We start from the raw sequence: 56,353 nt of genomic DNA on the forward strand, positions 1-56,353 counted from the left end.
GCTCTTCACCTGCGACTTCGGCCCGCAGCACGTGTGGCGAGGGTCGGCCGAAACTCGGCGGTGGCGTCGCCGGTGCCGCCGAACCCTCGGTGTCACGGTGCTGATCGGACCCGGATTCCTGGCCACGCATACGCCGAAGCCTAGCGACAGCCGGAGATCGCCATGCGGGTATGGCCGTATCGTCTGCCGGATTCATGCCCGAAAACGGTGGTATGGCTCCTTGGTCAGGGCCGCTTGCCGGTCAGGGAACGCGAGTCCAGCGCGGGGGTGACGGTCGCGTCCACCACGGCGTACGCCGTCCGGCTCAGCTTCTTGGCCTCGGTCTTCTTGGGCAGGTGGCCGTCCTTGTACTGGAACCAGACCAGGATCGCGTAGTGGCCGTGGGTCCAGTAGCCGACCGACGCCTGTCCCGCGCCGAGAAGCTTGGTGACCTTGTCCTTGCCGGGCAGCGCCTTGAGGTACTCCTCCTGCTTCTTGTCCGACTTGACGGCGATCACCTTGGTCGCCCCGGCCGAGGTCTTGAGGTTGGCTACCCCCACGGTGCCGATGATCTTCCCGGAGGAGTCCCGGAAGCTGGCGCGCAGCAGCTGGGTGCACTTGGCGGCGGTGAGCGCCTTCTTCAGCTTGGTCCCCACCACTGCCTCCTCGCACTTCTTGTCGAGCCTGCGGGTGGTCATCAGATAGGTCTGGTCGCCGGCCCGTACCTTCTCGCGCCCGAACAGCTCCTTCAGGGTCAGGGGATGCGGGTCCTTGGCGCGGGAGGAGGCGAAGCCGAACTCGCCGCTGGGGATCTCGACGGTCGGCGCGGCGGGGTTCTCCGCCGCCGGGCTCGCCGAGCCGGGGCCCGGCGCGGGGTCGGACCGGGCCAGCATGGCCAGGCCGACGCCCCCGGCGACCAGGAGGGCGAACGCCCCGGCCGCGATGAAGATCGGGCGGTACGAACGGGGGCCCTCGTCGTAAGGGCTCCACATCCGCTGGGGCGGCCGTTCCTTCGGGGTCTTCTGCGAGCGGGGGGATCCGGCGGGCGGCGCGGAGCCCCGCGAACCTCGCGAGCCCCGCCCGCTCCGCCTGCCCTCGACCGTCTCGGCGGCGCGAGGGTCCTCGGGCGCCCCGGGCGGCCCGAAGGCTCCGGGGGCGTCGGTGGCCCCGAAGGGTCCGCGGGCATCGGTGGTCCCGGGATCGCCGAAGGAGCCGGGGGCACCGAAAGGCCCCGGAGCGCCGAAGGCTCCGGGGGCGCCGGGACGGCCGGAGTCGCCGGGAGCACCGGAAGGGCCTCGGGCGCCGGGAGCCCGGGAAGGACCTGGGGCGCCGGGAGGCCCGGAAGGGCCCGGGGCACCGGGAGGCCCGGAGGGGCGGTCGCGTGCCGAGGGGTCGAACCAGTGCCGGTCCTGCGCGGGCGGCGGTGCGTCGGGCCGGTCGGGCGGTGCGTCGGGCCGGTTGTAAGGCCGGCGGCGCGGCGGCTCCACGGGAAAACCCATGCGCCGAGGGTAGCCCGGTATCGGGGCCACGGGCCTCAGGAGTATCCGAAGTCCTGGGTCCACCAGGGCCCGTCGACCCCCTGGACGGCTCCGACGCCGGTGGCCCTGAGCTCGCAGTTGAGGATGTTGCGGCGGTGCCCGGAGGTCTTCATCCAGTTGGCCACCGCCTCGTCCGGTGAGGTGTAGCCGCGGCCGATGTTCTCGGCGCCGCCGTCCCGGTAGCCGGCCGCCTCCATCCGCTCCCAGGGCGAGGTGCCGTCGGGGGAGGTGTGGGAGAGGGCTCCGCGGGCCGCCATCTCGGCCGAGTGCCTCCCGGCCGACCTGGCCAGCCTCCTGTCCATCCGGAGTGGCCCGCACCCGGCCCGCCTGCGCTCGACGTTGATCAGGCGGACGACCTCCCGCTCCATCGCCGCGAGGGCGGAGCTGGCGGCGTCGTCGCCGTTGAGCAGGTAGCGGGAGGGGCCGCCCGGGCCGGTGCGGTCGCCGGTGGACGGGGTGGCGGCCCCGGAGGGACGCGGGCGCCGGTTCTGGGAGGCGGTGGGGCGGACGGCCCGGGCCAGCGGGGCGCGCTGCTCGTCCGGCTGCTCGTCCGCCCGGCCCGCCGCCGCTCCGTCGGTCGGCGTGGCCCTGGCGGGGCCTGCGTTGTCCAGGTAGATCTGGTCGACGGCCGTGCCCTCGCGGCTGTTGCGGCCGATGAAGAAGCCGGCCAGCAGGACGGCGGCCAGGCACGCGAACATCCCCATGCGACGCAACCGCGCTCGCTGGGTACGCCGGGCGTGAGGAAGCTGCCACATACCGCTATCAAAGATAGGGATGTTCGGGGTGATGAAGAAGGGAATATTGAGAACGAATCAAAACCGTTCCGTGAGAAGGGCCCGGCCGGGGCCCGGCGGATCGCGGCGCGGCGGCCCCGGGCACCGGCCGGGCCCGGGTAGACTGCCCGGGTACCGGTGTGGAGCCCGTCGTTTTGACCAGCGCTCATCCGCACCGGTATTCTGCTAGTTCGTTGTGTGCGAATTGGTCTCCTCTGCAGACCGATACGCGGCGCGTCCGGCGTCATCTCCTCTTTTCCTTGGAGACGGAAGGTCCGGGCTGTCGTGTGCCCGCACCTACCGACCATGTTGCTGTCACCTCCGACAGCGCCGACGACGCGACCAAAGAAGGCATACGACCGTGCGCACGTACACACCCAAGCCTGCCGAAGTCGAGCGTCAGTGGCACATCATCGACGCCACCGACATCGTGCTCGGCCGGCTGGCCAGCCACGTCGCGATCCTGCTTCGCGGTAAGCACAAGCCGACCTTCGCCAACCATGTCGACACCGGTGACTTCGTCATCGTCATCAACGCCGACAAGATCGCGCTGACCGGCAACAAGCTTGAGCAGAAGAAGGCGTACCGCCACTCGGGCTACCCGGGCGGGCTGCGCTCCATGACCTACGGCGAGCTGATGGACAAGCGTCCCGACCGCGCCGTCGAGAAGGCCGTGAAGGGCATGCTGCCGAAGAACGCCCTGGGCCGGAAGATGATCAAAAAGCTCAAGGTCTACGCCGGTTCCGAGCACCCGCACCAGGCGCAGCAGCCGGTGCCCTTCGAGCTCACCCAGATCGCCCAGTAGTCGCTAGCCGCTTGTCGCCAGCAGCGTCGGCCGAGGGCCGGCGCCGAGTAGGAAAGTTAGAGGAGAACCGTGGCTGAGCCCACCGGTGTCGAGACGCCCGTCGAGGGCGATCAGGAAGCGTACTCCGCGGAGGAGTTCCCCTCCGAGTACACCTCCGAGTCCACTGCCGGCGGCACTGACGCCGCCGTCCGCAAGCCCATCACCACCGGTAACTCCTACGGCACGGGCCGCCGCAAGGAATCCGTCGCCCGGGTGCGCATCGTGCCGGGCACCGGCAAGTGGACGATCAACGGCCGCACGCTGGAGAACTACTTCCCGAACAAGGTGCACCAGCAGATCGTCAACGAGCCCTTCGTGGTGCTCGGTGCCGAGGAGCAGTTCGACGTCATCGCCCGCATCAACGGCGGCGGCGTCACCGGCCAGGCCGGTGCCCTGCGCATGGGCCTGTCCCGCGCGCTGACCGCGCTGGACGTCGAGGTCAACCGGGCGCCGCTGAAGAAGGCCGGCTTCCTGACCCGTGACGCCCGCGCCACCGAGCGCAAGAAGTACGGTCTCAAGAAGGCCCGTAAGGCCCCCCAGTACAGCAAGCGTTAAGTTGGGTCGCCTCTTCGGCACCGACGGGGTACGTGGGGTCGCCGGTCGCGACCTCACGGCCGAGCTCGCCATGGACCTGTCCGTGGCCGCGGCTCATGTCCTCGGCGATGCCGGGGCGTTCAACGGCGGCGGGCGGCGAGACCGTCCCGTCGCCGTCGTGGGCCGGGACCCCCGCGCTTCAGGAGAGTTCCTGGAGGCCGCGGTGGTCGCCGGCCTGGCGTCGTCCGGCGTGGACGTTCTCCGGCTCGGCGTGCTGCCCACCCCGGCGGTCGCTTACCTGACCACGGCTCTCAGAGCCGACATGGGCGTGATGATCTCCGCCTCCCACAATCCCGCTCCCGACAACGGGATCAAGTTCCTCACCCGCGGCGGATACAAGCTGCCCGACGCGGTGGAGAACGAGATCGAGCAGCGGCTCGGCGAGAAGTGGGAGCGCCCTGTCGGTGCCTCGGTCGGCCGCGTACGCGAGGCGTACGGCGAGGCCGACCGTTACGTGTCCCACGTGCTGTCCACGGTGGACGGCCGTCTCGACGGTCTCAGCGTGGTCCTCGACTGCGCCCACGGAGCCGCCCACATGGTGGCCCCCGAGGCGCTGCTGCGGGCCGGGGCCACCGTGGAGACGATCGGGGCGCGCCCCGACGGTCTCAACATCAACGCCGGGGTGGGCTCCACCCACCTGGAGAAGCTTCAGCAGATCGTGGTCTCCCGCAACGCCGACGTCGGGATCGCCTATGACGGCGACGCCGACCGCTGCCTGGCCGTGTCGCACACCGGTGAGATCATCGACGGCGACCAGATCATGGCGGTGCTGGCCATGGCCATGCACGCCGAGGGCACGCTGGCGGGTGACACCGTGGTGGCCACCGTCATGTCCAACCTGGGCTTCAAGATCGCTCTGAAGAACGCCGGCATCGACGTCGTCGAGACCGCCGTGGGCGACCGTTACGTCCTGGAGGCCATGAGGGCGGGCGGCTACAACCTGGGCGGGGAGCAGTCGGGCCACGTCCTGATGCTCGACCACGCCACCACCGGCGACGGGCTGCTGACCTCGCTCCACCTGCTGGCGGTGGTCGCGCGGCAGAAGCGGTCGCTGGCGGAACTGGCCTCGGTGATGACCCGGCTGCCGCAGGTGCTGGTGAACGTCAAGGGCGTGGACCGGACCAAGGCCTCGGTCCCGGAGCTGTCGGCGGCGGTCACCGCCGCGGAGTCGGAGCTGGGCGAGAGCGGCCGGGTGCTGATCCGGCCGAGCGGCACCGAGCCGATGATCCGCGTCATGGTCGAGGCGGCCTCGGCCGAGCAGGCCGAGTCGCTGGCCGGCCGCCTGGCCGACGTCGTCCGTACCGCCTGCGTCTGAACGACGAGAGCACGGCCCGCACTCCGGTGCGGGCCGTGCTCTCGTCGTGTCCGGCCCTTTTCCCGTCGCAGGCCGGTACGTCGTGCGCCCCGGCGGAGGGCGCACGACGCGGGGAGACCTACTCGTCGCCGGTGAGGGAGAAGCTCCGCAGGCGCCTGCCCGCCCACAGGACCGCGCCGACGGTGACGATCGCGAGCGCCGGGACGGCGAAGCCGAGGGCGATCTCGGTGGAGAAGAACGCCGAGGACGACAGCTGGTCGGCGACCGTCTGGGCCCACTGCTGGATGGAGAAGCGGCGGGCACCGGGCACGAAGTTGCCGACCACGCCCTCCCAGACGAGCGCGTAGACGATGCCGATCGTCACCGCGTGCCGGGTCAGCACGCCCAGCAGCATGAACACCGCGGCGTAGGCGACCCCGCCGACCAGCGAGCCGAGCGCGAAACCGGAGGCGATCCCGGACTCGGTGCCCACCAGCAGGTAGGCCGCGACGAAGGTCGGCACGGTGCCGAACAGCGCGAGCAGGGAGGCGGCGACCACGAACTTGGTCTGCGCGATCACCGGCCGGGAGATCGGCTTGGAGAGCAGGTGGATGATCGTGCCGTCGTCGATCTCGGGGGCGATCACCCCCGTTCCCGCGATGAGGCCTAGCAGCGGGAGCATGGTGCCGATGGCGAAGGTCTGCATGAGCGTGACCGCGCTGCGCTCGTCGTCGGCACCGAGGAACCGCAGCAGGACGGCCATGGCGATCAGCGCCACCGGCAGCATGATCAGCAGCCAGATCCGGCGGCGGCCCAGGAGCGCCCGGTAGGAGAGTCCGGCGATGACACCGTTCATGGTCAGCTGCTCCTGTTGATCAGGTAGGAGAAGACGCTCTCCAGGTCTTCGTCGGAAGGGGAGACCTGCCAGAGGCGTACGCCCGCGTCCTTGGCGACCCTGGGCAGCAGCCGGGTGAAGCGCCGGAAGTCGACGGCCTGCACCTCCAGGCCCGCCTCGGTCAGCGACACCGCGCCCGAGGAGGGGTCGGCGATCAGCGCGGACGCCAGGCGGCGGTCGTCGCTGGAGCGGACCCGGAACAGGTGCGGCCGGTCGGTCATCCGGCGGCGGATCTCCCGGAAGTCGCCGGAGGCGGCGTGACGGCCGGCCACCAGCACCTCGATGTGCTGGGCGACCCGCTCGACCTCCTCCAGGATGTGCGAGCTGAACAGGATGGTCTTGCCCGCGGTGCCCATGGCGCGGACCAGGTCCATCAGGTGCAGGCGCTGGCGCGGGTCCATGCCGTTGAACGGCTCGTCGAGCAGCAGGACCTGCGGGTCGTGCACCAGGGCGGCGGCCACCTTGACGCGCTGGCGCATGCCCTTGGAGTACGTCTCGATCCTGCGGTCCTTGGCGCTCTCCATCTCCACCAGGGCGAGCGCCTTGCGGGCGGCGTCGTCGGGGTTGGGCAGGCGGTGCAGCCTGGCGCTGGAGAGCACGAACTGCCAGCCGGTGAGGAAGCCGTAGACGGCCTCCCGCTCGGGGACCAGGCCGATGGAGCGGTAGATCTGGTGGTTGCGCCAGATCGGGGCGCCGTCCAGGGTCGCGGTGCCGCCCGAGGGGGCCAGGAACCCGGCCATCATGTGCAGCAGCGTGGACTTGCCCGCCCCGTTGGGGCCGAGCAGGCCGGTGACGCCGGGGCCGATGGTCATGGTGATGTCGTTGACGGCGACCACGTTGCCGTACCAGCGGGAGACCTGGGCCAGTTCGATGTTCATCGGGAGGCCGCCTTACGGTAGCGCGCGACCAGGGCCGTCACGGACAGGACGATCAGCACGAGCACGAGCGCTCCGGCGACCAGGGGCCCGGCGCCGGAGGGGTAGATGACGCTGGAGGCCGGGGGCGCGTCGAAGATCCCGACGTGCACGGCGGCGTCGACCATGAAGAACGGGTTGATCAGCCAGGCCCAGGAGGCCATGGCGTCGTCGCCCATCGACTCCAGCGTCGCGTACAGCACGGTCGAGACCGCGGAGGCGAGCAGGTAGAAGGCGATGATCGAGGCGACGCCCAGCCCCCGCCGCGGGGTGAACGAGGCGATGGCCACGCCCAGGCAGGACAGCAGCACCGCGTAGCAGACCGCGCCGGCCATGGCGGTGAGGTACGCGCCGGTGTGGGTCTCCCCGGGCAGGTCGATGACCACCTCGCCGATGAACAGCACCGTGAGCGGCACCGCCAGCAGCAGGAACATGGCCGCCGTCATCGCCGCGAGCTTCGCCCCGACGTAGTCCCACAGCGTCACCGGGCGCGACAGGTAGAGCGGCAGCACCCGGAAGCGCAGGTCCGGCGCGACCGCGTACGGCGACTGCGAGGCCAGGAAGATCGCGAGCACCGCCTGCATGACGACCGCGTACTCGGTGTAGCGCATCCCCTCCTGCTTGGCCAGCGCCATGATCGCGATGGAGACGACCGCGGGCAGCATCATGACGCCCACCAGCAGGAAGGGAATGATCTTCGAGCGGACGGTACGGCCGAGCCCGAAGATCCCGCGCAGGGTGTGCACGGTCAGCGCGGCGGTGGCGTGGCCGCGTCCGAGCCGCGCCCCCTCGTAGTGGCGGTATCCGATGTCGTGGATGACACCCGTGGGCTCAGACACTGGCGGGCTCCCTGAAGACGTCCTCGATGCGCTGGCGGCCCTGTTCCACGCGGATCAGGCTGAGGTCGAGCTCGCAGACGGCGTCGCGGAGCGTGTCGAACGTCTCCGGCGCGCGGACGTGGACGAGCAGCGTCCTGCCGTGCGCGGTGACGGTCTCGCCGAGCTCGGTCAGCCGGGCCGCCAATGCGTCCTGGCCCTCCTCCACCTCGACGGAGACGGTCTGGGTGCGCTGGGTGAACTCGCCGATGGCCGAGGAGCGCAGCAGCTTGCCCCCGTCGATCACGATGACGTGGTCGCAGACCCGCTCCAGCTCGCCCAGCAGGTGCGAGGTGACCAGCACGCTGATGCCGAAGTCCGAGCCGATCCTGCGGATCAGCGCGAGCATCTCGTCGCGACCGGCCGGGTCGAGGCCGTTGGTCGGCTCGTCCAGCAGCACCAGGCGCGGGTCGTGCACCAGGGCCTGGGCCAGCTTGACGCGCTGCTTCATGCCGGTGGAGTAGCCGCCCATCGCCCGGTAGCGCTCCTCGTACAGCCCCACGTGGCGCAGCACGTCGGCGGCGCGCTCGCGGGCGGCGGTGCGCGGCAGGCCGGACATCTGGGCCATGTGCACGGTGAACTCGGTGGCCGACAGGTCGGGGGGCAGGCAGTCGTGCTCGGGCATGTACCCCACGACCCGGCGGATCTCGGCGCCGTGGGTCGTCACGTCCATGCCGAGCACCTGGGCGCCGCCCTCGCTGGGGTCGAGCAGGCCGAGCAGGATCTTGATCAGCGTGGATTTGCCCGCGCCGTTGGCGCCCACCAGGCCGGTCACGCCGGGGCCGACGGTGACGGTGAGCCGGTCGAGCGCCGTCACCCGGGGGAAACGTCTGGTCAGTCCCTCGGTGGCGAGGATAGTCATGGTCGGACCTTATCGGCCGGGATGGGAGGGGCACCTCGGCCATACGAACGAGTCGTCCCTCGTCCGAAAGGGCAGCGCCGGGGCCGGCGGCCGGGACCTGGGTGGGAGCCCAGACCCGGGTCTGGGCGGGACCGCAGGCCCGGTGCCGACCCGGCGGACGGGACCCGGGCGGGACCACGGGCCCGGCGCCCGGGCCCGGCACGGGGGCCGGTCGTCACGGGCCGGTCGTCACGGGCGGGGCCCGGCGGGCCGGTCGTCAGCCGGGGCCGGGGCGTGCCGGGAGCCGCATGCCGAACCGGGACCAGTAGGCCTTCTGGATCAGGAGCGTCACCACGCCGGAGATGACCATGCCCGCGATGTTCACCCCGAGCTGGAGGGCGGAGCCGGCCATGTCGTCCCAGCGGGAGAGCGCGGCGGCGACCGCGAAGTAGCCGGCGGCGGGGACCGTGGTGACCGAGATGAAGACGCCGACCAGGGCCGAGGACTTGCCCGCGGTGACCGAGAGCACCCCGGCCGCCCCGGCGAGCAGCGCCACCATGAACGACCATCGATCGGGCTTGACGATGAACTCGATCTCCTCGTGCCCGTCCAGCGAGCCGGCGCCGATCCAGCCGAGCCAGCGTCCGGCCAGCGCGAAGACCAGGGCGATCGCCAGGGCGATGGCGAAGCCCAGGACCAGGGTGCGGAGCGCGCGGCCGATCAGATCGCGGTCGACGCGGATCAGGCCGAAGCAGATCGCCGCGACCGCGCCGAACTCCGGCCCCATCACCATCGCGCCGATGATGAGGATCGGCGAGTTGACGATCACGCCGATCGCGGCGAGCAGCGTGGCGATCGTCAGGAACGCCATGAAGGCCCAGGTGAGCTGGATGTCCTCCTCCAGCCGCTGGGCGAACTCGGCCCAGACCACGGCGTCGTCCCCGTCACCGGGCGCCTCCTCCCGGGCGCGGTCGGCCACCTCGGAGATGGACAGGTCGATCTGCTCGGCCGCGATCGACCCCTCGGCGTGCAGGCCCAGCTCCTGCAGCCGGTCGATCACCTCGTTGGCCGACTCCCTGGCGATGTCGAACTGTACGAGGTCACCGGCGGGGGAGCGCGCGGCGCCGGGGAACACGACGATGTTGACGACGCCGACGCACTCGTCGAGCACCTTCAGCACCCCGTCCGACAACTCCGCCGGGGTGATCACGCGTAGATGTAACACGGGCCAACCCTAGGACCTGTGCCACGGCTCGCTGAATCCCGCGGGCGGTGCGGGCACGCGGCGGCTCCCCGACCCCCGACGGCCCGGTCCGGCGATCCCGCCCTACGGCGGCGAAGAGCGGGGCTCGTCCGGTGCGCGTCCTTTGCCGGGGCGGTCAGGCGCCGGGGGCGGGGGCGAGGGCCGCGGCGGGTCAGATGCGGCGGAGCCTGACGCGCCTGATCGAGTGGTCGGCGCCCTTGTGCAGCACCAGGTCGGCCCGGCCCCGGGTGGGGGAGATGTTCTCGACGAGGTTGCGCTCGTTGATGTCGCGCCAGACGTTCCTGGCGAAGTCGGTCGCCTCCTCCTCCGACAGCTCGGCGAGGTGCCTGAAGTAGGACTTGGGGTCCTCGAAGGCCGTCCGGCGCAGCTTGTGGAAGCGGTCCACGTACCAGTCGCGGATGTGCTCGACCTTGGCGTCCACGTAGATCGAGAAGTCGAAGTAGTCGTTGATCGCCAGCGCGGTGGGCGGTGCGGGCTGGAGCACGTTCAGGCCCTCGACGATGAGGATGTCGGGGCTGCGCACGGTCTGGACCGCGCCGGCCACGATGTCGTACTCCAGGTGGCTGTAGACGGGGGCGGTGACCTCGGGCAGGCCCGCCTTGACGTCGGCGACGAACCTGACCAGGGCCCGCCGGTCGTAGCTCTCCGGGAAGCCCTTGCGGTGCATGATGTCCCGGGCGGTGAGCACCTCGTTGGGGAACAGGAAGCTGTCGGTGGTGATCAGGTCCACCCGGGGGTGCTCGGGCCAGCGGGCCAGCAGGGTGTGCAGCAGCCTGGCGGTGGTCGACTTGCCGACCGCGACGCTGCCGGCGATGCCCAGCACGTACGGGGCCGCCCGACGCCCGCCGCCGAGGAAGGTGTTCAGCGCCGCGCTGCGCTGCCGGGCGCCGGTGAAGTGCAGGTTGAGCAGCCGGGTGAGCGGCAGGTAGATGTCGGTGACCTCGGCCAGGTCGATCGGGTCGTCGAGGCCGCGCAGCTCCTCCAGCTCCTCCGCGGTGAGCGTCAGCGGGGTGTTCCTGCGCAGCTCGCTCCACCGGGATCGGCTCAGCTGCACGTACGGTGTCGCGGCGTCAGGACCGTTGGCCATGGTGCATGAGCCTACTGATCGCACCGGGGCGCGCTCCGGCCGGGGCGCCGGGCGGGATTCTTGGGCTGCGCTGGGGGTTCTCCATAGGTACGGTGGCCGATCCTCAAGGAAGGGGGGTGGCCATGTGCGGGATCGTGGGATACACCGGGCGGCGGCAGGCGATCGAGGTCGCGGTCGAGGGGCTGGGACGGCTGGAGTACCGGGGGTACGACTCCGCGGGGGTGGCCCTGGTGGGATCCGGCGGCCTGGCGGTGGAGAAACAGGCGGGCAAGCTGGCCAACCTGCGCTCGGCGCTGCTCTCCCGGCCCACGCCGCCGGCCACGACCGGGATCGGGCACACCCGGTGGGCCACGCACGGGGCCCCGACCGACCGCAACGCCCACCCGCACACCGACTGCGCGGGGCGGATCGCGGTCATCCACAACGGGATCATCGAGAACTTCGCCGCGCTCCGGGCCGAGCTGGAGGACGCCGGGCACCTGCTGGTCTCCGAGACCGACACCGAGGTGGTGGCGCACCTGCTGGAGGAGTTCGCCGCCGGGGGCCTGGCCGAGGCGATGCGCCGGGTCTGCCTGCGCCTGGAGGGGGCCTTCACGCTGCTGGCGATCTCGGCCGACGAGCCCGAGGTGGTGGTGGGGGCGCGGCGCAACTCGCCGCTGGTGGTCGGCCGGGGGGACGGGGAGAACTTCCTCGGCTCGGACGTGGCGGCGTTCATCGCCCACACGCGCGAGGCGGTGGAGCTGGGCCAGGACCAGGTGGTCGAGCTGCGTCCCTCGAAGATCACGGTGGTCGACTTCAACGGCATGCCGGCCGAGACGCGCGACTACCACGTGGGCTGGGACGCCGCTGCCGCCGAGAAGGACGGCTACGACCACTTCATGCTCAAGGAGATCGCCGAGCAGCCCAGGGCCGTCGCCGACACGCTGCTCGGCAGGGTCGGCCGGGACGGCCGGCTGGCACTGGACGAGATGCGGCTCTCTGACCAGGAGCTGCGGGACATCAACAAGATCATTCTGGTCGCCTGCGGGACCTCGTACCACGCGGGGCTCATCGCGAAGTACGCCATCGAGCACTGGGCCGGGCTGCCGTGCGAGGTCGAGGTGGCCAGCGAGTTCCGCTACCGCGACCCGATCCTCGACCGCGACACACTGGTGATCGTGATCAGCCAGTCCGGCGAGACCATGGACACCCTCATGGCGGTACGGCACGCCCGCGGGCAGCGCTCCCGGGTGCTGGCGATCTGCAACGTGAACGGCTCCACGATCTCCCGCGAGTCCGACGCCGTCCTGTACACGCACGCGGGCCCGGAGGTCGCGGTGGCCTCCACCAAGGCGTTCCTGACCCAGCTCGTCGCCTGCTACCTGGTGGCGCTCTATCTCGCGCAGGTGCGGGGCACGAGGTTCGGCGACGAGATCACCCAGATCTTCGACCGGCTGGCGCAGCTGCCGTCCAAGGTGAGCGAGGTGCTGGCGACGGTCGAGCCGGTCCGCGCGCTGGCCAGGTCGCTGGCGAGCGAGCGGTGCGTGCTGTTCCTCGGGCGGCACGTGGGTTTCCCGGTCGCGCTGGAGGGGGCGCTCAAGCTCAAGGAGCTGGCCTACATGCACGCCGAAGGGTTCGCCGCGGGCGAGCTCAAGCACGGCCCGATCGCGCTGATCGACGCGGGGCTGCCGGTGGTGGTCGTGGTCCCCTCCCCGACCGGCCAGCGGGTGATCCACGACAAGATCGTGTCCAACATCCAGGAGATCCGGGCCCGCGGCGCCAGGACCCTGGTCATCGCCGAGGAGGGCGACCTCGCGGTCGAGCCGTACGCCGACACGCTGATCCACATCCCGGCGGTGCCGACCCTGCTCCAGCCGGTGGTGGCCACGGTGCCGCTGCAGGTCTTCGCCTGCGAGCTGGCCACGGCCAAGGGGCACGACGTCGACCAGCCCCGCAACCTCGCCAAGTCGGTCACGGTGGAGTGAGGCCCGTCCGGGGCTCCGCGCGGACGGCGTCGAGGCACGTCGAGGCACGTCGAGGGACATCGGGCACCGGTGGCATCGTCGGCACCACGAACACCACGAACACCAAAAGCGTCAAAAGGCTCGAAGAAACCTATGGGCACCGGAAGCCGACAAGAGAGGAGTCGTTTACCTTTCCGGATTATTAATTATTCATAAATGCCCTATAGCGGTCCTCCGGAACAGATTAACGTTGCGTGAACGTACCTGATCCAAGGGAGCCACAGATGGATCGTCGCCGTTTCCTCGCCCGGAGCACCGCACTGGCGGCGATCGGGGTGGCCGGGCCCTTCGCCGGGGTCGCGCGGGCGGGACAGAGCGGGCAGCTCCGCTCCGGGAGCGGCTACGGGCCGCTGGTTCCGGTCGCGGACGAGCGGGACGGCGTGGTCCGCCTCCACCTGCCCTCCGGTTTCCACTACCGCTCCTTCAGCGTCGCCGGCGACACGTTCACCGACGGTTCGGTCGTCCCCTCGCGGCACGACGGCATGGCCGCCTTCCGGGGGCCCGGAACCAGCGCGATCCTGGTCCGCAACCACGAGGTCAACGGGCCGGTCGGCGCGTTCGGCGACCCGGCCAAGGCCTACGACCCGGCGGCCGGCGGCGGCACCTCCACGCTCCGGGTCAGCCGCTACGGCGAGGTGCTCGCCTCCGCCCCCAGCCTGACCGGCACCCAGATGAACTGCTCGGGCGGGCCGATGCCCTGGGGTGCCTGGGTGAGCTGCGAGGAGACCGTCAACGGCCCCGACGTGGGCAACGACCCCACCGGCCAGGACAACAGCAAGCTGACCCAGAAGCACGGCTACGTCTTCGAGGTCCCGATCGACGGCCGCGGCCGCGTGCCGATCAGGAGCGCCGGGCGGTTCGCCCACGAGTCGGCCGCGTTCGACCCGCTCACCGGCGCGCTGTACCTCACCGAGGACGACTTCCTCTACCCGTCGGGCTTCTACCGGTACCTGCCCCCCAAGAACCCGCTGACCGCGGGCCGCATCCTCGACGGCGGCAGGCTGCAGATGCTGGCCGTGCAGGGCGCCCCGAACAAGGACCTCTCGATCGGCCAGCCCGCAGGGGCCTCCTACGCGACGACCTGGGTGGACATCGACGACCCCGACCCCACCTACACCGGCACCACCACCTACGAGACGGCCATGCTGGCGGTCTCCTCCCAGGGCAGGGCCAAGGGGGCGGCGCTCTTCTCCCGGCTGGAGGGGGCGGTCAGCCACCACGGCACGATCTACTTCGTCTCCACCCAGGGCGGCGCGACCGCGCCCGGCGACACCCCGCCCGGCGGCTACGGCAAGGGACGCGGCCAGGTGTGGGCGTACGAGACGTGGAGCGGCCGGCTCAAGCTGGTCTACGAGTCGCCGGGCTCGGTCACCCTGGACCTGCCGGACAACGTCACCACCAGCCCCCGGGGCACCCTGGTCCTGTGCGAGGACGGCTCCGACGGCAACTATCTGCGCGGCCTCACCGCCGCCGGTCAGATCTTCGACTTCTCCAGGCTGGCCCCGGTCCAGGGCGACTCCGGCGCCGAGTTCGCCGGCTCGACCTTCGGCCCCGGAGGCCACACCCTCTACGTCAACATGCAGGCGTCCCAGGGCATGAGCTTCGCCATCTGGGGTCCCTGGCAGCGCGGCGGCTTCTGACCGGCCCGCGGGTCCCCTCCGGGAAGGCCCCCGCGGGCCGGGTCCCCTCCGGAGGAGGTCCGCCGGCCGGGGCTCTCGCCGGTGGGAGCCCCGGCCGGCCGGGGAGCCGGGCCACCGGGCGCGGAGGCCGCGAAAGGCCGGGTCGTCACGGGGAGAGCCGGGTCACCAGGGGAGCGGGCCCTCCTGCGCGCCGAACGTGCCGGTCGGACCGTCCTGGCCGAGGACGGCCATCCGCACGGCCACCGCCGCGCCCTCGGCCGCCGTGCGGGTCCCGGTGTGACCGGTCAGGTCGGTGGCGCAGTGCCCGGGATCGACCGCGTTGACCAGGATCCCGGATCCGCGCAGCTCGTTGGCGTACATCACGGTGATCGCGTTGAGCGCGCTCTTGGCGGAGTTGTAGGCCAGCATCGTCCAGTCGCGGTTGATGCCGTCCCTGGCCGCGGTGAGGGCCAGCGAGCCCAGCCGGGAGGTCATGTTGACGATCCTGGCCTCGCCGGAGGCCCGCAGCAGCGGGATCATCGCGTGGGTGACCGTGACGACGCCGAACACGCCGACCTCGTACGTGCCCCGCATGTGCCCGGCGGTCACGTCCGCCGGGGCCACCCCGTGGTCGCCGCAGAGCGCGGCGTTGTTGACCAGGACGTCGAGCCTTCCGAACTCCTCCCCGACGACCCTGGCGGCGTCGCGGGCCGCCGCCTCGTCGGTGACGTCCAGCGGCAGCGGGCGGGTGCCCTCGGGGGCGTGACCCTCGTCGCGTACCCCGGCGAACACGGTCATCCCGTGCCCGGCGAGCTGCCGTGCGATCTCCCTGCCGATGCCCCGCCCCGCTCCGGTGACCAATGCGATCCTCATGAGCCGTCGTTCCCTTCTGTAAATGTCCATAGATGTCCGTCGATGTCCGTGCCGAGGACGCACAGTCTGGGCGGGGCCGCTTGGAAGTGACCTGGGGGCCGGTTGTGACGGCGCGGACCCGGGCGACCGGCGGCCCGCGAGCACCCGGATCCCCCGGATCCCCTGGATCCCCTGGATCCCCCGGATCCGTTGGGCCCCCGCCCGGATCCCCTGGACCCTCTCGGCCTCCTCGGGACCTCCTGGCCCCCGGACCTCCTGGCCCCCGGACCTCCTGGCCCCCGGACCTCCTGGCCCCCGGACCTCCTGGCCCCCTGGCCCCCTTGGATCCTCGCCCGGACGTCCGCCCGGCCCCGGGCGTCACGGCACCGCCGCCCTCTCTTCTAGCCTGGGTGGATGATCGTTGGTATCGGCGTCGACGTCGTGGACGTGGCCAGGTTCGAGGTGACGCTGACGCGCACGCCCGCGCTGAGGACGCGCCTGTTCACCCCGGCGGAGAGCGGGCTGGCCGCCGAGTCCCTGGCCGCCAGGTTCGCGGCCAAGGAGGCCGTCGCCAAGGCGCTGGGCGCGCCTCCCGGGCTGCCGTACCGGGACGCCGAGGTCGTGCGCGGCCAGCACGGCCGTCCCGAGCTGCGGGTGACCGGCCGGGTGGCCGACGTCGCCCGTGAGCTGGGCGTGGCCCGCTGGCACGTCTCGCTGACCCACGACGGGGGCGTCGCCATCGCCTACGTGATCGCCGAGGGATAGATTCGGTGGAATGCGGACCGCGTACACCTCCGACCAGATCAAGGCTGCCGAAGCCGCGCTGATGGCGACCCTGCCCGAGGGGGCCCTGATGGAGAGGGCGGCCACCGGGCTTGCGGTGGTCTGCGCCAGGATGCTCGGCGGCGTGTACGGCTCCCGCGTCGCGTTGCTGGTCGGCGGCGGCGACAACGGCGGGGACGCCCTGTACGCCGGGGCGCGCCTGGCCGCCCGGGGCGCCCGGGTCGAGGCGATCGCGGCCGGCACGCGCGTCCACACGGGCGGGCTGGAGGCCCTGCGCCGCGCGGGCGGCCGGGTCGTCGACCCCGAGGGCGCGGCCGCCCGCGCGGTGCTCGGCGCGGCGGACCTGATCGTGGACGGGATGGTCGGCATCGGCGGGAGCGGGGCGCTGCGGGAGCCGTACGCGACCCTCGCCCGGCTGGCGGCCGAGGCGCCCGGCGAGGTCCTCGCGGTGGACGTGCCCAGCGGGGTGGACGCGAGCAGCGGCCAGGTGGAGGGCGCCGCGGTCCAGGCCGACGCCACCGTCACCTTCGGCGCCTGGAAGACCGGGCTGCTCGTCGACCCCGGCCGCGGGTACGCGGGCCGCACCGAGCTCGTCGACATCGGCCTCGGCCCCCACCTGCCCGACCCCGGCGTGATCGCGCCGCAGGACGCCGACGTGGCGGCCCTGCTGCCCAGGCCCGGCGCGACCTCCGACAAGTACCGCCGGGGCGTCGTCGGGATCGCGGCAGGCAGCGAGCGCTACACCGGCGCCGCGGTGCTGGCCGTGGGCGGGGCGCTGCGGGGCGGGGTGGGCCTGGTCCGCTACGCCGGGACCGCCGAGCCGGTGGCCCAGGTACGGGCCCGCTGGCCCGAGGCCGTGATCACCACCCTGGCGCCCGGCGAGGGCGTGGAGCGGGTCGGCCGGGTGCAGGCCTGGGTGCTCGGCCCGGGGCTCGGCACCGGCGAGGAGGCGCACGCCGTGGCCCGCTCGGTGCTGGCGAGCGACGTGCCGGTGCTCGTCGACGCCGACGGCCTGACGCTGCTGGCCGCCGACCGGTCGCTGCTCCACCGCGCCGCGCCCGTGCTGCTCACCCCGCACGCGGGCGAGCTGTCCCGCCTGACGGACGTGCCGCGCGACCGGATCGAGGCGCGGCGCCTGGAGAACGTACGGCAGGCCGCGGCGGAACTGGGCGTGACCGTGCTGCTCAAGGGCTCCACCACGCTCGTCGTCCAGGAGGGGCGTCCGGTCGTCGTCAACCCCACCGGCAGCCCCTGGCTGGCCACCGGCGGCACCGGGGACGTGCTGTCCGGCCTGACGGGTGCCCTGCTGGCCGCCGGCCTGGACACCTACGACGCGGCCTCGGCCGGCGCCTACCTGCACGGGATCGCCGGGCGCAACGGCCCGCTGTCCGCCTGGGACGTGGCCCAGGCCCTGCCGGAGGCGGCCCGTGGCCTGGTCAACGGGCCTCGGAGGGGTGTCCCAGCTGCCAGACTGGGGCGATGAGCTTCCCGACGACCCCCGCCGAGGCACGGGTGGACCTCTCGGCGATCCGCGAGAACCTGGCGCTGCTCACCGGCCACGCCCCAGGCGCCGAGATGATGGTGGCGGTCAAGGCCGACGCCTACGGGCACGGAATGGTCCCGGTGGCGCGCGCCTGTCTGGAGGGCGGGGCCGGGCGGCTGGGCACCGCCTTCGTCCGCGAGGCCCTGGAGCTGCGGGCCGCCGGTGTCACCGCGCCGATCCTGGCGTGGATCATCCCGCCGGGGGAGCCGCTGGAGGAGGCCGTCGCCGGGGACGTCGAGCTGTCGGCGTCCGGCCCGGCGACGCTCGACGCGATCGCCGGCGCCGCGGCCTCGGCCGGGCGTACGGCCCGGGTGCACCTCAAGGCCGACACCGGCCTGTCCCGCGGCGGCACCACGATCGGGGACTGGCCCGCGCTGCTGGACCGGGCGCTGGCCCGCCGGGCCGAGGGCACGATCGAGATCGTCGGGCTCTGGTCCCACTTCGCCTGCGCGGACATACCGGGACACCCGTCCGTGGCCGACCAGATCACCGTCTTCGACGAGGCGCTGGGCATCGCGGAGAAGGCCGGGCTCGGCGGGTCGCACGTGATCAGGCACATCGCCAACTCGGCGGCGCTGCTGACGCTTCCGCACGCCCGCTACGACATGGTCCGCTCCGGGATCGCGGTCTACGGGCTGAGCCCGGTGCCCTCGATGGGAGACTTCGGGCTCCGTCCGGCGATGACGCTGGTGGCGCGGGCCGCATTGGTGAAACGGGTGCCCGCCGGGTCCGGTGTGTCCTATGGACACCTCTATGTCACAGATCGGGAAACCACGCTTGGCCTGGTTCCGCTCGGGTATGCGGACGGCGTCCTGCGGCACGCCACCAACCGGGCGGAGGTGCTGGCGGGTGGCCGCAGGCGGCGGATCGCCGGCCGGGTCTGCATGGACCAGTTCATGATCGATGTGGGAGACGATCCGCTGGCGGAGGGCGACGAGGTGATCCTGTTCGGTGACGGCTCACGCGGCGAGCCGACCGCCCAGGAATGGGCGGATTCCCTTGGCACGATCACGCATGAGATCGTGACCGGGATCGGATCGCGGGTCCCGCGCGTTCACCGGTGAAGGGCATCTCAGGGGGGCTCATGAGTACTACCAGACGGCGCAGGGCCGGGGTCGCGGGTGCGATCGTCGGTGCGGCGTCCGCCGGAGTGGCCGCCGCGGCCCTCGCCAAGCGGTACGCCGTCGGCCGCATCAGGCTCCGCCCCGACCTGGAGGCGAGCGAGCCCCTCGGAGAGCTGCGCGGCCGCCCCGTCACGGTCACCGCCTCCGACGGCGTCCACCTGTACGCCGAGGTGGACGGCCGCGAGGACGCCCCGCTGACCGTGGTCTTCTGCCACGGCTACACGCTCAACCTCGACTCCTGGCACTACCAGCGGCGCGACCTGCGCGACTCCTACCGCCTGGTGCTGTGGGACCAGCGCTCCCACGGGCGCTCGCCGCGCATCCCGACCGAGGACAGCTCGATCGACCGGCTCGGCGAGGACCTGGCCGAGGTCATCGAGACGCTGGTGCCCGGCCCGTGCGTGCTCGTCGGCCACTCCATGGGCGGTATGACGATCATGGCGCTGGCCGACCGGCACCCCGGGTGGTTCGGCGACCGGATCAAGGGCGTCGCGCTGATCTCCACCTCGCCCGGCAGGCTCGGCGAGATCTCCCTGGGCCTGCCCGCGCTGGTGGCGAAGGCGGTGCACATGGTCACGCCGAGCGCGGTGTCGATCCTGCGGCGCGGCGGCACGCTGGTCGACAAGAGCCGCCAGGTCGGCAACGACGTGGCCTTCCTGGCCCTGCGCCACCTGGGGTTCGCCGACTCCAAAAACGTCAGCCCCACGCTCGTCGACTTCGTGGAGTCGATGATCCGCTCCACCCCGTTCGAGGTGATCGCCGAGTTCTACCCGGCGCTGGTGTCGCACGACAAGATGAACGCGCTCGGTGTGCTGAACGGCGTCTGCACCGCCATCATGGTCGGTGACGAGGACTGGCTGACACCGGTCGAGCACAGCAGGGAGATGGCCAAGGCCCTGCCGGAGGCCCGCTTCACCGAGGTCCCCGGCAGCTCGCACCTGGTCCAGCTGGAACGGCCGACCGCCGTCAACGACGCGCTGCGCGACCTGCTCAAGCGGGCCGCGGCCGACGGGGGCGCGGAGGCGGGCGGCACCGGCGCGAGCGGCGACGGCGTCGCCGCGGACGGCTGAGACCGGCCGGGACCGGCTGAGGTCGGTCAGGGCCGGCCGGGACCGGTGGGGACAGGGCTCCGGGCCCGCGCGGGCCGGGCCACAGAGATCGACAGGAGTGACGAGGCACGTGAGAGACGTGGCGACCGCCGAGGAGATGCGGGAGCTGGGCGAGGAACTGGCGGCCCTGCTGCGGCCGGGGGACCTGGCCGTGCTGTCCGGCCCGCTGGGCGCGGGCAAGACGACCCTGGTGCAGGGGATCGCCGCCGGGCTCGAGGTGCGCGGCCCGATCACCTCGCCGACCTTCGTGATCGCCCGGGTGCACCCCTCGCTCTCGGACGGCCCGGCCCTGGTCCACGTCGACGCCTACCGCCTCGGCGGTGACCTGGAGGTCGACGACCTGGACCTGGACGCCTCGCTGGAGGAGTCGGTGACCGTGGTCGAGTGGGGGGAGGGTCTGGTGGAGGGGCTGGCCGAGGACCGGCTGGAGATCGTCATCGCCCGGGGCGCCGCCGAGGACGCGGGCGAGGGCCGCACCGTCGCGCTCCGCGGCGTCGGGGCCCGCTGGGAGGGCGTCCTCTGAATCCCCTACGGGGACGGGGAAATCCTGGCACGCTGGCACTACTCCCCATTGGTCTAGATCGTCTGGCGTGATGATCGACTGTTGCGGGTTTGCCCATGTTTAATGGGGAACAGGTGGGTCATCGTGCCGGGCGAGGGTCGTCGGCCGGAGGGCGAAACGGAGTTCGACGGTGCCAAGCGTCAAGCGTGTCGCGGTTGCAGGAGCCATCGTCATTTTCGGGATGACCGGATGCACGGCCGAGGCCACCTCGGGGGGCAGCCCGACGGGCACGCCCACCCCGACCCAGCCCGATTTCGGCATCAGCCGGCAGGACATCGAGGTCCAGCTCCAGCCGGCCCGCGCCAGGGCCGGGCAGAAGGTGTGGATCCTGGCGAACTGCCCGATCCCGCAGGGAGGGCCCGAGCACCGCGGCACCGCCTCCTCCCGGATCTTCCGCACCCCGGTGACCCTCGACCCGATCCTCGCCACGCCGACCCCGGACCCCGCGGCCACCGCGACCCCGACGCCGCGCCCCTGGGTCCGCGGCCAGGCGACCGTCGCCGCGGGCACCGCGGTGGGCGTCTACGAGATCAACGCCAGGTGCGAGGGGACCAACGACACCGGCACCACCAACCTGCGGATCGTGGCCGCCACCGAGCCGAGCTCCACGCCCACCTCCAGGCCGACCAGGACGATCATCAGCACCGAGGGGCCGGGCACCGGTGGCGGCGGCACCGCGGCCGGCGGGCCCGCGGACCCGGGCGCGCCGATCGGCACGGCCGGGGTGCTGCTCGCCGTGGCCCTGGCGGGCGGTATCGGCATCGCGGTCGTGCGTCGCCGCCGCTCGTAGTCCGCGATGGCCGATTCCACCCGCTGGTCCAGGATCGTCCTGGCCGGTGTCATCACCGGGATCGTCATGGTCGCGATCAACGGCAGGGGCGGGGACGAGGAGAAGCCGCCCGCCCGCGCCTCGGTCGTGCCCAGCCGCATCGACATCCCGTCCCTGGGGATCAAGGCGCCCCTGATGAAGCTCGGCGTGGACGACGGCCGGGTCGAGCTGCCGCCGTACGAGAAGCCGAACGTCGCGGGCTGGGTCAAGGACAGCGTGGTCCCCGGTGACAAGGGGCCCGCGGTGATCCTGGGACACGTGGACACCAGGACCTCGCCCGCGGTCTTCTACCGGCTCAAGGACATGCGGCAGGGGCAGGTCATCAAGGTGGTGCGCAGCGACGGCAAGGTCGCCCAGTACCGGGTGGACACGATCGAGCAGATCAGCAAGAACCGGTTCCCGGCCGACAAGGTCTACCTCGAGGACGGCCTGAGGCTCATCACCTGCGGCGGGACCTTCGACCGGGACGAGAACGAGTACCGGGACAATCTGATCGTCTACGCCACCCTGGTCGAGACCTGAGACGTGAGCTCTCGCGGGACGGACTAGGCTAACTGTCCGTGCTGGTCCTGGCCTTTGACACCGCCACCCCCGCCGTCACCGCAGCGCTGCACGACGGTGAGAGGGTCCTCGCCGAGTCGACCACGGTCGACGCGCGCCGCCACGGCGAGTTGCTCGTGCCCACGATCGAGACGGTCCTGCGGGAGGCCGGAGTCTCCCTCGGCGACGTCACCGCCGTCGTCGCGGGCTCCGGGCCCGGTCCCTACACCGGCCTGCGGGTCGGCCTGGTGACCGCCCAGGCCCTCGCGACGTCCCTGGGCGTCCCGGCGTACGGCGTGTGCACCCTCGACGCGCTGGCCTACGGCAGCGGCCTGGACGGGCCGTTCCTGGTGGCCACCGACGCGCGGCGCAAGGAGGTGTTCTGGGGCCGTTACGCCGACGCGCGCACCCGGCTGTCCGGGCCCTCGGTGGACCGGCCCCAGGACCTGCCGGGGGATCTCCCGCTGGTCGGCGCGGGCGCGCGGATGTACGCCGAGGTCCTCGGCGACACCCGGCTGGCGGACGCGCCGGAGTACCCCTACGCGGGCGCGCTGGCCGCGCTGGCCGCCGCCGCGCTCGGCGAGCGTGGGCTCGGCGAGCGGGGCACCGGTCACTCCTGGGACACCGACGAGGCCCGGCGCGCCGACGGGGCCCCGGGGGAGACCGCGGCCGCCGGTGAGGCCGAGGGGGCCGGTGCCCGTTCGGTGCTGGGCCCGCCCCTGCCGATCTACCTGCGCCGTCCCGACGCCCGGGTGCCGTCGGCGCCCAAGAAGGTCTCCACGTGACCCCGGTGCTGCGCCGGATGACCGCCGACGACCTGCCCGCGGTCATGGAGATCGAGCGGACCGTCTTCCCGGACGACGCCTGGAGCGAGGGCATGTTCCGCGGCGAGCTCGACGACCAGCCGAGGACCAGGCACTACCTGGTGGCCCTGGTCGACGACGTGATCGTCGGCTACGCCGGGCTGGCCGCGGCGGGCGACCAGGCCGACGTCCAGACCATCGCCGTCCTGGCCGAACGGCGCCGGAGCGGTGTCGGCGGCGCCCTGCTGACCGAGCTGCTGGCCGAGGCCGCGCGCCGGGACGCCGTCTCGGTCTTCCTGGAGGTACGGGCGGACAACCCGGACGCGCAGGCGGTCTACCACAGGTTCGGGTTCGAGCGGATCGGCCTGCGCCGCCGTTACTACGAGGACGGCACCGACGCGATCATGATGAGGAAGGATCTCCATGAGTGACGAACCGGTGGTCCTGGGCATCGAGACCTCCTGCGACGAGACGGGCGTGGGCATCGTCCGGGGGCACACCATGCTGGCCAACGCCATCGCCTCCAGCGTCGAGCAGCACGCCCGCTTCGGTGGGGTGGTGCCCGAGGTCGCCTCCAGGGCCCACCTGGAGGCGATGACCCCGACCGTGGAGCGGGCCCTGGAGAAGGCCGGGCTGCGCCTGACCGACGTCGACGCCATCGCGGTCACGGCCGGGCCCGGCCTGTCCGGGGCGCTGCTGGTGGGCGTCGCCGCCGCCAAGGCGTACTCGCTGGGCCTGGGCGTGCCGCTGTACGGGGTCAACCATCTGGCCGCCCACGTCGCGGTGGACCAGCTGGAGCACGGGGCCCTGCCCAAGCCGTGCGTCGCCCTGCTGGTCTCGGGCGGGCACTCGTCCCTGCTGCTGGTGCCCGACGTCGCCAAGGAGATCGTCCCGCTGGGCTCCACGGTGGACGACGCCGCGGGCGAGGCGTTCGACAAGGTGGCCAGGGTGCTCGGCCTGCCGTTCCCGGGGGGCCCGCACATCGACCGGGCGGCCCGCGAGGGCTCCGGGACCGCCGTCGCCTTCCCCCGCGGCAAGTACGAGGACGGGACGCTCGACTTCTCCTTCTCCGGCCTGAAGACCGCGGTGGCCCGGTGGGTGGAGGCCAGGCAGAAGGCGGGCGAGACGGTTCACGTGCCCGACGTGGCGGCCTCGTTCCAGGAGGCGGTGGTGGACGTGCTGACCCGCAAGGCCCTGCGGGCGTGCGCCGAGCACGGCGTCCAGGACCTGCTGATCGGGGGCGGGGTCGCGGCCAACTCCCGGCTGCGCGCGCTGGCGCAGGAGCGCTGCGACGCGGCCGGTGTCCGGCTGCGGGTCCCCAGCCCCGGGCTGTGCACCGACAACGGGGCCATGGTGGCCGCCCTGGGCTCGGACCTGGTGTCGGCGGGCATCACGCCGTCCCCGCTGGACATCCCCGCCGACTCCTCGCTGCCCGTCACCACCGTCCACGTGTGACCCCCGGGCGCCTCGTGGCTTCCCGAGTGTTCCCGCACGCCCCCGTGCGGTCGGCCGGTCTCAGGCCGACGCCGGGTGCAGGGACAGCACCGGGTAGTCGGTGTAGCCCCGGTGGTCGCCGCCGAAGGCCGTGGCGAAGTCGGCCTGGCTGAGCTCGGCGCCGAGCCGCAGCCGGAGCGGCAGGTCGGGGTTGGCCAGGAACGAGGCGCCCAGCGAGACCAGGTCGGCGCCGCGCTCCAGGGAGTGCGCGACCCTGGCGGACGGGTCGCCGATCGCGGGGGTGTTGAGGACCAAGGCGTTCGGCCACGCCTTGCGGATCTCCTGCTCGAGGTCGTCGGAGGCGCCCGCCACCAGGTGCAGGTAGACGAGGTCGAGCGCGGCCAGCTCGTTCACCAGCGCCGGGTAGACCTCGTGCATGTCCTCCTCGACCAGGTCGCCCATGCCGTTGCCGGGCGAGAGCCGGATGCCGACCCTGGAGGCGCCGATCCGGTCGACGACCGCCCGCGCGGTCTCCACGGCGAAGCGGATCCTGTCGTCCACCGACGACCGGCCGAAGCGGTCCTCGCGCAGGTTGGCGTTCTGTGACAGGAACTGGTGGATGAGGTAGCCGTTGGCGCCGTGCAGCTCGACCCCGTCGAAACCGGCCTCGATCGCGCGGGCGGCGGCGTCCGCGAAGTCCTGGACGGTCGCCTCGACCTCGGCGGTGGTCAGCTCGATCGGCGTGAGGTGGTCCTGCATGCCCGCGGGCGTGAAGATCTGCCCGGCCGGCCGTACGGCGGAGGGGGCGACCGGCACGGCGCCGGTGTTGTCGGGGTGGCCGATCCGGCCGGCGTGCATGATCTGGGCGAAGATCCGCCCGCCCGCCGCGTGCACGGCGTCGGTGACCTCACGCCACCCGGCCACCTGCTCGTCGGTGTGCAGGCCGGGGGTGTTCATGTAGCCCTTGCCGGCATGGCTGGGCTGCACCCCCTCGGTGACGATCAGGCCCGCGGAGGCCCGCTGGGCGTAGTAGAGGGCGGTCAGCGAGGACGGGATGCCGTCGACGTAGGCCCGCGAGCGGGTCATGGGGGCCATCACCAGGCGGTTGGGGAGGGTGATGTCGCCGAGCGTGAACGATGAGAAAGGCATGACGTTTCCCTTCTTGGCTGACCAACTTGGCCAGCCAAGGATTATTTGTACAACTTGGTCGGCCAACATGCAAGCGGTAGTCTCGACAGGGACGGAAAGGACCCGGACATGGCGGAGACGCGGATCGAGACGGTGTACGAGGCGGACGGAAGCTGCGACGGCACGAGCGGAGGCTGCGGTGAGTACGAGGAGAGCCTCAACTGCCTGATGGTCGTCGCCGGCCGTGACCACCGTGCCCTGCTCGCGAACCTCCTCGCGGAGATCGACCTGTACCCCGGTCAGGAACGCGTGCTGGGCGCGCTGGGGGACCACGGTCCCCAGTCGCAGAACGCGCTGGCCAGGATCGTCGGCGTCGACGTGTCCACCATGACCAAGACGCTCCAGCGCCTGGAGCGCAGCGGGTTCGTCAGCCGCAGTCCCTGCCCGGCCAACCGGCGGATCAGCATGGTCGAGATCACACCCGCCGGGCGCGCGCTCCTTCCCGAGGTGGACCGGGTCATGGCCGAGCTGCAGCACCGGATGACCCGGGGGCTGACGGACGAGCAGGTCGAGGAGCTGTCGGCCCTGCTCAAGGTGGTCAAGGGGAACCTCTGCCGCGAGACGTACCCTCCGGGAGGGCAGGTCGCGGGCGCCCCGAGCACCCCGGGCACCCCGGCTGAGAGGATCCCGGCGACCGCGCGGATCGAGCCCGTGCGCACCGGGACCGCATAAGCCGGGACCGCATAAGCCGGGACCGCACGGACCGGAACCGCACGGACCGGAACCGCACGGACCGGGATCACACGGGGATCGCACAGACCGGGCCCGCGCGGTCCGGGGCCCGGTCAGCCCTTGTCGGGCCTGGCCGGACGCAGTAAAGCCTCCGCGAGCGCCAGCATGGTCTCCTCCAGGGCGCCCAGGCGGCGGGTCAGGTCGGCGTGCGCGGGCTCCACGGTCTCGCTCAGCGCCTGGGTGAGCTGCTCGCGGTCGGGCCGGGCGCGGACCATCTCGGCCAGCGGGGCCAGCGCGGCCTCGGCCCGCCGGGCGCGCTCCTCCAGGGTGTCGAAGCGCTCCCGCTGCTCGGTGGCCTGGGCGCCGATGAGCACGTCCAGGCCGAGGATCGCGGGCAGGAAGCCGACCCGCTCGTCCAGGCTCTCCAGGCGCTCGGCCGACTTCTCCGCGTGGCCGTCCAGGGTGGACAGGCGGGAGTCGATGACGTCCATGCGGCCGGTGACCCGTCCCTCGATGTCGTCGAGGCGCTCCTCCAGGGTGTCGAAGCGCCCTCCGGCCGCCGTCCGATGGCCGTCCAGGCGGTCGATGCGGCTCTCGACGGCCGCGGTCCGCTCGTCGATCCTCGGCACGACCAGGTCGACCCTGCCGCTCACCTGGTCGACCTTGGCGTTGACCTGGTCGACCGCGGCCAGCACCCGGTCGGTGGCGGTGCCCAGGGCCTGCTGCAGGCTCGTGGACGCCTCGAGCATGCCCGCCTCGACGCGCCCGGTGCGCTGGGCCAGGTCGGCCAGCGCCCGGTCCAGCCGGCTGAACCGGTGCGCGGCGATGCCCATGTCGGCCTGGAGCCGGGCGAGGTGCTCGGCCAGCCCGCGCACCTGCTCGTCGACGCCCTGGGTGCCGTCCGAGATCGCGCGCAGCCGGGCCAGGGCCTCCTCCACGCCCTCGCCCATGGCGCCCAGGTCGGTCCACAGGCTCGGCAGCTCGCCGACGTCCGAGATCCGGTCGCGCACCGCGTCGACGCGCCGTCCGACGGCGTCGACGTGGTCGCGGACCGCCTCGACGTGCTGGGCCAGGCTCTCGGCCCAGGTGGGCGGGCGGGCGGCGATCTCGTCCAGGCGCCCGTGCACGGATTCGAGGGTGCCGTTCAGCCCGCCGATCTCGCGCTCCCTGACCTCGCGGAGCAGCCACTCCATGCCCTCCAGGCGCTGCCGGATCTCGTCGAGCACGGCGCCCTGGGTCCGCTGCTCGTAGACGTGGTCCTGGGCCGCGCGGGCGAGGAGCTCGCGCATCCGGTCGGAGATGGCGGTCTGGCTGCCCGCCTGGAACAGGGCGTGGTCGGAGTGATCCACCGAGAACTCCTTCACTCGCCGACGGTCGGCCGCGCGGTGGGATGGGGTCGGTCGCTGATGAACGCTGATGAACGCTGACAAATACTGATGAACGCTGACGAATACTGCTGAACGTGGTGAAACCGCGGACGAGGGAGAACTCCCGCCCCGAAACCTTAGCCGGTGGATCAAGGTTTTCCAGCGGCGAGACTAAAAGATGGGAATTGCCGGTTGGCTGGAAGAATTAACTATTTTGGCTGGTCAGCCGGGGCTGCAGACGAAGGCGAACGGCCTCTCGCCGATCCGGGTGAGAATGACCGTGACGGATTCACCGCCGGAGAGCCGGAGGTCTTTCCTGAGCCGGTCGACGTCCACCGCGGAACCGCGTTTCTTGATCGTCACGTTTCCTGCGTCGCGCTCGCGCAGCGCCGCCCGCAACCGCTTGAGCGAGAACGGCAGCGTCTCGTGGACCTCGTACCGGGACGCCCACGGCGTCGTCACCGCGTCGTCGCCGGTGATGTAGGCGATCTGCGCGTCGAGCAGGCGCCCGCCGACCGAGGCGGCGATCTCCGCGACCAGGTGGGCCCGGATCGCCGCGCCGTCCGGCTCGTAGATGTAGCGGCCCACCGGGCCGGTGGGCGGGGCGCCGAGCGCGGGGTCGGGCGTCATCGTGACGCCGGACGGCAGGAGCGTGGCCCGGCGCGGCGTCGTCCCGGCCGGCGCGCCGCACCAGATCACCGCCTCCTTGACGTCGCCGCGCCAGGAGACCCACTCGGCCTCGGCGCCGTCGGGGATGAATTCGTACGGGATGCCGGGGGCGACCTTGAGGCAGGCGGCACCGGCGCGGGCCACCATCTCCAGCACCGCGGGCCAGGGCGGCGAGTACCCCATCGGGTCGAAGGTCCTGCCCCGGGCCGTGCGGCGCGCGGGGTCGGCGAACAGCACGTCGAAGGCGGCCGGGTCCAGGACGGAGGCGTCGGCGGCGCGGACCGAGACCCGCTCGCCCAGTCCCAGCGCGTCCGCGTTGGCCCGCGCCACCGCGGCGGTGAGCGGGTCGGCGTCCACGGCCTCGACCGTGCATCCGGCCCTGGCCAGGGCCAGCAGGTCGCCGCCGATGCCGCAGCAGACGTCGGCGACCCGCGAGCCCGCCGCCAGGCGGCGCGCCCGGTGGTCGGCGACCTCGCGGCGGGTGGCCTGCTCCAGCCCGGCGCGGGTGAAGTACATCAGGTCGGCGTCGGGGCCGAACTTGTCCCTGGCGCGCACCCTGAGCGCGGCCTGGGTGAGCGCGGCCGAGGTCAGGTCCGCGTCGTAGTGCCTCCGGAGGCGGGTCACCGCCGTCACCGGGTCGTCGCCGGCGGTCCCGGCCGCGGCGGCGAGCGCCTCCTGGCCGCGCGGGGTGAGCAGCTCCCGGAATGCGTCGAGATTCACAGCAGCCGACGCTATCGCCTTCCGTCACGGGCCTGATGAGGGGTTTTCCTCCCGGTTCGCCGTCCGCTCCTAGCGCAGAAGGGCGCTTCGTGTTGACTGTCAAGGCCTCCTTGCATACTGTTCCGTATTGGCACTCTCCCCGTGAGAGTGCCAAATCAATGCGACGAGGCAGGTCTGACACCCGCGACGGCAGACCGCTGGTCGCCTCTTCTAGATCGTTCACATCTGAAGGGGAGGTCCGACGTGACGACCGCCACCAAGGTTCCCGTTAAGCCGCTCGGCGACCGCATCGTGGTCCAGCCGCTTGAGGCCGAGCAGACCACCGCTTCCGGTCTGGTCATCCCGGACACCGCCAAGGAGAAGCCGCAGGAGGGCAAGGTCCTCGCGGTGGGTCCCGGCAACTGGGACGACGCCGGCACGAAGCGTGTTCCGCTCGACGTCAACGAGGGCGACGTGGTCCTCTACAGCAAGTACGGCGGCACCGAGGTGAAGTACAGCGGCGAGGAGTACCTGGTGCTCTCCGCCCGCGACGTGCTCGCCATCATCGAGAAGTAGATTTCGCTTCACAAAAAGATGACGTATCGAGCCCCGGGTCGCGACAGCGCCCGGGGCTTTGATGCGCCGACGTACTTATAGAGAGGATTGTCATGCCGAAGATCCTGTCGTTCGAGGAGGACGCGCGCCGAGCTCTCGAGCGCGGCGTGAACGCTCTCGCGGACGCGGTCAAGGTGACGCTGGGCCCGCGTGGTCGCAACGTCGTCATCGACAAGAAGTTCGGTGCGCCCACCATCACCAACGACGGTGTCACCATCGCCCGTGAGGTCGAGCTGGAGGCGCCGTACGAGAACCTCGGCGCGCAGCTGGCCAAGGAGGTGGCGACCAAGACCAACGACGTCGCCGGTGACGGCACCACCACCGCGACCGTCCTGGCCCAGGCCATGGTCCGCGAGGGCCTGCGCAACGTGGCCGCCGGCGCCCAGCCGCTCTCCCTCAAGCGCGGCATCGACATCGCCGCCAAGACCGTCAGCGACAGGCTCATCGAGTCCGCCCGCCCGGTCGAGGACAAGAAGGAGATCGCGCACGTCGCGACGATCTCCGCGCAGGACGCCAAGATCGGCGAGCTGATCGCCGAGGCGTTCGACAAGGTGGGCAAGGACGGTGTGATCACCGTCGAAGAGTCCAACACCATGGGCCTGGAGCTGGAGTTCACCGAGGGCCTGCAGTTCGACAAGGGTTACCTGTCGCCCTACATGGTGACCGACCAGGAGCGCATGGAGGCGGTCCTGGAGGACCCCTACATCCTGATCACCCAGGGCAAGATCTCCTCGGTCGCCGACTTCCTGCCGCTGCTCGAGAAGATCGCGCAGACCAAGAAGGCCCTGCTGGTCATCGCCGAGGACGTCGAGGGCGAGGCCCTGGCCGTCCTGGTGACGAACAAGATCCGCGGCACCTTCACCTCGGTCGCGGTCAAGGCGCCCGGCTTCGGTGACCGCCGCAAGGCCATGCTGCAGGACATCGCCATCCTCACCGGTGGCCAGGTCGTCAGCGAGGAGATCGGCCTCAAGCTGGAGCACGTCGGCGTCGAGGTGCTGGGCACCGCCCGCCGCGTCGTGATCACCAAGGACTCCACCACCGTCGTCGACGGTGCCGGCGAGGCCACGGCGATCGCCGACCGCGTCAAGGAGATCAAGCTCGCCATCGAGCAGTCCGACTCCGACTGGGACCGCGAGAAGCTCCAGGAGCGTCTGGCCAAGCTCTCCGGCGGTGTCTGCGTGCTCAAGGTCGGCGCGGCCACCGAGGTGGAGCTCAAGGAGAAGAAGCACCGCCTCGAGGACGCGATCTCGGCCACCCGCGCCGCGATCGAGGAGGGCATCGTCTCCGGCGGTGGCTCCGCGCTCATCCACGTCTCCAAGGCCCTCGACGACCTGGGCCTGACCGGGGACGAGGCGACCGGTGTCTCGATCGTCCGCAAGGCGCTCGTCGAGCCGGCCCGCTGGATCGCCGAGAACGCCGGTCTCGAGGGTTACGTGGTGACGGCCAAGGTCACCGAGCTCTCCGCCGGCCAGGGCTTCAACGCCGCCACCGGCGAGTACGGCGACCTGATCGCCCAGGGCGTCATCGACCCGGTCAAGGTCACCCGCTCGGCCGTCCAGAACGCCGCCTCCATCGCCGGCATGCTGCTGACGACCGAGGCCCTCGTGGTGGACAAGCCCGAGGAGGAGGCCCCGGCCGGCGGCGGTCAGGGCCACGGCCACGGTCACGGCCACTGATCGGTACCGCTCCCGCGCGGCCCGCGCCCCCCTCGGGGGACGCGGGCCGTTCGTGTCTCCGCGTCCGGGACCCGCCGGGCTCGCGTGGAGGATGAAGGACGATCGCTTCCGGCGGTGAACCGAAAGCGGTCCCAAAGCGTCATGGCACGTCTTCCGGCGTGGAAGATCCAAAAAACGCTTCTGCTCTATAGAACGCATTCTGGCAATCGAGCGGAATATTCCTACATACCGTAGTCGATAGCGTCGCCCCTTGATTACGCGCGGTTATCACCGCCTCAATGTGACCAATCCGTAGCCGTTTGCCATGACGACAGGCACTATCAGGGCGGGCATCATGCCTAACGTGACCGAGGGATGCGTCGCCGACGCCAAAAATGGGGTGAGGCTTGCGACGAGGTCCGATGGGGTCGCCCACAGGGATGATCTCAAGGATCTGACAAGCCTCGCCGTTCAGGGGGATCGCACCGCGATCGAGGCTCTGATCGCGCAACTGCGGCCGATGGTCGTGCGTTATTGCCGTGGTCGTCTGGGCCGGGTCTCCGGTCAATACCACATCGCGGACGACGTGGCCCAGGAGGTGTGCATCGCGGTGCTGTCCGCGCTGCCCCGCTACCGTGACATGGGCCGCCCTTTCGCGTCCTTCGTCTTCGGCATCGCCTCCCACAAGGTGGCCGACGCGCTGCGCAGCTCGGTGCGTTCGGCCGTGCCCACCCAGGACCTTCCGGACGGCCCCGACGAGGGGCCGGGGCCGGAGGAGACCGTGGTGCGCTACATCGAGGCCGAGCACGCCCGCCGGCTGCTGTCGCGGCTGCCGGACAACCAGCGGGAGCTGCTCATGCTCCGGGTGGTGTCGGGCCTTTCCGCCGAGGAGACCGGTAATGTACTCGGCATGTCACCAGGTGCGGTTCGTGTCGCCCAGCACAGGGCGCTGGCCAGGCTTCGGGCGATGGCGGAGTTGGAGTCGATAGCTTGACCGCGGAGCCGCTGAGCAGGGGCCGCGAGCGGAGACCCGAACCGCGGGACGGGGCTCGCGACGACCCGGAGCGAGAACGATCATGACAACGGTTCACCCGCGACGTCCGGCCCGCAGGTACGGGCCGGACGAGGATCCGGCCGTGACCGAGACCGAGGCGGTCGTCGAGGCACTGTCCCGCAGGACACCGGTCTCCCCCTCGAAGGCCGGAGACGTCGCGGTCGCGCTACTGGCGGCCCTGGCCGACGACGTGGATCAGCGGTGTTCCTCGGTGTCGATCACACCGTCCACGTAACCCCGGGCGTACTCCCAGCTCACGTAGTCGGTGGGGTCGGGCTCGTAGGCGGGCTCATGGACCTGCGGCTGGCCGTTCTCGATCATCTGGCGCAGGTTGCCGCGGAGCAGTTCCCAGTCGAAGTAGTGCTGCTCGCCGCATTCGGGGCAGTCGAGCACCAGGCCGAGCACTCCCTGGGGCTCCAGCAGCGAGCGGAAGACCTCCACGTCGGCGAGGTCGGTCATGGCCTCGTCGCGCTCGTCCGTGGTGAGCGGCTCGGGATCGTCGGGATCGCCCAGCGCCGCCGCCGGGTCGTCGGGGTCATCCGCGAACGGGTCGCGAGGGACATCGTCGAGCACGATCCCACCTTATGGCCTGGATGTGACAGAGAGGCATGGAACTGCACGAGTGCGGCGGTCCCGGGCGAGGCGTATCCCGCCCTGCCGGGGGCGTACGGCGCCTCGGAAGGCGTCCCGGCCCTGCGGAGAGCCGGTCGCCCGAAGGGGCAGGGGCCGTACCCGAAGGCGTCGGAGAAGGCAACCGGAGGCGCCGGGGCCGCGCCCGGAGGCGCGGGAGGTCCCCGGTCGCCGAGGGAGGGCCGCGGTCCTAGGAGAGCCAGCCGCGCCGGGCCGCCTCCACCCCCGCCTGGAAGCGTGACTGCGCGCCCAGCTCGGCCATGGCGTCGGCGAACCGGGCCCGTACCGTGCGGACCGAGACGCCCAGCTGCCGGGCGATCATCTCGTCCGGGACGCCCTGGCCGGCCAGCCGCAGCACCCGGACCACGACGTCGTCGCGGTGGGTCCAGGGCAGCCGGGCCGAGCGTGCCCACAGCTCCCGAAAGAGCGAGCCGAGCGCGGCCACCACGACGGGCGCCCGGAGCAGGTGGAAGTTGTAGGCGTTCTCCGGCAGCGTGCCTCCCCACTGGGGCGGCAGGCCCGCGGCGTCGCCCCCGGCGACCAGGAACCAGCTCGGCACCACGTCCAGGGTGCGCACCTGGGCTCCGGCCCGCTCGAACCGGTCCAGCTTGTCGCGCAGGCCCGGGATCTCCAGCGTGTGGACCGGGATGACGACCCGGCAGGAGAGCAGGCCCGCGTGCTGGGCCCCGATCCACTGGTCGGCGTAGCGGTGCGCGAAGTCGCTCATCATCCGGCCGTCCGGGATGGCCGACAGCAGCGTCAGCGGCGGGGACTGCACGGCCAGGCCGATCACGCTCTCGTAGAACTCGTCGGCCCCGCCGACGGCCTCCACCGGGAACCGGCCGGCCTGGTAGTCGTGCCCCGCGTCGTACTGGTGGATGAAGCCGCGGATCGAGCCGAGCACGCGGTCGATGCCGCGGCTCTCGGCGGCCAGCCGGTCCAGCCTCTCGGCGATCAGGTTCCCCAGGGCGGTGGCCGGGTGCCGGGCGAGGTACTCGCCGCCCTGCTCGGCGACCACGCCCAGCCGTACCAGGGTGGCCAGCTCGCGGGTGATCGGCTCCGACGAGCCGTCGGTGGCCTGGACCAGGTCGTCGCGGGTGGCACGGTGCAGGCGCAGGACCGTGTTGTACAGGCTGGCCTGGGCCGGGGTGAGGCCCAGTGTCTCCAGCGGGTCGGACGGGGCGGACATGGATGTGTCAGTACGCATCAGTGAGGGACTCCTGCAGATGACACGGGGGGTCTGGCGAGGATAGCCCGGTGAATCATCCCTGTCCGGGCGTTGCCTCTACCGGCATGCCGTCGTGTGCAACTTCGTGCAATTGCACGTTTCTACATTGCCTGCAGAACGTATCGTGACGCACTCTTGACGCAGCGTCGGTACCGACACGGATGACGCCGCCATCCGGGTGCGGAGGGGGGTCCGGTGGCGCCAAGGCGCTCCGTGACGGTACCGGTGATCCGGGGGACCGAGCGGGTCACCGACCGCTCGGCCCCCCGACCTTCTCCCTCTCCCGGACGGCCTGTCCCCCCTGACGGCCCGCTTTCCCAGACGGCCCTTCCCGGGACGGCCCGTCCTTCCCCGGCTCTCTTCGGCGACCACCCTCTTCGGCGACACCCCCTACGGCGCAGCGCCCTCCCCGGCCGTGGCCCGGCCCCGCCACGCGCGGGCTTTTCCCCCGGGTCGGCCCGGATCGGTGCCAGACTCTAAACTGTGAGCCCGGGGGTCGGCGCCTTTCCCCGTCATGAGAGCGCCGTGGCAGGAGGGTTGCTGATGGCCAAGTTCACCGAACCGGGGCTCACGTACGACGACGTGCTCCTGGTCCCCGCCTATTCGGACCTGCAACCGGGCGAGGCCGAGACCACCACGCGCCTGTCCAGGGGCATCACCCTGAGGATCCCGCTGATCTCCGCGGCGATGGACACGGTGACCGAGGCCCGCATGGCGGTGGCGATGGCACGCCAGGGCGGCATCGGCATCCTGCACCGCAACCTCTCGATCGAGGACCAGGCCCAGCAGGCCGACCTCGTCAAGCGCTCCGAGGCCGGGATGGTCACCAACCCGGTCACCTGCTCCCCGGACGACACGCTCGCCGACGTCGAGCGCCTCTGCGCCACGTACCGGATCTCGGGCGTGCCCGTGACCGACGGGACCGGCGTGCTCGTCGGCATCGTCACCAACCGTGACATGCGCTTCGAGACCGACCACAACCGCCCGGTGCGCGAGGTCATGACCCCGATGCCGCTGGTCACCGCGCCGGTCGGGGTCTCCACCGACGACGCGTTCGACCTGCTCAGGCAGAACAAGATCGAGAAGCTTCCGCTGGTGGACGCCGGGGGCCGGCTGCGCGGGCTCATCACCGTCAAGGACTTCACCAAGAGCGAGAAGTACCCGATGGCGACCAAGGACGCCGACGGCAGGCTGGTCGTGGGGGCGGCCGTCGGCGTCGGCGGCGACGCCGACAAGCGGGCGGCCGCGCTGATCGAGGCCGGGGTCGACGTGATCGTGGTGGACGTCGCGCACGGTCACTCCAAGGGACTCGCCGACATGATCGCCAAGATCAAGGCGAACGGCGGGATCGACGTGATCGGCGGCAACATCGCCACCCGCGCGGGCGCCCAGATGCTGATCGACGCCGGAGTCGACGCGGTCAAGGTCGGGGTCGGTCCCGGCTCCATCTGCACCACCCGGGTGGTCGCCGGTGTCGGCGCCCCGCAGGTGACGGCCATCCACGAGGCGTCGCTGGCCGCGGGGCCCGCCGGGGTGCCGGTGATCGGCGACGGCGGCCTGCAGTACTCGGGCGACATCGTCAAGGCCATCGCGGCCGGGGCCGACTCGGTCATGCTCGGGTCGCTCCTGGCCGGCTGCGAGGAGTCCCCGGGCGAGTTGATCTTCATCAACGGCAAGCAGTTCAAGTCGTACCGGGGGATGGGCTCGCTCGGCGCGGTCCGCAACCGGGAGCGCGGCGGCACCTCCTTCAGCAAGGACCGCTACGCCCAGGCCGACGTCGGCACCGAGGACAGGTTCATCCCCGAGGGCATCGAGGGCCAGGTCCCCTACCGCGGCCCGGTCGCCGCGGTGGCCCACCAGCTCGTCGGCGGCCTCCGCCAGGGCATGTGGTACGCCGGATGCCGCACGGTCGCCGACATGCACGAGCGGTGCGAGCTGATGCCGATCACCGCGGCGGGCCTGAAGGAGAGCCACCCGCACGACATCCAGATGACGGTCGAGGCCCCCAACTACCACGGTCGTTAGAGCGGCGGGCACGGCGCGCGCGTGAGGATCACGACGCGCGCCGCATCCGCATGAACGGGAAAGACAGGCATATGACTCAGGTGGAGATCGGCCGCGGCAAGAGCGGCCGTCGTGCCTACGCGCTCGACGAGATCGGCATCGTCCCCTCGCGCCGGACCCGCGACCCCGAGGAGGTCTCGATCGCCTGGCAGATCGACGCCTACCGCTTCGAGCTGCCCGTCGTGGTGAGCCCGATGGACAGCGTGGTCTCGCCGCGGACCGCCATCGAGGTCGGCAGGCTCGGCGGTCTCGCCGTGCTCGACCTCGAAGGGCTCTGGACCCGGTACGACGACCCGATGCCGCTGCTGGAGGAGGTGGCCGCGCTCAAGGGGGCGCCCGCCACCAAGCGGCTGCAGGAGATCTACAACGCGCCGATCAAGGAGGAGCTGATCGGCCGCCGGATCGAGGAGATCCGCGCCGCCGGGGTGGCCACGGCCGTCCGGCTCTCCCCGCAGCGGACCGTCCAGTACCACAAGGCCGTCATCGACGCGGGCGTGGACATCTTCGTGATCCGCGGCACCACGGTCTCGGCCGAGCACGTCTCCGGCAGGGCCGAGCCGCTCAACCTCAAGCAGTTCATCTACGAGCTCGACGTCCCCGTGATCGTCGGGGGATGCGCCACCTACACCGCGGCGCTGCACCTGATGCGGACCGGCGCGGCCGGGGTGCTCGTCGGCTTCGGCGGCGGCGCCTCGCACACCACCCGCACGGTACTGGGCGTGGTGGTGCCGATGGCCACCGCGATCTCCGACGTGGCCGCGGCACGCCGCGACTACATGGACGAGTCGGGCGGGCGGTACGTCCACGTCATCGCCGACGGCGGCATGGGCACCTCCGGTGACATCGCCAAGGCGATCGCGGTGGGAGCGGACGCGGTCATGGTCGGCTCGCCGCTGGCGCGGGCCTCCGAGGCCCCCGGCCGCGGCTTCCACTGGGGGTCGGAGGCGCAGCACCCGGAGCTGCCCCGGGGCAAGCGGGTCGAGTTCGGCACGGTCGGCACGCTGGAGCAGATCCTCCAGGGCCCCTCCTCGGTGGCCGACGGCTCGATGAACCTGATGGGCGCGCTCAGGCGCACCATGGCGACCGCCGGGTACTCCGACCTCAAGGAGTTCCAGCGCGTCGAGGTGGTCGTCGCCCCCCACGTCACCTGAGAACCGCCTCGCGCTCGCGGGGCGGTTCCACCCGCGGGGCCGTCCCGGCGGGGGCGTTCCGGTGGGGGCGTTCCGCCCGCCGGGCCGTGACCCGGCGGGCGGGCCGGTGGGTCAGCGCGGTTCGGTGATCCAGGAGCCCCGGCGCATCACCCCGGAGACCTCCAGGTCGTCGGAGAGCACCACCAGGTCGGCCTGCCTGCCGACCGTGATCGAGCCCAGGCGGTCGTCGAGGCCGAGCACCCTGGCCGGGGTCAGGGACGAGATCTCGGCCGCCTCGGTCATCGAGAGGCCCACCTCGCGCACGGCGCGCCGGAACGCGACGTCCATGGTCAGGGTGCTGCCCGCGATGGCGCCGCCCTCGGCCAGCCGGGCCACCCCGTCGATCACGTTCACGCTCATCGGGCCGAGCCCGTAGACGCCGTCGCCCATCCCGGCCGCCGCCATCGCGTCGGTGATCAGCGCGGTCCTCGCGGGACCCGCCGTCGTGAAGGCCAGGCGGGTCATGGCCGGGTGCAGGTGCACACCGTCGTTGATCAGCTCGACCGTGACGCGCTCGTCCTGGAGCAGGGCGGCGATGGGCCCGGGGTCGCGGTGGTGCAGCGGCGGCATCGCGTTGTACAGGTGGGTCGCCACGCTGCCGCCCGCGTCGATGCCCGCGATCGTCTGCTCGTAGCTCGCGTCGCTGTGGCCGAGGGCGGCGATCACGCCGCCCGCCACCGCCTCGCGTACGGTGTCCAGCGCGCCGGGCAGCTCCGCGGCGAGGGTGACCATCCGCACGTGGCCGCGCCCGGCCCTGAGCAGCCGGGCGAGCTCCCGCGGGGAGGGTTCGCGCAGCAGGGCCGGGTCGTGGGCCCCGCACCGGGCGGCGGCGATGTAGGGGCCCTCGAAGTGGATCCCGGCCAGCAGGCCGTCCTCGCACAGCTCGGCCAGCGCCGCGGCCGCCGAGGCCAGGTCGTCCAGGGAGGCGGTGACCAGGCTCGCGACGAGCGTGGTGGTGCCGTGCCGGGAGTGCAGGTCCGCCGCCGTCCTGGCCTGCGCGAGGTCGCCGGAGGGGAAGGAGCCGCCCGCCCCGCCGTGGTTGTGGATGTCGACGAAGCCCGGCACGACGTACCGGCCGGCCAGGTCCAGCCCCGGCCCGGGGGCGGCGCCCTGCCCCACGTGGGTGATGCGGCCGTCCTCGATGGTCAGCCAGCCCTCGTGGACACCGTCGGGGGTCACGACGCGGGCGTCGGCGAGTGTGATGCTCATGGGCCCCATCCTTCCGGGTCCGCGTGCGGACGCGTTCCCGGGCCGGGGCTCCGCGCCGGGAGGGTCTTCCGCCCTCACCCTGAGCCCACGTGTTCCATGAGGGCGAGGTAGCCGTCCTCCAGGGTCGGTTCGGCCGGGAGGGCGGCGGGGCCGGGGGCCGTGGGGGCGATGACGCGGTAGCGCGTTCCGGTGCCCTCGGGGACGGCGGCCACGACCCTGCCGTGTGCGGGGACCGGGCCGGAGGTGGTCAGGGTCCACACCCTGCTGTCGGCCCGGGAGACCAGCGCGCCGACGTCCCCGGTGAAGGCCAGGCGTCCCCGGGCGAGCACCGCCAGGAACCGGCAGGTCTGGGCCACGTCCTCGACGATGTGGGTGCTGAGCAGGACCGTGCGGTCGCCCGCGAGCCGGGAGAGCAGGGTGCGGAACCGGATCCGCTCCTCGGGGTCCAGGCCGGTGGTCGGCTCGTCCACGACGAGCAGGCGGGGGTCGGCGAGCAGCGCCTGGGCGATGCCGACCCGGCGCAGCATGCCCCCGGAGTAGCCCCTGAGCCTGCGGTCGGCGTCCTCGGTCAGGGCGACCACGTCGAGCAGCTCGCCGATCCGGCGTCGCCGGGTGGTGCGGGAGTCGATCCCCTTGAGGAGGGCGATGTAGTCGAGGAATCCCCGCGCGGTCAGGTCGGGGTAGACCCCGACGCCCTGCGGCAGGTAGCCGAGCGTCCGCTGCACGGCGAGGCGTCCCTCGGCGGTGGCGATGTCGTGCCCGCCGACGCGGACCGTCCCCGAGGTGGGCCTGAGCAGCCCGGCCAGGATCCGCATGAGCGTGGTCTTGCCCGCCCCGTTGGAACCGAGCAGGCCGTACATGCCGGTCGGCACGTCGAGGTCGATCCCGTCGAGGGCCCGTACGCCGCCCCGGTAGGTCTTGGTCAGGCGGGAGATCTCGATACGCATGTCAGGGCTCCGTCCGGAGGGCGTGCAGGCGGGCGAGGAACAGGACGCAGACCGTGAGCCCCAGCATCACGCCGATCCACAGGCACGCGACGGCGGGGGTGGCCTCGGGCCGCAGGAAGCCCAGCGCGGCGTCCGGCCAGGGGGCGTAACGCATGCTCTCGGGCACGATGACGAGGTGCGGGGCCGGTTCCGGTACCGGCTCGTGGCCGAGAAGGCCGAAGGCCACATACTTGGCGCCGGGCGACAGGACGCTGTGGGTCAGCGTCGGCATGACCGTGGGGGGGACGACGTTCCCCCAGAACCAGTAGGCGACGAACAGCACCTGGAACGGGATCGGCGGCATCAGCAGAGGGCCGGCCAGGGCGAGCGCCCCGGTGAAGAGCAGGCCGGGGACGAGGGCCAGGACGAGGATCGCCCCCGCCCAGCCCAGTGCGGCGGGCTCGCCCTCGGTGATCGCGTAGGCCACGGCCCGGCCGATGTAGGCGAGCGCGAGCGGTACGGCGGTGGCCGCGCAGACGCCGAGGTACTTGCCGATCAGACGGGAGGTACGGCCGGCCGGGGTCGTGTCCAGGAGCTCGCCGACGCCGAGGCGCCGGTCGCGGACGAGCCGGTCGGTGATCAGACATCCGTAGGCCATGGGCGGCAGGGTCATGAGCAGGGAGGCCGACGCGACCATGGCCGTCTTCGGGGCGTCCCCCGCACGCCCCAGGGTCGGGTCCAGGTACATCGGAAGGAGACTCACGACTGTCACCGCGTGGACAAGCCCGTGGACGATCCACAGGGCGGGACGGCGGATCTGCATGCGGAACTCGTAGCGGAAGGTCGCGATCATGTTCTCTCGCCTTCGGGAGGGCGCCCCGGGCCGCCGAGCGGGGGGCCACCGTGAGGCTCGTGATCTGCGGGTCGCCCGGGGGCGCCGGGCGCGGGGCAGGTCGCCGTGGGGATCATGATCCGCGGGCCGGGCGGGCGCGCCGGATCGGTTCGCCCGTACCGGCGGCGGCGACGGCGGCGACCCCCAGGGCCAGGGCGAGCCCGATCGTGAGCGGGCTGGTCGTCCAGAAGTCCCGGAGACCCTCAGTCGCGGGCAGGCCGGTGGTGGTCATCGCGTGGAGGACCCAGATCGCCAGCCCGGTGCCCATCGCGCCCGCGGGGTTCCAGCACACCGACAGCAGCAGGCTGAGCGCCGCGAGCATCGCCATCGGGCCCAGCCAGGCGGTGATCAGCGGCATCATCCCCCACGAGGAGGAGCTCTGCGGGAGCGCCGTCATCGCCGCCGAGGCGAGCAGCGCCAGCGCCAGGTCGTAGCCGAACACCAGCGTCACCCGGGCCAGCAGGATGACGCGCGGCGAGACCGGTGTGGCGGCGACCAGCTCGAAGGCGTCGTCGTGCTCGGGTCCGTACGCCATGGCGAGGCCGGCCAGGGCGACCAGCGAGACGACGAGGGAGAGCACGTCGCCCGCGGCCCGTCCCTGGGCCATGACGAAGAAGGCACCGGCCGCCATGACCAGCGCGGAGGCCGGCCAGACCGCAGGGTGCAGCAGCCTGGCCTCCATCGTCAACAGTGCCCACGCGCGGTACGGCCCGGGAGCCGGGGCCGCCTCCGCCTCGCCCGGTTCGAGCCGGGTCAGGGCGGACCTCACCAGGACGGCGCGGACGATCTCGGGGCCGGGAGGATCGGGGATGCCGTCGTGGAACCCCCGCAGCTCGGGCCATTCGTGGATCTCGACCGGCGGTCCGGGCCGTGCGCGGGCCTTCGGCGGCACGGGCGGGCCGGGGGGCCGACACGGTTCAGGACGTTCGTTCATCGACGTGCTCCCTCAGGGTCGCTCGGGCGTGGTGCAGGCGGCTCTTCACCGTGCCGACCGGGATCTCCAGGACGTCGGCGATCTCCCGGTGACTCAGGTCGCCGAGGAAGGCGAGCACGACCACCTCGCGCTGGGCCAGCGGAAGCCGGGCCAGGGTCGCCCGGACCCGCTCCTGGCCCACGGCCAGTTCCTCCGGGCCCGGCAGGGGGTCGGCGCCGTCGTCCGGTTCGGCCGCCACGGGGGGCGGGACGCCGCGGAGCCGGTTGTGCGCCTGCCTGCGCGCCACCCCGAACAACCAGGTGCTCACGCTGGAACGGCCCCGGTAGGAGCCCGCCGAGCGCCACACGGCCAGCAGCGTGTCCTGGAGGATCTCCTCGGCCGTTCCACGGTCCCCGGCGAGCCGGTAGAGGAAGGCGAACAGGGGCCCGGCGTAGCGCTCGTACAGCGCGGTCAGCGCGGTCGCGTCGCCGTCGGCCACCGCGGTCAGCGCGCGCCCGTCGTCCTGCCGGGCATGGGCGGGCCGTGCGGCGCCGGGCCGGTGCGGCGGCATCTTCTCGGCACCCCTGTTCATGTCGGGTGGGTAGCGACCGGGGTGGCCGGAGGTTCACATGATCTCGGCGGGACCCCTGGGAGAAGGGGCCTCGGCGACGGGTTCGCGCTGTTCACCGGGGTTGTGACGGGAATCTCGCCCGCCGTTTCCTACCGGCCGGTAATGGTGCCTAGGGTAGATGGGTAGATACCTCACGTAAGGCGACAAGACGCACCCCAGGGGGTTGCACATGACGGCGCGAATGGGCACGGGACGGCTCGGGCCTGCCGAGCGATCCGCCGCACTGGCGCAGATGAGCGCCGCGGAACTCGACGTGGTGGTGATCGGAGGCGGGGTCGTCGGAGCCGGGGTCGCGCTGGACGCGGCGACCCGGGGGCTGTCCGTGGGGCTGGTGGAGGCGCGCGACTTCGCCTCCGGCACCTCGTCCAGATCGTCCAAGCTGATCCACGGGGGCCTGCGCTACCTGGAACAGCTCAACTTCGACCTGGTCAGGGAGGCGCTCCAGGAACGCTCGCTGCTGCTGCAGCGGATCGCCCCGCACCTGGTCCGGCCGGTGCCGTTCCTGTTCCCGCTCAAGCACCGCGGCTGGGAGCGGCCCTACGTCGGCGCCGGCCTGGTCCTGTACGACACCATGGGCTTCTCCTTCGGGTCCGGCCGGGGGATGCCCGGCCACCGGCACCTGTCGCGCAGGCGGGCGCTGCGGCTGGCGCCCTCGCTGCGCAAGAGCGCCTTCACCGGCGCCGTGCAGTACTGGGACGCCCAGATCGACGACGCCCGGCACGTGATGACCACGCTGCGCACGGCCGCCATGTACGGGGCCAGCGTGGCCTCCAGGACGCAGGTGGTGGGCTTCCTGCGCGAGGGGGAGCGGGTCACCGGGGTTCGGGTCCGCGATCTGGAGAACGGCGGCGAGATGGAGATCCGGGCCCGCCAGGTGGTCAACGCCACCGGGGTGTGGACCGACGATCTCCAGGAGATGGTCGGCGGGCGGGGGCAGATCCACGTACGCGCCTCCAAGGGCATCCACCTGGTGGTGCCGCGCGACCGGATCCACTCGCTCACCGGGATCATCCTGCGGACCGAGAAGTCGGTGCTGTTCGTCATCCCCTGGGGCCGTCACTGGATCATCGGCACCACCGACACCGCGTGGGAGCTGGACCGGGCCCATCCGGCGGCGTCGCGCTCCGACATCGACTACGTCCTCGACCACGTCAACGAGGTGCTGGAGGTCCCGCTGACCCGCGAGGACGTCGAGGGCGTCTACGCCGGGCTGCGCCCGCTGCTGTCGGGGGAGTCGGAGGAGACCTCCAAGCTCTCCCGCGAGCACGTGGTGGCGCACCCGGTGCCGGGGCTGGTCATGGTCGCCGGAGGGAAGTACACGACGTACCGCGTCATGGCGAAGGACGCGGTCGACGCGGTGGCGCACGGCCTGGACTACCGGGTCCCGCCCTCCTGCACCGACCGCATCCCGCTCGCCGGGGCCGAGGGCTACCAGGCGCTGTGGAACTCCCGTCACCGGCTGGCCCACTCCTCCGGGCTGCACGTGGCCAGGATCGAGCACCTGCTCCAGCGGTACGGGTCGATGATCGACGAGGTCTTGGCCCTGGTCGAGCAGGACCCCTCGCTGGGCAAGCCGCTCACCGGCGCGGACGACTACCTGCGGGCGGAGGTGGTCTACGCGGCCACCCACGAGGGCGCCCGGCACGTGAACGACGTGCTGACCCGGCGCACGCACATCTCGATCGAGACCTTCCACCGGGGGGTGGCCGTGGTCGAGGAGGCCGCGCAGCTGCTCGCCGGGCCGCTGGGCTGGGACGCCGAGCAGATCAAGCGCGAGGTGGAGTACTACACCAAGCGCGTGGAGTCCGAGCGCCTCTCCCAGGAGCAGGACACCGACCAGGAGGCCGACGCCATCCGCCTGGGCGCCCCGGAGATCGTGCCGGTGGCGGCCCCGGAGACGCACCCGGTCTGACGCGGCCGGTGACGGAGCGCGTCCTGTCCGATCCTTCGCAGACGAGTGCGGCCCCCGCCGGAAGGCGGGGGCCGCACTCGTCTTTCGCGGGCACTCGTCTTTCCCGGGCACCGGGACACCCCGGGTACGGAGCCTTGCCGTACCCGGGGAGCCCGGTGTCGTGAAGGAACGAGTCGCTAGCGGGTGAACGCCTGGAACTCGGCCGCGCGCAGCTGGTCCCTGGCGGGGTTGGCGGTGGCGCAGTCGGTGAAGGAGTTGGGGTCGGCGTCCTGCTCACCGGCGTAGAGCGGGTTGCCGGTGCACTGGGTGGAGACGGCCCGCAGGGTCAGGTGGGTCGCCGTGGTGGTCGGGATCTTGAAGGACTTCATGATCAGGTCGGCGCCGCGGGGGCGCGGCCGGCGGGTCTGGAAGGCGTCGTCCGGGCTGGTGTAGACGACCGAGAAGGACTCCGGCGAGGAGCAGTCCTTCTTGGTGGCGTCACAGGCCAGGACCTCGAAGGCGCGCAGGGCCGTGAAGCGGTTCTGGGCGCCGGGGTCGGCGGTGTCGCCGGTGTTGGGCCGGAGCATGGCGCTGACCTGCACCCGGCGGACCTTCACCGGGTCGGTCCCGGCCAGGTCCACGGTGACGGCCTTGCCCTTGACCGGCGCGGTGAGCGAGGCCCAGTTCGTCGCCTCGGTCTCGTCGATCAGCAGGGCCTGGTTGACGCCGTCACCGGCCGCGGTGGCGCCGAGCGCCGCCGAGGCGACGTTCTTCGGCACCGACACCGGCAGCGGCAGCTTCACGCCGGGCAGCACCGCGAACTTCAGCCGGGTGTGCCCGTAGCCCTTGCCCGTGACCACGAAGTCGTACAGGCCCGGGGTCATCTTCACGGTGTCGCCGAGCTCGGTCGCGGGGTCGGTGTCGGCCACCGGCACCACACGGCCCTCGTAGTGGCCCACGTACAGCCGGAGCGCGGCGCCCTTGGACTCCAGCAGCGGCTTGAGCTGGAGCTCGCCGTTCTTGCCGGACGGGTTGACGAAGCTCGGCGTCGGGTCGGGGTCGTTCGTCCCGGCGCTCGCCGCGTCCTCGCCGAGCCCGTGCTCGGCGAAGGCCCGCCACATGATGCCCTGGTTGGCCCCGCCGAAGCGGATGGCGTCGGCCGCGAGCAGCGCGTCGCGGTGGTCGACGTAGCTGACCGCGCCGGAGGCCATCAGCAGCAGCGCGTCGAAGGAGAGCTGGGCCCAGCGCCGGTTGCCCGGGCACTGGTCGAGCGGGGTCGCGCCGTCGGCGCACGCCTTCTGCCTGGCCGGGGTGCCCTGGCCGTACTTCTGCACGAACGCCTTGCGCACGTCGAACTGGGTGGCCGACCAGATCTCGCCGTCGGCGTGCACCTGCTGCCCGACGAGGTCGTAGGCGATGTCGCTGTAGTTCAGCGGCGAGGCGGACATGTCGTAGTTGCGGATTCCGGCCTTCTTGTCGCCGGTGACGTAGCCGCCGGTGACGTACGGGGTGTCACCCGCGGGGCGGAAGCCGTACTCGGCCAGGTACTCCATCGCGAACAGGTCCGAGGTGCTCTCGTTCATGGCCCCGGCCTGGGCGCCGCTCCATCCGGCGTTCGGGCCGCCGACCATGCGGCCGGAGATCGCGTGGGTGTACTCGTGGCCGATGACCGACATGTCGTAGTCGCCGTCCACGCAGGGCGGGTAGAACGCGCCCGCGACCGGCTGCCAGAGGTACATGTTGGTGATGGGGGCGACCCCGTCGGGACCGGTGATCTGGTTGGCGTTGTCGCGCACGCTGAGATCCCGGGCGCCCGCCTGGGCGTTGCCCTGCTCGGGGTCGCCGTCCAGGCCGCCGCGCTCGCCGTTCTCCTGCTGCATGTTCCACGCGGTCTCGGTGAAGCCGAGCCGGTAGGACCAGTCGTGCATGCGGTTGTGCATGACGTGCAGGTTGGTGATGGCGGCCTCCAGGTCGGCCTCACCGGGCTGGTCCAGCGACGCCGGGTCGCACTTGGCCGTGTACCACTTGTTGGTCCACGGGTAGGCGTACTCGCGGCTGGGCGTGTTCACGTTGCTGCGGGTGCCCACCGTGTACGGGTCGGCGCTGGCGCGGTTCTCCACGGTCTTGGCGGCGTTGCCGATGCTGGTGAACGTGGGGGCGCCGGCGACGTGGTCGAAGTCCCACGGCTTGCCGGTGGCCGGGTCGGCGCCGATGACGTCGCAGCCGGGGCCCGCGATGGAGCACCACGTCGCGCGGGTGTCGGTGGAGGAGTAGTCGGCCGGGGGGTTGGCCGGGAACGCCTTCCAGCGCGGGTCCTCCGGCGCGGAGTGGTGGTCGACCAGGTTCTCGCGGGTGAGGATCTGACCGCTGACCGCGTCCACGTGCGTGGTGTACGCGGCCGGGTCGCCCTTGCCGCCACCGATCAGGACGACCTGGAACGCGTTGTGCGTCCCGTCCGGCGCGGGCACCGCCACGGCGGTGACCTTCTTGACCGTGGCCGTGGCCAGGTCGATCCCGCCGTCCCTGGCCGCGGCCTCCAGCGCCTGCTGCTCGGTGATCCGGGCGGCCGGGGGCGCCTGGGTGGAGCGGGAGAGGGTGGAGGTGACGTGCAGGACCTTGCCGCCCTTCACGCCGACCACGACCTGCCCGTCCACGCCCGCGGGCAGGTCGCCGAACTTCTGCCTGAGCAGTACGGCGTGCCCGTCCCCGATGGGGTTGGCGGCGATCTTCTCAAGGGCGTCCACGGCCTCGGCCGAGAGGCCGAACAGGTTCTCGTTCGCCTTGAGGTAGGCGCGCGCGGCCTGCTCGGGGTCGGCGCCCAGTCCCTCGGCGAGGGGGGCGGAGGAGGTGACGACGGCGGGGGTGCCGAGAGCGTTCCAACGGACCGTCGCGGCGCTCGCCAGTGATCGGGCGGACGACGACGGGGGCGCGACGCTGCCGCGCCGGTTGTCCAGGTCGGGCTTGGCGCCGTGTTCGGCCTGGAAGTCGAGAGCCCTGGGGGGCTGCCCTCCGGGTTCGCCCTGGGCGACTCCCGGAAGGGGAAGTACGAGCGCCGCTGTCGCGGCCGCTATGACGGTGAGGCGTAACCGGGGGTTGGTCGGCACCGATCCTCCTGCGCAGAGATGGCCGTCGTTGGCCATGCCACACGCGACTCGCGTGTGTTGCGCAAGAGGTAACACCTATTCAAGTGACATGACAAGATATTGTAAAGAGGGATATGTAGGTGTAATAGGGGCCCTATGGGGACGGGGAAACCGTCCCCCGGCGGGTGGGCCGGGGCACGGTCCCGAGGTGACGAACGCCTGTCAGGAGAACGGGATCCAGGCCCGTTCGGCCAGGCCGTCGAGGGTGTTGACCTTGAGGCCGAGGTCGGAGACCGTCCACAGCTCGTCGCCGATGACGACCGAGCGGCGGATTCCCGGGTCGTAGGCGGCGAGACGGGTGTTGCCCGCCCGCTTGCGCGCGGAGTGCTGGATCGTGCCGACCTTGGTGATCTCGGTCTCGCCGATGTCGAGGACCACGGCGGCCCCGGTGGTCGGCTCGCTCCCGGCCCAGGAGCTCAAGGGGATGACCGCGGTGCCCGTCTTCGGCCAGTACAGGAAGGCGTGCGGGTCCCACTCGGCCTCGGAGCCGGAGTCCTTCTGGAACATCTGCGACAGGCGGCGCGGGGCGGCCGGGTCGCCGACGTCGAACAGGGAGACCTGGGTGCCGAGCGTGCGCCCCTGCTCGCTCGCCTCCTGGCCGACGCCGATCAGCCGTCCCTCACCGGCCGGGTGCAGGTACGCCGAGTAGCCGGTGATCTTCAGCTCGCCGGTCGCCCTCGGCGCGGCCGGGTCGCGCAGGTCGAGCGTGTAGAGCGGGTCCACCTGGCGGAACGTCACCACGTAGCCGAGCGGGCCGATGAAGCGCACCGAGTAGATCCGCTCACCCCGTCCGAGCCCGCCGACCTCGCCGGTCTTGACCAGGGTGTCGGCCTTGAGCACGTGGACGGAGCTGGAGGTGTCCGGCACGCCCGGCGGCTCGGCGGCGGGGTCGACGGCCGGGTCGGGGGCGGGGGCGGTGGACGGGCTCACGGACGGGCCGGTGGACGGGGTGGTGGACGGGGAGACGGTCGGTGCGGGCAGGGTCAGGGTGGTGGCGACCCGCAGGTGCCCCTCGTGTTCCGACAGGGAGTACTGGTTGAGCAGCCTGCCCGGGATCCTGCCCGAGGCGACGTAGCGCGGCGCGCCGGGCGCGGTGACGTCGAACCGGTGGATCTCGGTCTCCTCGGGAGGCCGCGTCGGCTCCACCGACTCCGCGGACGGCGTGCCGGTGGCGGGCGAGGAGACGGCCGGGGAGACGACCGGGGTGGCCGTGCCCGGCGTCTCGGCCGGGACCGGCGAGGTGACCGGCGCGCTCGGGGCGGGTTCGGGGGAGGCGGTGGACGCGTCCGGGACCGGTTCCGGCAGCAGGGTCGGCTGCGGGTCGAGGCCGGGGACGGCACCCGGGGCCGCCGGGGCGTCCGGCGCGGTCCTGCCGGGTGTGGGCGTCGAGACCGCCGGGGGAGCCGGGGACGCCGGGGACGCCGAGACCGCCGGGGGAGCCGGGGACGCCGTGGGGGTGGCGGCCGGGGTCGCCGGGGCGTCGTCGACGATCACCGAGTCGATCGGCCGGGGCGACCACCAGCCCGGGTTGCTGGTCACGTACAGGCTGGAGCCCGTCCCGTAGACGGTGTCCCCGTCGGCGACCACGCCGATCGGGACGGTGTCGGTGAGCGTTCCCGCCAGGTCGAGGGTGTGCACGCTCAGCATCGACGTGCCGGTGTACTTCGCGGGGTGGCTGATCCGCTCGCATCCGACGGTGCGCTTCGAGGCCGTCCCGCCGGTGGGCGCCAGCTCGTACCGGGGCAGCCACGCCTCGATCGGCGCCTTGGCGACGATCTCCGCGTTCCGCCGGGTCCGCTCGTTCTCCGACACGTCGCCGTGGTCGGGGAACTCGATCCGCGGCTGGCTGCGGACCACGATCCGCACGGTCGAGCCGACCATCCGGGCGTCCACGTGGGAGCCCTCGGGGGTGAGCGAGCCGATCACCTTCGGCTTCCCGGACAGGTCCACGAGGGCGTAGTGCGGCCCGCCGATCGCCGCGCGCTTGGACGTCGCGCCGAACGGGACGATCCCGCCGCCGGAGAACAGCACCAGTGCCCGGTCACCGCTGACGAGCAGGTCGGCCGGGGCCCACATCTCGGGGTTCACCAGCCTGAGGGTGCCGGTGACCTTCCTGGTCGCGGTGTCCGCCACCCGCAGCACGCCGCGGTTCACGGTGATCACGCGCTTGCCGTCGGTCTTGACCAGGTCCGGCTCGTCCACCCCGGCCTCGTGCACGTTCGTGGTGGAGTGCTCGGGCGCCTCGCCCCCGCTCTTGGCGGAGGCGGCCGAGTCCCGCGCCGTCGCGTACAGGATCGAGGGCCCGCCGAGACCCCAGGGGCCGACGTTCCCGGCCGTGGACGCGCGCAGCCCGGCCAGCATGTCGTCGCAGCCGTCGTAGGCGACCAGCGTGACCGGGGGCAGCTTGACGACGCCCTGCGTGGCCGTTCGCGTGCCCGGCGCGCCGCCGGTCCCCGTCTGCGTGCACGCGCCGGCGAGCAGGGCGGCGGCCAGGGTGGCCGCGCCGACGGTGCCGGCCGTACGCGTCGATGTCCTCATGCCCCTATGACGGATCGCGGGGGCGGGCGGTTCAACGGCTTGCTACCGGTTGGTAGCCATGGCGGGTCCATCCCGATTACCCTGCGAACATGGCCGTTCCCCCCGAAGTGACGCGGGCCCTGTCCCCCCGCATGATCGAACGCGTCGTAGGACACGTGGCCTCCACCGGCAAGACGCAGGAGATCGTCGCGCCGTTCACCGGTGAGGTCCTCGCCGAGATGCCCGTCTCCACCGCCGACGACGTCCGCGACGCCTACCGGGCCGCGCACGAGGCGCGGCGGGCGTGGGCGGCGCTGCCCGCGCGGGAGCGCGCCGAGCCCTTCCTGCGCCTGCACGGCGCCATCCTCGACCGTCGCACCGAGGTCCTGGACATCCTGCAGTGGGAGACCGGCAAGGCGCGCAGGCACGCCTTCGAGGAGGTCCTCGACGTCGCGGGCTGCACCCTGTACTACGCGCGGCGCGCCCCCGGCCTGCTGGAGCCCGACCGGCGCGTCCCCTTCATGCCGCTGGCCACCAGGACGGTGGAGAACCACCGGCCCAAGGGGACGGTGGCGGTGGTCTCGCCGTGGAACTACCCGCTCTCGCTGGGCGTCACCGACGTCGTCCCGGCGCTGCTGGCCGGCAACACCGTGGTGCACAAGCCCGACACCCGGACCGCGCTCTCCACGCTCTGGACGATCGACCTGCTGGTCTCGCTGGGCATGCCCCGGGAGATCTGGCAGGTCGTCCTGGGCGAGCCCGCCGAGGTGGGCGACGTGCTGATCGAGGGCGCCGACTACGTGGCGTTCACCGGCTCCACCCGGGCCGGGCGCCGGATCGCCGAGCAGGCGGGCAGGAACCTGATCGGCTGCTCGCTGGAGCTCGGCGGCAAGAACCCGATGCTGGTGCTCGACGACGCCGACCTCGACCTCGCGGCCCAGGGCGCGCTGCGCGCCTGCTTCACCAACGCGGGGCAGCTCTGCCTGTCGGTCGAGCGGCTCTACGTCCACGACTCCGTCCACGACGCGTTCGCCGACAGGTTCGTCCGCCAGGTCGGCAACATGAGGCTCGGCGCCGGGTTCGACTGGAACCTGCAGATGGGCTCGCTCTCCTCCCGGCGGCAGCTGGAGGCGGTCACCGCGCAGGTCGACGACGCCGTGGCCAAGGGCGCCCGCGTGCTGGCCGGAGGCCGGGCCCGCCCGGACCTGGGCCCGTTCTTCTACGAGCCCACCGTGCTGACCGGCGTGGACGAGAGCATGGAGCTCTGCCACGCCGAGACCTTCGGGCCCGTCGTGGCGCTGTACCGCTTCGGCGACGACGACGAGGCGGTGGAGCGGGCCAACGACACCGCCTACGGGCTCAACGCCTCGGTCTGGACCCGCGACGTGGCGCGCGGGCGCGCCCTGGCCGCCCGGATCGACGCGGGGACCGTCAACGTCAACGAGGGGTACGGCTCGGCCTACGCCTCCTACGACGCCCCCATGGGCGGCATGAAGTCCTCGGGGCTGGGCCGCCGTCACGGGGCCGAGGGCCTGCTGAAGTACACCGAGTCGCAGACCGTCTCCAGCCAGGCCCCCTGGCTGGGTTTCGAGCCGATCCTCGGCATGACCTACGAGCGGTACGCCGACACCCTCGTGAGCGTCTTCAAGGTCCTCAAGGCGCTCCGGGTGAAGTGAGGCTCCGTGTTCGACCATGACGTATTGGTGATCGGATCGGGATTCGGCGGCAGCGTCTCGGCGCTGCGGCTGACCGAGAAGGGCTACCGCGTCGCCGTGCTGGAGGCCGGGCGCCGCTTCGACGAGAGCACGCTGCCCAGGACCTCCTGGCGGGTCCGGGACTTCCTGTGGGCGCCCGCGCTGGGCCTGAAGGGCATCCAGCGCATCCACGTGCTCCGCGGGGAGAAGGGCACCGGCGTCATGGTCCTGGCGGGCGCCGGGGTCGGCGGCGGCTCCCTGGTCTACGCCAACACCCTCTACGAGCCGCACGAGGCCTTCTTCCGGGACGCCCAGTGGGCGGGCATCACCGACTGGAAGGCCGAGCTGGCCCCGTACTACGACCAGGCCAAACGGATGCTGGGCGTGGTGCTCAACCCGACCGTCACCCGCGCGGACGAGGTGATGCGCACGGTCGCCGAGCGGATGGGCGTGGGCGACACCTTCCACATGGCCCCGGTCGGCGTCTTCTTCGGCACCCCGGGCGTCGAGGTCGACGATCCCTACTTCGGCGGGGCCGGGCCGCGCCGCAGCGGCTGCACCGAGTGCGGCGAGTGCATGACGGGCTGCCGCCACGGGGCCAAGAACACGCTGGTCAAGAACTACCTGCACCTGGCCGAGCGGGCCGGTGCCAGGGTCTTCGCCGAGGCCACGGTCACCTCGGTCGCCCCGCTGGACGGCGGCGGCTACCGCGTCGAGGTGCGCAGGACCGGCACGCCCTGGCGCCGGCGCGTGCTCACCGCCGAACAGGTGATCTTCGCGGCCGGGACGTACGGCACCCAGCGGCTGCTGCACCGGCTCAGGGCGGACGGCGTCCTGCCCCGGATCTCCGACCGGCTGGGCACCCTCACCCGGACCAACTCCGAGGCGCTGCTCGGGTTCGAGCGCCTGTCGGTGAAGGGGGAGAAGCTCAACCGCGGGGTGGCGATCACCTCCTCCATCCACCCCGACGCCCACACGCACATCGAACCGGTCCGCTACGGCGACGGCTCCAACGCGATGGGCGTGCTCCGCTCCCTGCTCATCGACGGCGGCGGCGCCCCGCGCTGGCTGAGGTTCCTCGGCGAGGCCGTACGCCGGCCCCACCGGGTGGCGCGGCTGTTCGACCATCGCCGCTGGTCCGAGCGCTCGATCATCGCCCTGGTCATGCAGGCCAAGGACAACTCGATCACCCTGTCGGCGCGCAGGGGGCCGTTCGGGCCGCGGCTGCGCTCGGGGCGGGGTCACGGCGAGCCCAACCCCACCTGGCTGCCCGCGGGCCACGAGTTCGTCCGGCACGCGGCCGAGGAGATCGGCGGCATGCCCGGAGGCTCCTGGCTCGACCTGTTCGACATCCCGGCCACCGCGCACTTCCTGGGCGGCTGCGCGATCGGCGCCGGGCCGGAGACCGGGGTGATCGACCCCTACCACCGCGTCCACGGGTATCCGGGTCTGCACGTCGTGGACGGTTCCGCGGTCTCGGCCAACCCGGGCGTCAACCCCTCGCTCACCATCACCGCCCAGGCCGAGCGGGCGATGGCCCTGTGGCCCAACCGGGGCGAGCCGGACACCCGCCCGGCCCCCGGCTCCCCGTACGTGCGCCTGGCGCCCGTCGTTCCCGGGAACCCGGTCGTCCCGGCCGCGGCCCCGGGGGCCCTGCGCCTGCCCATCGTCCAGATCACCTGACGGGAGGCGCCGGTCCCGTCGGGGGCCGGCGGCTCCACCGGACCCGAGGTACGTCGGAGCGCCACGAAACCGGCGCGGTTCAGACCGTCAGGCCGTACCGAACCGGTGGGCCCGCCGGCAGGGATCGCGCCACACGACCCGGACGAGCAGCGTCGCCGCAGGTCACGATGAGCGCCGGCTCGCGGGCGAAAGCCGGTTGCACCGTGAAGGGAGGTCGACGATCATCTCACCGTGCGAGTGGGAGTGGTGGGGCTCAAGATGGGGCTCCACCTGGCGACGTGGTGTCGCCGGGTGGGCATGGACGTGGTGTCGCTGTGCGATCGCGACCCCGAGCGGCTCGCCGCGGCGAAGGAGCGGCTGCCGGAGGCGGCCCTCACCGAGCGGTGGCAGGACCTGCTGACGCAGGGGCTCGACGGAGTGGTGCTCGCCAATGACTTCGACGCCCACGCGCCCCTGGCACTCTCGTTCCTCGCCAGGGGGGTGCACGTCCTCTCGGAAGCGGCGGCATGCACCTCCTACGAGGAGGGGCGCCGGCTCATCGCGGCGGTGGAGAGTTCCTCCGCGACCTACTCGTTCGCCGAGAACTACGTCTTCCACCCGCATGTTCGTCTGATCCGGGAGGCGGTCGACACGGGCGAGGTCGGACGGGTGAGCCTCATCGAGGCCGACTATCTGCACGGCATGTCGCCGGAGGCGGTCGCCGCGCTGATCGGTGACCCCCTCCACTGGCGAGGACGTATCGCCGCCACCGCCTACTGCACCCACACCGTCTCGCCCGTGTTGGCGGTCACGGACGCGTGGCCCGTGGAGGTCACGGCATTCTCGGTCGACGAGGCCGATCCGCGGGCCGCGGTCGTCATGACCGTGCGACTGTCCACCGGCGCGCTCGCCGTCACCCGCCACGGATTCCTCCAGGGCGAGCCGGACAGCCACTGGAGCTGGCTCTCCGTGCGGGGCACCCACGCGCTGGCCGAATCCGTCCGTGGGCCGGGTGAACAGGCGTGGTCGGTCCGCTTCAGGACAGAGGCGTGGGCCGGCCCCGAGGGGACGACCCGCGACGAGGTACGGGTGCCGCCTCCGCTCGTCCTGCGCGGAGAGACCGTGGAGCGCGCCGCGGAGGGAACCGTACTGCTGCTTCAGGCCTTCCGGGCCACCGTGGAACGAGGGGCACCGCCGTTGATCCCGGTCCGGCCCGCCGTCGCGGCCTCACTCGTCGGTGTGGCCGGGGCGGAATCGCTGCGGAACGGCTCTCACCCGGTGCCCGTACCCGATCCGGTCTAGGAGGCTCTCCTTCCGGGTCAGTGGCCGCCGGCCTCCCGGCACGCCTCGGAGGCCCCTGCCATCAGGACGGCGGTGATCGCACGGGCGGCGTCACCGAGTGCGGCGAGCTGCTCGGGCGTCAGCACGTCGATGACGAGACGACGCGCCTCGCGGACGTGACCGGGGGCGATCTCCTCGACCTTGGCGAAGCCCGCGTCGGTGAGCCGCGCCTGCATGCGCCGGCCGGCGCAGCCGGGCTCGCTGCGCCGCTCGACCCAGCCGGACCGCTCAAGACGGGTGATCGCGTGGGAGAGCCGCGAGAGCGACCCCTGTGACGACGCGGCCAGGTCGCTGAGCCCCAGCGTGCGGTCGGGCCTCTCGGAGAGGGCCGCGAGCACCTGGTACTCGAAGGCGTTCACCCCGGCATCGCGCTTGAGCTGCGCGTCCAGCGCGGGCGGAAGGGTCATGAACAGGGCGACCAGCGCCCGCCAGTCGCGTTGCTGGTCGGGCGACAGCCACGGCGGGTCGTGATCGATGGTGGTCTCGCGAGGGGCGTCGGCGCTCACCCCCTCACCCTACCGACCCTGTCTGCCGACTTGAATGTTCAAGTCATCCGGCGTACTGTCGAGCTTGAACATTCAAGTCACCTCCGTACGTCAGGGGAATCCCATGTCCGTGCTCCGCGTCGACGCCTCCATCCAGGGCGACCGCTCCGCCAGCAGCGCACTCGCCGACCGCATCCTCGACGAGTTCGCCGCCGCCCGCCCCGGAGTGCCGGTGGTACGGCGTCACCTCGGCCGGGACCCGCTGCCCGCGCACGCCTGGGAGACCGCGATCTCCGGGAATTTCGTTCCGGAGGCGGACCGCACCGCCGCGCAGCGCGAGGCGCTCGCCACGGCCGAGGGGCTCGCCGGCGAATTGCGGCAGGCGACGAGCGCCGTGCTCGCACTGCCGCTCTACAACTTCGGCGTCTCGCAGCACGCGAAGACGTGGATCGACCTCACGCTCGCCGGAGCGCCGCACGGCACCCGCCTGCTCGACGGCACGCCGACCGTCCTGGTCGTCACCCGCGGTGGCGCCTACGGCCCCGGCACCCCGCGCGAGGGCTGGGACCACAACATCGACTACCTGCGCCGGATCCTCGTCGACATCTGGGGCGCCGACCTCACGGTGGTCGAGCGCGAGTTCACGCTCGTCGGCGTGAACCCGGCCCTCGACGAGTTCACCGAGCTGGCGGCGATCATGCGAAAGGCCGCCGAGGAGGCGGCGGTCGAGGCCGGAAGGGCCCTCGCCGCCCGGCACGCCGCCTGACCCCTCGCCGGGAACCGGCCGGACGTGTCGCGACCGCGCCCTGCCCGGCCCCATGGCCTTCAACGCCCCGCAGGCCATGGGGCAGTCGGACGCGGACGCCGCCGAGCTGGTCCGGATGCTCCGCACCGTCCGCGCCACCCTGTCCTCCGGGGGTAATTTTCGACCTGGATGATCGGATAAGCCGTTGTCGTAGCCAGACCGTATGCCGCTTGTGGCAGGTCATAGCTATCACCAGGGTGAGAAAGGCCAGGTAGGCGCGAGGACAACGCTCATCATGCCCCGGGCCGTGCGAAGAGAGGCGCGCGACTGGACGGAAGCCGTCCATCGGCACGGGTAAAGCTTGGTCACAAGCTACGCTGAAGCTACAGCCCGGGTGACGCGACCGAAGGAGGTTGGGTGACGATGAGCGTGGACCTCGAGCACGAGCCCATTCATGATCTCGCCCGCCGGGTCATCCGGTTGGCCGAGGAGACCCAGCACGCCGCTCAGGTGCTCGAACGCCGCCTGGAAGCGCTGGAACGCCGCACCGGAGCCGCCGAAAGAGCCGAACGTATTCTGAGTGTCGCTGTCAGCATGCGAACTCACTTTGGTCAGGACAAACTGTCCACGGATGACCTCTATGACCCGGACACCGGCCTGCCTGCATGATCATCGATTCCAGCGCCATCATCGCCGTCATCAACGGTGAGCCCGAGGCCATCGGCTTTGCCAACGCCATCGCCGCCACCGTGTGTCGTATCTCGGCTGTGAACTACGTCGAAGCGGCCATCGTGGCGGACAACCGCGGGGAAGCCATGCGCGTGCCTTCGACGTGCTTGTCAACGAGATGGGCCTCATCATCGAACCAGTAACCGCCCATCAGGCAAGAATCGCGCGCCGTGCTTGCCAGACGTACGGCAAGGGCAACGATTCCAAGGCCAGACTCAACATGGGTGACTGCTTCGCCTACGCTCTCGCCAAGGACCTTGGCCAGCCCCTGCTCTTCAAGGGCGAGGATTTTCCACACACCGACATCACCCCGGCGCAGCCATAACGGTCAGCGAAGCTTTATCGACCGGCCACTTGCTGATCGGCAGCCGTCACTGCCGGGTCGTCGAACGAACCGTCTCCCGACTGCCCGGCTGCCGCCGCCTATATCGCCGCTACGAACGCC

50 protein-coding genes and 2 pseudogenes (1 of these 52 only partly in view) are annotated in these 56,353 nt (G+C 72.1%); 30 read left to right on the top strand and 22 right to left on the bottom strand.

Translation table 11 applies throughout. The annotated features are described in order from the left end of the window. Positions 1–224: 224 nt before the first annotated feature. Both ACIBCT_RS03240 and ACIBCT_RS03245 read right to left on the bottom strand, forming a co-directional pair. Positions 225–971, bottom strand: coding sequence for a hypothetical protein (locus ACIBCT_RS03240; RefSeq protein ID WP_399185750.1), 747 nt, complete (start codon positions 969–971; stop codon positions 225–227). 542 nt (positions 972–1,513) lie between these two features. Continuing rightward, positions 1,514–2,272, bottom strand: a complete 759-nt coding sequence (locus ACIBCT_RS03245) for a CAP domain-containing protein (protein ID WP_399185751.1) — start codon at positions 2,270–2,272, stop codon at positions 1,514–1,516. Positions 2,273–2,651: 379 nt separating this feature from the next. Between ACIBCT_RS03245 and rplM the strand changes: the two genes are divergently transcribed. The 3 genes from rplM (at position 2,652) to glmM (ending at position 5,043) form a co-directional block, all read left to right on the top strand. Continuing rightward, positions 2,652–3,095 carry a 50S ribosomal protein L13 gene (rplM, locus tag ACIBCT_RS03250; protein ID WP_399185752.1) on the top strand — a complete coding sequence of 148 codons (444 nt, stop codon included), beginning with the start codon at positions 2,652–2,654 and terminating at the stop codon, positions 3,093–3,095. Positions 3,096–3,164: 69 nt separating this feature from the next. Then, on the top strand, positions 3,165–3,689 hold the full coding sequence (gene rpsI / locus ACIBCT_RS03255; RefSeq protein WP_344889966.1) for a 30S ribosomal protein S9: 525 nt from the start codon (positions 3,165–3,167) through the stop codon (positions 3,687–3,689). Position 3,690: 1 nt separating this feature from the next. Next, positions 3,691–5,043 carry a phosphoglucosamine mutase gene (glmM, locus tag ACIBCT_RS03260; protein ID WP_399185753.1) on the top strand — a complete coding sequence of 451 codons (1,353 nt, stop codon included), beginning with the start codon at positions 3,691–3,693 and terminating at the stop codon, positions 5,041–5,043. A gap of 118 nt (positions 5,044–5,161) precedes the next feature. Here the strand turns inward: glmM and ACIBCT_RS03265 are convergent, their stop codons facing one another. The 6 genes from ACIBCT_RS03265 to coaA form a co-directional block, all read right to left on the bottom strand. Beyond that, a complete protein-coding gene (locus ACIBCT_RS03265) occupies positions 5,162–5,878 on the bottom strand; it encodes an ABC transporter permease (RefSeq protein ID WP_399185754.1) in 717 nt (238 codons plus the stop codon). 2 nt (positions 5,879–5,880) lie between these two features. Then, positions 5,881–6,795 (bottom strand): ABC transporter ATP-binding protein, encoded by a 915-nt coding sequence (locus ACIBCT_RS03270; RefSeq protein ID WP_399185755.1) that lies wholly within the window; start codon positions 6,793–6,795, stop codon positions 5,881–5,883. Then, positions 6,792–7,670, bottom strand: coding sequence for an ABC transporter permease (locus ACIBCT_RS03275; protein WP_399185756.1), 879 nt, complete (start codon positions 7,668–7,670; stop codon positions 6,792–6,794). The genes ACIBCT_RS03270 and ACIBCT_RS03275 overlap by 4 nt, the downstream gene beginning before the upstream one ends. Continuing rightward, positions 7,663–8,568, bottom strand: a complete 906-nt coding sequence (locus ACIBCT_RS03280; protein ID WP_399185757.1) for an ABC transporter ATP-binding protein — start codon at positions 8,566–8,568, stop codon at positions 7,663–7,665. The genes ACIBCT_RS03275 and ACIBCT_RS03280 overlap by 8 nt, the downstream gene beginning before the upstream one ends. A gap of 256 nt (positions 8,569–8,824) precedes the next feature. Continuing rightward, the gene (locus ACIBCT_RS03285; RefSeq protein ID WP_399185758.1) at positions 8,825–9,772 is read right to left on the bottom strand and encodes a DUF389 domain-containing protein; all 948 of its coding nucleotides are present in this window, start codon (positions 9,770–9,772) and stop codon (positions 8,825–8,827) included. 190 nt (positions 9,773–9,962) lie between these two features. Then, positions 9,963–10,898: a type I pantothenate kinase gene (gene coaA, locus ACIBCT_RS03290; protein ID WP_399185759.1), complete on the bottom strand. Its 936-nt coding sequence runs from the start codon at positions 10,896–10,898 to the stop codon at positions 9,963–9,965. 122 nt (positions 10,899–11,020) lie between these two features. Here coaA and glmS point away from each other — a divergent pair, with 122 nt between their 5' ends. Beyond that, the gene (gene glmS / locus ACIBCT_RS03295) at positions 11,021–12,862 is read left to right on the top strand and encodes a glutamine--fructose-6-phosphate transaminase (isomerizing) (RefSeq protein ID WP_399186089.1); all 1,842 of its coding nucleotides are present in this window, start codon (positions 11,021–11,023) and stop codon (positions 12,860–12,862) included. A 263-nt stretch (positions 12,863–13,125) separates the two neighbouring features. Continuing rightward, positions 13,126–14,541 carry an alkaline phosphatase PhoX gene (locus tag ACIBCT_RS03300; protein ID WP_399185760.1) on the top strand — a complete coding sequence of 472 codons (1,416 nt, stop codon included), beginning with the start codon at positions 13,126–13,128 and terminating at the stop codon, positions 14,539–14,541. Between the two features lie 162 nt (positions 14,542–14,703). Here the strand turns inward: ACIBCT_RS03300 and ACIBCT_RS03305 are convergent, their stop codons facing one another. Beyond that, positions 14,704–15,393, bottom strand: a complete 690-nt coding sequence (locus ACIBCT_RS03305) for an SDR family NAD(P)-dependent oxidoreductase (protein ID WP_399185761.1) — start codon at positions 15,391–15,393, stop codon at positions 14,704–14,706. 393 nt (positions 15,394–15,786) lie between these two features. On the opposite strand from ACIBCT_RS03305, the gene ACIBCT_RS03310 reads away from it, so the two are divergent. The 10 genes from ACIBCT_RS03310 (at position 15,787) to tsaD (ending at position 24,120) form a co-directional block, all read left to right on the top strand. Further along, positions 15,787–16,137, top strand: coding sequence for a holo-ACP synthase (locus tag ACIBCT_RS03310; protein WP_399185762.1), 351 nt, complete (start codon positions 15,787–15,789; stop codon positions 16,135–16,137). A 10-nt stretch (positions 16,138–16,147) separates the two neighbouring features. Further along, positions 16,148–17,638, top strand: a complete 1,491-nt coding sequence (locus ACIBCT_RS03315) for an NAD(P)H-hydrate dehydratase (protein ID WP_399185763.1) — start codon at positions 16,148–16,150, stop codon at positions 17,636–17,638. Beyond that, entirely contained in the window at positions 17,635–18,762 is a 1,128-nt protein-coding gene (alr, locus tag ACIBCT_RS03320; protein ID WP_399185764.1) for an alanine racemase, read from the top strand. Before ACIBCT_RS03315 ends, alr begins: the two co-directional genes overlap by 4 nt. Positions 18,763–18,782: 20 nt before the next feature. Then, the gene (locus tag ACIBCT_RS03325) at positions 18,783–19,892 is read left to right on the top strand and encodes an alpha/beta hydrolase (RefSeq protein ID WP_399185765.1); all 1,110 of its coding nucleotides are present in this window, start codon (positions 18,783–18,785) and stop codon (positions 19,890–19,892) included. A 109-nt stretch (positions 19,893–20,001) separates the two neighbouring features. Next, positions 20,002–20,454, top strand: a complete 453-nt coding sequence (gene tsaE / locus ACIBCT_RS03330) for a tRNA (adenosine(37)-N6)-threonylcarbamoyltransferase complex ATPase subunit type 1 TsaE (RefSeq protein WP_399185766.1) — start codon at positions 20,002–20,004, stop codon at positions 20,452–20,454. A gap of 220 nt (positions 20,455–20,674) precedes the next feature. Beyond that, a complete protein-coding gene (locus ACIBCT_RS03335) occupies positions 20,675–21,283 on the top strand; it encodes a hypothetical protein (RefSeq protein WP_344889921.1) in 609 nt (202 codons plus the stop codon). A 6-nt stretch (positions 21,284–21,289) separates the two neighbouring features. Continuing rightward, positions 21,290–21,844 carry a class F sortase gene (locus tag ACIBCT_RS03340; RefSeq protein WP_399185767.1) on the top strand — a complete coding sequence of 185 codons (555 nt, stop codon included), beginning with the start codon at positions 21,290–21,292 and terminating at the stop codon, positions 21,842–21,844. A 38-nt stretch (positions 21,845–21,882) separates the two neighbouring features. Further along, positions 21,883–22,647, top strand: a complete 765-nt coding sequence (gene tsaB, locus ACIBCT_RS03345) for a tRNA (adenosine(37)-N6)-threonylcarbamoyltransferase complex dimerization subunit type 1 TsaB (protein WP_399185768.1) — start codon at positions 21,883–21,885, stop codon at positions 22,645–22,647. After that, positions 22,644–23,096 carry a ribosomal protein S18-alanine N-acetyltransferase gene (gene rimI, locus ACIBCT_RS03350; protein WP_399185769.1) on the top strand — a complete coding sequence of 151 codons (453 nt, stop codon included), beginning with the start codon at positions 22,644–22,646 and terminating at the stop codon, positions 23,094–23,096. The genes tsaB and rimI overlap by 4 nt, the downstream gene beginning before the upstream one ends. Further along, on the top strand, positions 23,089–24,120 hold the full coding sequence (tsaD, locus tag ACIBCT_RS03355; RefSeq protein ID WP_399185770.1) for a tRNA (adenosine(37)-N6)-threonylcarbamoyltransferase complex transferase subunit TsaD: 1,032 nt from the start codon (positions 23,089–23,091) through the stop codon (positions 24,118–24,120). Before rimI ends, tsaD begins: the two co-directional genes overlap by 8 nt. 60 nt (positions 24,121–24,180) lie before the next feature. On the opposite strand, the gene ACIBCT_RS03360 is transcribed toward tsaD, so the two are convergent. Next, positions 24,181–25,248: an alkene reductase gene (locus ACIBCT_RS03360; protein WP_399185771.1), complete on the bottom strand. Its 1,068-nt coding sequence runs from the start codon at positions 25,246–25,248 to the stop codon at positions 24,181–24,183. A 108-nt stretch (positions 25,249–25,356) separates the two neighbouring features. Between ACIBCT_RS03360 and ACIBCT_RS03365 the strand changes: the two genes are divergently transcribed. Continuing rightward, entirely contained in the window at positions 25,357–25,959 is a 603-nt protein-coding gene (locus tag ACIBCT_RS03365; RefSeq protein WP_399185772.1) for a MarR family winged helix-turn-helix transcriptional regulator, read from the top strand. A 113-nt stretch (positions 25,960–26,072) separates the two neighbouring features. Here the strand turns inward: ACIBCT_RS03365 and ACIBCT_RS03370 are convergent, their stop codons facing one another. Both ACIBCT_RS03370 and ACIBCT_RS03375 read right to left on the bottom strand, forming a co-directional pair. Beyond that, the gene (locus ACIBCT_RS03370; RefSeq protein WP_399185773.1) at positions 26,073–27,308 is read right to left on the bottom strand and encodes a hypothetical protein; all 1,236 of its coding nucleotides are present in this window, start codon (positions 27,306–27,308) and stop codon (positions 26,073–26,075) included. Between the two features lie 240 nt (positions 27,309–27,548). Beyond that, complete coding sequence (locus ACIBCT_RS03375) at positions 27,549–28,715, bottom strand: methyltransferase domain-containing protein (RefSeq protein WP_399185774.1); 1,167 nt, start codon at positions 28,713–28,715, stop codon at positions 27,549–27,551. Between the two features lie 243 nt (positions 28,716–28,958). Between ACIBCT_RS03375 and groES the strand changes: the two genes are divergently transcribed. From groES to ACIBCT_RS03395, 4 genes are all read left to right on the top strand, one after another. After that, positions 28,959–29,270, top strand: a complete 312-nt coding sequence (gene groES / locus ACIBCT_RS03380; RefSeq protein WP_399185775.1) for a co-chaperone GroES — start codon at positions 28,959–28,961, stop codon at positions 29,268–29,270. 92 nt (positions 29,271–29,362) lie between these two features. Next, entirely contained in the window at positions 29,363–30,985 is a 1,623-nt protein-coding gene (gene groL, locus ACIBCT_RS03385) for a chaperonin GroEL (protein WP_399185776.1), read from the top strand. 334 nt (positions 30,986–31,319) lie between these two features. Next, positions 31,320–31,958, top strand: coding sequence for a sigma-70 family RNA polymerase sigma factor (locus ACIBCT_RS03390; protein ID WP_344889898.1), 639 nt, complete (start codon positions 31,320–31,322; stop codon positions 31,956–31,958). A gap of 142 nt (positions 31,959–32,100) precedes the next feature. Beyond that, positions 32,101–32,253 carry a hypothetical protein gene (locus tag ACIBCT_RS03395; protein ID WP_399185777.1) on the top strand — a complete coding sequence of 51 codons (153 nt, stop codon included), beginning with the start codon at positions 32,101–32,103 and terminating at the stop codon, positions 32,251–32,253. Here ACIBCT_RS03395 and ACIBCT_RS03400 read toward each other — a convergent pair. Together ACIBCT_RS03400 and ACIBCT_RS03405 are read right to left on the bottom strand one after the other, a co-directional pair. Further along, on the bottom strand, positions 32,214–32,591 hold the full coding sequence (locus ACIBCT_RS03400) for a DUF5319 family protein (RefSeq protein ID WP_344889895.1): 378 nt from the start codon (positions 32,589–32,591) through the stop codon (positions 32,214–32,216). The two genes, ACIBCT_RS03395 and ACIBCT_RS03400, sit on opposite strands and share 40 nt — an antisense overlap. A gap of 247 nt (positions 32,592–32,838) precedes the next feature. Beyond that, on the bottom strand, positions 32,839–33,855 hold the full coding sequence (locus ACIBCT_RS03405) for a response regulator transcription factor (protein ID WP_399185778.1): 1,017 nt from the start codon (positions 33,853–33,855) through the stop codon (positions 32,839–32,841). A 564-nt stretch (positions 33,856–34,419) separates the two neighbouring features. Here ACIBCT_RS03405 and guaB point away from each other — a divergent pair. Together guaB and ACIBCT_RS03415 are read left to right on the top strand one after the other, a co-directional pair. Then, a complete protein-coding gene (gene guaB / locus ACIBCT_RS03410; protein ID WP_399185779.1) occupies positions 34,420–35,901 on the top strand; it encodes an IMP dehydrogenase in 1,482 nt (493 codons plus the stop codon). Positions 35,902–35,972: 71 nt separating this feature from the next. Then, complete coding sequence (locus tag ACIBCT_RS03415) at positions 35,973–37,091, top strand: GuaB3 family IMP dehydrogenase-related protein (RefSeq protein ID WP_399185780.1); 1,119 nt, start codon at positions 35,973–35,975, stop codon at positions 37,089–37,091. A gap of 111 nt (positions 37,092–37,202) precedes the next feature. On the opposite strand, the gene nagA is transcribed toward ACIBCT_RS03415, so the two are convergent. The 5 genes from nagA to ACIBCT_RS03440 all read right to left on the bottom strand — a co-directional run bounded on the left by nagA (position 37,203) and on the right by ACIBCT_RS03440 (position 41,662). Next, entirely contained in the window at positions 37,203–38,339 is a 1,137-nt protein-coding gene (gene nagA, locus ACIBCT_RS03420; protein WP_399185781.1) for an N-acetylglucosamine-6-phosphate deacetylase, read from the bottom strand. A 74-nt stretch (positions 38,340–38,413) separates the two neighbouring features. Beyond that, the gene (locus ACIBCT_RS03425; RefSeq protein ID WP_399185782.1) at positions 38,414–39,286 is read right to left on the bottom strand and encodes an ABC transporter ATP-binding protein; all 873 of its coding nucleotides are present in this window, start codon (positions 39,284–39,286) and stop codon (positions 38,414–38,416) included. Between the two features lies 1 nt (position 39,287). Next, complete coding sequence (locus ACIBCT_RS03430; protein WP_399185783.1) at positions 39,288–40,118, bottom strand: ABC transporter permease; 831 nt, start codon at positions 40,116–40,118, stop codon at positions 39,288–39,290. A 112-nt stretch (positions 40,119–40,230) separates the two neighbouring features. Further along, on the bottom strand, positions 40,231–41,091 hold the full coding sequence (locus ACIBCT_RS03435) for a hypothetical protein (protein WP_399185784.1): 861 nt from the start codon (positions 41,089–41,091) through the stop codon (positions 40,231–40,233). Beyond that, positions 41,075–41,662: an RNA polymerase sigma factor gene (locus tag ACIBCT_RS03440; RefSeq protein ID WP_399185785.1), complete on the bottom strand. Its 588-nt coding sequence runs from the start codon at positions 41,660–41,662 to the stop codon at positions 41,075–41,077. Before ACIBCT_RS03440 ends, ACIBCT_RS03435 begins: the two co-directional genes overlap by 17 nt. 208 nt (positions 41,663–41,870) lie before the next feature. Here ACIBCT_RS03440 and glpD point away from each other — a divergent pair, with 208 nt between their 5' ends. Then, entirely contained in the window at positions 41,871–43,613 is a 1,743-nt protein-coding gene (gene glpD / locus ACIBCT_RS03445) for a glycerol-3-phosphate dehydrogenase (RefSeq protein ID WP_399185786.1), read from the top strand. Between the two features lie 176 nt (positions 43,614–43,789). Here the strand turns inward: glpD and ACIBCT_RS03450 are convergent, their stop codons facing one another. Continuing rightward, complete coding sequence (locus ACIBCT_RS03450) at positions 43,790–46,696, bottom strand: M36 family metallopeptidase (RefSeq protein WP_399185787.1); 2,907 nt, start codon at positions 46,694–46,696, stop codon at positions 43,790–43,792. 201 nt (positions 46,697–46,897) lie between these two features. Continuing rightward, positions 46,898–49,273, bottom strand: a complete 2,376-nt coding sequence (locus ACIBCT_RS03455; RefSeq protein ID WP_399185788.1) for a beta-propeller domain-containing protein — start codon at positions 49,271–49,273, stop codon at positions 46,898–46,900. Positions 49,274–49,362: 89 nt separating this feature from the next. Between ACIBCT_RS03455 and ACIBCT_RS03460 the strand changes: the two genes are divergently transcribed. The 3 genes from ACIBCT_RS03460 to ACIBCT_RS03470 all read left to right on the top strand — a co-directional run bounded on the left by ACIBCT_RS03460 (position 49,363) and on the right by ACIBCT_RS03470 (position 53,910). Beyond that, on the top strand, positions 49,363–50,928 hold the full coding sequence (locus ACIBCT_RS03460) for a succinic semialdehyde dehydrogenase (RefSeq protein ID WP_399185789.1): 1,566 nt from the start codon (positions 49,363–49,365) through the stop codon (positions 50,926–50,928). A gap of 6 nt (positions 50,929–50,934) precedes the next feature. After that, positions 50,935–52,629 (top strand): GMC oxidoreductase, encoded by a 1,695-nt coding sequence (locus tag ACIBCT_RS03465; RefSeq protein ID WP_399185790.1) that lies wholly within the window; start codon positions 50,935–50,937, stop codon positions 52,627–52,629. 231 nt (positions 52,630–52,860) lie between these two features. Beyond that, a complete protein-coding gene (locus ACIBCT_RS03470) occupies positions 52,861–53,910 on the top strand; it encodes a Gfo/Idh/MocA family protein (protein ID WP_399185791.1) in 1,050 nt (349 codons plus the stop codon). A gap of 17 nt (positions 53,911–53,927) precedes the next feature. Here ACIBCT_RS03470 and ACIBCT_RS03475 read toward each other — a convergent pair whose 3' ends face one another. Beyond that, complete coding sequence (locus tag ACIBCT_RS03475) at positions 53,928–54,455, bottom strand: MarR family winged helix-turn-helix transcriptional regulator (RefSeq protein ID WP_399185792.1); 528 nt, start codon at positions 54,453–54,455, stop codon at positions 53,928–53,930. 103 nt (positions 54,456–54,558) lie between these two features. Here ACIBCT_RS03475 and ACIBCT_RS03480 point away from each other — a divergent pair, with 103 nt between their 5' ends. From ACIBCT_RS03480 to ACIBCT_RS03495, 4 genes and pseudogenes are all read left to right on the top strand, one after another. Beyond that, entirely contained in the window at positions 54,559–55,200 is a 642-nt protein-coding gene (locus tag ACIBCT_RS03480; protein ID WP_399185793.1) for an FMN-dependent NADH-azoreductase, read from the top strand. Between the two features lie 396 nt (positions 55,201–55,596). Then, positions 55,597–55,848 (top strand): hypothetical protein, encoded by a 252-nt coding sequence (locus ACIBCT_RS03485; protein ID WP_399185794.1) that lies wholly within the window; start codon positions 55,597–55,599, stop codon positions 55,846–55,848. Next, positions 55,845–56,233 (top strand): annotated as a pseudogene (locus ACIBCT_RS03490) (type II toxin-antitoxin system VapC family toxin). Before ACIBCT_RS03485 ends, ACIBCT_RS03490 begins: the two are co-directional and overlap by 4 nt. A 17-nt stretch (positions 56,234–56,250) precedes the next feature. Further along, positions 56,251–56,353: pseudogene (locus tag ACIBCT_RS03495) on the top strand (hypothetical protein) (its annotated part continues 107 nt past the right edge of the window); the annotation flags it as partial.

Origin of the sequence: Streptosporangium sp. NPDC050855 (assembly GCF_044456585.1) — a bacterium.
Taxonomy (GTDB): Bacteria; Actinomycetota; Actinomycetes; order Streptosporangiales; family Streptosporangiaceae; genus Streptosporangium; species Streptosporangium longisporum.

Coding starts and splice junctions, on each gene's coding strand:
- ACIBCT_RS03240 (WP_399185750.1), bottom strand. CDS start 971: ATGTGGAGCCCTTACGACGAGGGCCCCCGTTCGTACCGCCCGATCTTC.
- ACIBCT_RS03245 (WP_399185751.1), bottom strand. CDS start 2,272: ATGTGGCAGCTTCCTCACGCCCGGCGTACCCAGCGAGCGCGGTTGCGT.
- ACIBCT_RS03265 (WP_399185754.1), bottom strand. CDS start 5,878: ATGAACGGTGTCATCGCCGGACTCTCCTACCGGGCGCTCCTGGGCCGC.
- ACIBCT_RS03270 (WP_399185755.1), bottom strand. CDS start 6,795: ATGAACATCGAACTGGCCCAGGTCTCCCGCTGGTACGGCAACGTGGTC.
- ACIBCT_RS03280 (WP_399185757.1), bottom strand. CDS start 8,568: ATGACTATCCTCGCCACCGAGGGACTGACCAGACGTTTCCCCCGGGTG.
- coaA (WP_399185759.1), bottom strand. CDS start 10,898: ATGGCCAACGGTCCTGACGCCGCGACACCGTACGTGCAGCTGAGCCGA.
- glmS (WP_399186089.1), top strand. CDS start 11,021: ATGTGCGGGATCGTGGGATACACCGGGCGGCGGCAGGCGATCGAGGTC.
- ACIBCT_RS03300 (WP_399185760.1), top strand. CDS start 13,126: ATGGATCGTCGCCGTTTCCTCGCCCGGAGCACCGCACTGGCGGCGATC.
- ACIBCT_RS03305 (WP_399185761.1), bottom strand. CDS start 15,393: ATGAGGATCGCATTGGTCACCGGAGCGGGGCGGGGCATCGGCAGGGAG.
- ACIBCT_RS03310 (WP_399185762.1), top strand. CDS start 15,787: ATGATCGTTGGTATCGGCGTCGACGTCGTGGACGTGGCCAGGTTCGAG.
- ACIBCT_RS03315 (WP_399185763.1), top strand. CDS start 16,148: ATGCGGACCGCGTACACCTCCGACCAGATCAAGGCTGCCGAAGCCGCG.
- alr (WP_399185764.1), top strand. CDS start 17,635: ATGAGCTTCCCGACGACCCCCGCCGAGGCACGGGTGGACCTCTCGGCG.
- ACIBCT_RS03325 (WP_399185765.1), top strand. CDS start 18,783: ATGAGTACTACCAGACGGCGCAGGGCCGGGGTCGCGGGTGCGATCGTC.
- ACIBCT_RS03335 (WP_344889921.1), top strand. CDS start 20,675: ATGACCGGATGCACGGCCGAGGCCACCTCGGGGGGCAGCCCGACGGGC.
- ACIBCT_RS03340 (WP_399185767.1), top strand. CDS start 21,290: ATGGCCGATTCCACCCGCTGGTCCAGGATCGTCCTGGCCGGTGTCATC.
- tsaD (WP_399185770.1), top strand. CDS start 23,089: ATGAGTGACGAACCGGTGGTCCTGGGCATCGAGACCTCCTGCGACGAG.
- ACIBCT_RS03360 (WP_399185771.1), bottom strand. CDS start 25,248: ATGCCTTTCTCATCGTTCACGCTCGGCGACATCACCCTCCCCAACCGC.
- ACIBCT_RS03365 (WP_399185772.1), top strand. CDS start 25,357: ATGGCGGAGACGCGGATCGAGACGGTGTACGAGGCGGACGGAAGCTGC.
- groL (WP_399185776.1), top strand. CDS start 29,363: ATGCCGAAGATCCTGTCGTTCGAGGAGGACGCGCGCCGAGCTCTCGAG.
- ACIBCT_RS03390 (WP_344889898.1), top strand. CDS start 31,320: ATGCCTAACGTGACCGAGGGATGCGTCGCCGACGCCAAAAATGGGGTG.
- ACIBCT_RS03405 (WP_399185778.1), bottom strand. CDS start 33,855: ATGCGTACTGACACATCCATGTCCGCCCCGTCCGACCCGCTGGAGACA.
- guaB (WP_399185779.1), top strand. CDS start 34,420: ATGGCCAAGTTCACCGAACCGGGGCTCACGTACGACGACGTGCTCCTG.
- ACIBCT_RS03415 (WP_399185780.1), top strand. CDS start 35,973: ATGACTCAGGTGGAGATCGGCCGCGGCAAGAGCGGCCGTCGTGCCTAC.
- nagA (WP_399185781.1), bottom strand. CDS start 38,339: ATGAGCATCACACTCGCCGACGCCCGCGTCGTGACCCCCGACGGTGTC.
- ACIBCT_RS03425 (WP_399185782.1), bottom strand. CDS start 39,286: ATGCGTATCGAGATCTCCCGCCTGACCAAGACCTACCGGGGCGGCGTA.
- ACIBCT_RS03430 (WP_399185783.1), bottom strand. CDS start 40,118: ATGATCGCGACCTTCCGCTACGAGTTCCGCATGCAGATCCGCCGTCCC.
- ACIBCT_RS03435 (WP_399185784.1), bottom strand. CDS start 41,091: ATGAACGAACGTCCTGAACCGTGTCGGCCCCCCGGCCCGCCCGTGCCG.
- ACIBCT_RS03440 (WP_399185785.1), bottom strand. CDS start 41,662: ATGAACAGGGGTGCCGAGAAGATGCCGCCGCACCGGCCCGGCGCCGCA.
- glpD (WP_399185786.1), top strand. CDS start 41,871: ATGACGGCGCGAATGGGCACGGGACGGCTCGGGCCTGCCGAGCGATCC.
- ACIBCT_RS03455 (WP_399185788.1), bottom strand. CDS start 49,273: ATGAGGACATCGACGCGTACGGCCGGCACCGTCGGCGCGGCCACCCTG.
- ACIBCT_RS03460 (WP_399185789.1), top strand. CDS start 49,363: ATGGCCGTTCCCCCCGAAGTGACGCGGGCCCTGTCCCCCCGCATGATC.
- ACIBCT_RS03480 (WP_399185793.1), top strand. CDS start 54,559: ATGTCCGTGCTCCGCGTCGACGCCTCCATCCAGGGCGACCGCTCCGCC.